We start from the raw sequence: 55,346 nt of genomic DNA on the forward strand, positions 1-55,346 counted from the left end.
CCGGGCAGGAACAGGACCTTCAGGGCACCTTGCGCATCTCGTCCGCCGACTGGTTCGGGGCCTATGTCCTGCCGCCGATCATCGACGATTACGCGAAGGCCTATCCCGGGGTCGACATCGAAATCCTGACCGGCACCCGCCTGTTCAGCCTCGCGCAGCGGGAGGCCGACATCGCCTTCCGTATCGTCCCGTTCGACAGTCCCGACATCGTGCAGCGACGGCTGGTCCGTCTGGCCTACGGGGCCTATGTCGCGGCAGGCTCGCCCGAGCCGGCCTATGGCGACGGAACCGGCTTCCGGCTCATCACCCACGACACGTCGACGGGCCAGTTCCCGGATATCGCCTGGCTCACCGAGAGCTTCCCGAATGCCCGAACGGTCCTGCGGTCGAACAACCGGAATGTGCAGGGACGCATGTGCAGCCAGGGCATCGGCATCGCCGTCCTGCCGCACGTCGTGGGCGATCGGATGGCGGGCCTGCGCCGGCTGGACCTGCCGACGGAGCCGCCTTCACGCGATATCTGGATGGGCTATCACCGCGACATGAGGCGCCTCCAGCGACTGAGGGCCTTCATCGCCACCGTGACACATCATGTCGCCAGCGCGTCGCTCGGGCGGGGAGCGGCACCGCCCGCAGGATCGCTCTAGGTTCCATCGCCAGCGTCGCGGCGCCGTGAAGCCGGACGTCGCAGGGCGGAGCCGGCGAGTGCCGTCGCCGCCCTGCTGACGCGCGCGGGTTCGGACGACCGACCTGCCAGCCCCGGTCAGCCCGGAAGGGGAATATGCTCGTCCCGGTCATCGGCCGGGAGATCGAAGCGCCCCTTGCCCCAGTTCTGGGCCCGCCATTCGGCTTTGGCCGCCTCGATGCGTTCCTGTGACGACGCGACGAAGTTCCACCAGATGTAGCGAGGCCCCGAAAGGGTCGCGCCGCCGAGGATCATCAGGCGCGCGCCTCCGTCGCCGGCCGCGACGGTGATCCTGTCGCCGGGGCGGAAGACCATCATCCGGCCCGCCTCGAAATCCTGGCCGGCGATCGAGATCGAGCCTTCGACGATGTAGATGCCCCGGTCCTCGTGATCGTCGGGCATCGGCAGCCGGCTTCCCGCTTCGAGCGCCACGTCGGCATAGAATGTCTGCGAGTACATCGTCGCGGGGGCCGTCTCGCCATAGGCGTTGCCGAGGATGAGCCGGACCGAGACGCCGCGATCCTCGATGAGCGGCAGCGCCTCCTTGCCATGATGCTCGAAGATCGGCGCCATATCCTCGTCACGCTCGGGCAGCGCCAGCCAGGTCTGAATGCCGAACAGGCTGTTCGGCCCGCGTCGGGCGGCGGCCGAGGTGCGCTCCGAATGGGAGACGCCGCGCCCGGCGACCATCCAGTTCAATTCGCCGGGACGGATGATCTGGTCCGCCCCGGTGCTGTCCCGGTGATGGAAGTCGCCGCGATAGAGATAGGTGACGGTGCCGAGGCCGATATGCGGATGCGGGCGAACGTCGACGCCCTGTCCGGTCAGGAATTCGGCCGGGCCGGCCTGATCGAAGAAGATGAACGGCCCGACCATCTGCCGCTTCGGCGCCGGCAAGGCGCGCCGCACCTCGAAGCCGCCGAGATCGCGAGCGCGTGGAACGATGAGCGTTTCGATCGCGTCGAGGCCGACCTCATCGGGACAGCCCGGTTCGATTGCCGGATTCCAACTCATGCGCCTCATCCTCTCCTGGGGTTCCGGGAGCTTCGCCTTGCCGATGCGAAGGGCCCAAACTGGCGAGACAGCATAGGCCCGGCTAGCCCCGCGATACGTCAAGCTGTGTCGCGCCAAGTGGAACGCGCACGCGATGCCGTCGATCTCGACAGGGCTTCGCGCCGCGCGGCTGTCAACGCTCGTGCCCCCAGACGTCGGGGTTTCCTGCGAAGTACGCGATCAGCATGTCGGTGAGGATCCGAACCTTCCGCGTGGGATGCGGACCCGGCGGACGGACAACATAGACGGCTCCCGGCGGCACCGGATAGCGGGTCATGATCGGCACCAGCGCGCCGGCGGCCACATGTTCATAGGTGATGCAGTCGGGGAGCCAGGCGATGCCGAGACCTGCCGCCGCCGCCGCCGCGAGCGCCGTGGCGCTATCGGCCTTGAACCTGCCCTGCGGCTGGACGGTGACGATCCTGTCGCCATCCATGAACTGCCAGGTCTCCGTTCCCTGCATGAGGGCCTGGTGCGCGACGAGTTCGTCCAGCGTCTCGGGTGAGCCGTGCGCGTCGATATAGCCCGGGCTGGCGACCAGCTTGCCGTGGATCGGCCCGACACGCTTCGCGATGAGGTTGGAGTCCGGGAGGTAGGCGCCCCGGATCGCGCAGTCGAACCCCTCCGCGATGAGATCGACAAAACGATCGCTGTAGGAGGTGTGGATGTGGAGCTGCGGGTGCCGGCGCGCCATTTCCGCCAGCACGGGGGCGAAGTGCGTCGGGCCGAAAGTAAGCGGCATGGCGACCCTCAGGCGGCCGCGCAGTTCCCCGACGGGGAGGATCGCTTCCCGGGCGCTGTCGATCTCGGCGCTGGCCCGGGCCGCATGATCCCTGAACGTGATCCCCGCTTCCGTGAGCGCGGCGCCGCGGGTCGTCCGCGCCAGAAGCTGGACGCCGAGCTCCGCCTCGATCCGCAGGAGCCGCCGACTGACGATCGATTTGGAGACGCCGAGCCGGCGGGCGGCGGCCGAGACGCCGCCGGCATCGGCCACGGCGACGAATGTCTGCAGATCCTCGATGTCCACGTCGGCGTTCCCCGTTTCGCGACACAGCGTGCCCGACTATGGCACTACCTCATCACCCAACGGAACGGCAAATTGCGTCCGGCACGCGTCGCCCGGCGGCGCCTGTCTCCCGCAAACCAGTGCCGCTCAAAGCGGCAGCAAAGGACGCAGTAATGACCTTCCGCAACGGCCTTGCTTCGCTGCTTCGCCCTGAAGATTCGGTCCTCGTTCTGATCGACCACCAGCCCTACCAGCTCGCGAACCTGAACAGCCACGAGCCGCAGATGGTGATCAACAATACGGCGGCCCTTGCGAAGACCGCCAAGGCCTTCGGCGTCCCCACCATCCTGACCTCGGTGATCGCCGAGCGGGGCGGGCTCCTCTTCCCGCAGATCACCGACGTGTTTCCGGGCCAGGAGGTGATCGACCGCACGCTCATCAACACCTGGCAGGACCCGAAGGTGGTGGATGTGGTCAAGGCGACCGGCCGCAAGCAATTGATCATCGCCGGCCTGTGGACCGAGGTGTGCGTCGCGATGCCGGTGATCCAGGCCCTCGGCGAAGGCTGGGACGTGACCGTGGTCACCGATGCCTCCGGCGGCATTTCGGTCGAATCCCATGAGATCGCCATCCAGCGCATGATCGCGGCCGGCGCGAATGTGATGACCTGGATGGCGGTAGCCGGCGAATGGCAGCGCGACTGGGCCCGGCTCGATACGGCCGCCAAGCTGACCGAGGTGCTCGTGCAGCACGGCGGCGGCAGCGGCATCGCCTATCTGTGGGAGCAGCAGCTGCTCCACACGCCGGTGAAGGCCGGCTGATCCGGGCCGGGGTGGCGGGGATGTGTGGCGGGGACGTCGATGCCCGTCGAACGATCCGCATGCGCAGCCTCGCCCCCCTCGCCTTGCGCGTGACGGCGTCGTGAGAGGGCCATGAAAGCCGCCATCTATGATCATCCCGGCCCGCCGCATGTCCTGCGCTACGCGGATGTTGCCGATCCGGTGTGCCCGAGCGACGGCGTGCTGATCCGCGTCGAGGCCGCTGCCATCGAGGGCGGCGACCTGATCAACCGCGCATCCACGCCTGCCCCCCACCCCGCCTTCGTCGTCGGCTATGCCGCCGCCGGCGAGATCGTCGCGGTCGGGGAGAAGGTGCAGGATCGCCGACCGGGCCAGAAGGTGGCGAGCTTCGATCTCGCCGGGTCGCATGCGGAGCTGCGCGCCGTTGCCGCCAGCCGGACCTGGCCCGTGCCGGAAGGGCTCGACATGGCCGCGGCCGCCGCCCTGCCGATCGCCTTCGGGACCGCGCATCACTGCCTCTTCGCGCGGGGCGGTTTGAAGCGTGGCGAGACCGTCCTCATTCAGGCCGGCGCCGGCGGCGTCGGGCTCGCCGCCATCCAGCTCGCGCATCGGGCCGGCGCGAGCGTGCTTGCAACGGTGTCCGGGGCCGAGAGGGCCGAACGCCTTGTCGGGCTCGGCCTCGATCACGCGATCGATCATCGCTCGGCCGACGTCGTCGAGGCGGTCATGCGCCTGACCGAAGGCCGTGGCGCGGATCTCGTCGTGGACCCGGTCGGAACCACCTTGCAAGCTTCCCTGGCGGCGCTTCGTCCCGAGGGGCGCTTGGTCTTCGTCGGCAATGCCGGCGGGTCGCAGCTCGGCATCGACCTGTGGCCGGCGCTGCAGGCGAACCAATCGCTTTTCGGCATCTTCATGGGAACGCAATTGGAAAAGCCGGAGGTCTACCGCACGGTTTCCCGGATGCTGGAACGCGCGGCGACCGGAGCGCTCCGGGTGATCGTGGACAGGACCTTTCCGCTCGCGGCCGCAGCCGAGGCCCACGCTTATGCCGAAGGCCATTCCATCCTCGGGCGCGTCGTCATCATCCCCTGATGTACCGTCCGGGCTGAAACACTGAAGAGAGGGCAGAATGGAAAAGCCGGAATTCTTCGTCACCCCAGGCTATGGGGACCGCCTGCGCGACCTGCTTCACTACTCGCAGGCGGTGCGGATCGGAAATCGCGTGGAGATCTCCGGCCAGGGCGGCTGGGATGACGATCTGCGGATTCCCGACACGCTGGAGGACGAGATCGCCCAGGCGTTCCGCAACGTGGAGCGCACGCTGGCACCGGCCGGCGCGGGCTGGGAACATGTGGTGCACGTCAATTCCTACCATGTCGGCGGCTTTCCCCCGGAGGTCAACGAGACGATGGCGCGTCTCTACCGCCGCTACATGCCGCGCCATGCGCCGATCTGGACGCAGACGGGCGTCGAGGCGCTGGGACTGCCGACCATGCGCATCGAGATCCGCGTGACCGCCATCATCGCCTGAGTCGTGCGGGAGACGCCGACCCGGCCTTGTTCCCCCGCCGCGTCGCCCCCAGACCGGGCATGTCGATGTCGTCGAGGAACCTTTCGGCACGCAGATCGTCGATCCCGGCTGCCAGCGCCGCGGCCCGATGGCGGCCGCAGGCATGCGTGGAAGGAGACAATGATGAAGCTTCGCAAATTCAGCCTCGCCGATGCCTCGCTGGAACGCTCGCCCGGCCAGGAGGCGGATATATTCGTCGGCAATCTGGTCGACGAGCGGCATGGCGGGCCGATCACCATCGGCTATGGACGCTACGCCCCCCATCAGAGCCTCGCCGAGACCATGGCGGTCGACGACGTCATGATCGTTCTGGAGGGCCGGCTTGCGGTCTCCACCGAGGCCGGCACGGTCATCGCCGGCCCCGGCGACATCGTGCATATGCCCAAGGGCGAAGCCGTCACCCTCCGCACCCATGAGGAAGGCGCGCTGACCGCCTATGTCACCTATCCGCATTGGCGGCCCGCGCACGCCTAGCTGGTGCCGCGCGTCATGGTCCGACGATGCGCGTGCCGAAAGACCCCGGCAGCAGGATGCCCTTGAGGATGTCGCAGCGGAAAGCAGGGCGAGCGGGGGCCCCCTCGCCTATTCGCAGCGTGGCGCCTTATATCTGCTTGCTATACTTATTGCACTGCGGACAGGGAAAGCCGACAGCGATATCCGACAGCGTCAGCCCATATTTATTCTTCGTAATATGTCCACATTTTCGACAATGAAATTTTATGGCGATTTTTCTTATATCCGAAGAATCACGAAGGTAATATTTCTTGGGAATTCCATACTGGACATAGTCATTCTTATATTCCTGAACGGACCTCATTATGATTTTACGATTTCCGGTCATTTCGCGACTTGTCGCTTTACACTCTGGAACCTGGAGAAGCCTCTCATTTCAGGTAGGATGATGCTCACATCGGCCTTCCGCAGCCAGGGCTGAGAGGGCCCAAAGGATGTGCTGAAACGGCCCTGTGCCGACCGGGAATTGCAGCCATCACCTTCGCGCGGCAGCGACACGTTCCAGGCGACACCCCGCCCTGTTCGGGCAAGCCGCAGGGGATTGCCGCAGATGCCCGGGCGACGGGAGAGATGGCCTGCCGCCACGGAGCGACTATGATGCGCGCCCCTGCTCACCTGACGAACAGGCCGAGGCGATCGATGGAAACGTATGAACGCTTTGACGTGAGCACGACCCGGCTCAAGGGAAGCGACAAGTTCGATTGCTGGCGGGAGATGGCCCGGCGTTCGATGGTGAGTGTCGAAATCGAGACGCCGTCGCCGGAAGCATTCGACATCGCCGCCAAGGGCGTCATTCAGGGGGAATTCACCTTCGGGCGCATCAAATGCAGGCCGTGCACCATTATGCGCAACCCGGATCGGGCCTTCGATTCCAGCGCCGAGTCCCTTCTTTTGTTCTTCGTGAATTCCGGGACCCTGATGGCCGAACAGTCCGGGCGCTCCTGCCTTCTGGGCGCCGGAGATGGCGTGGCCCTCGCCACCGACCGGCCCTATGCGCTGCGCATAGAGGGGGCGCACGAGGTCGCCGCGATCCGCCTGCCGCGGCATTTGATCGGGCAACCTCCAGGCGAGGTGGAGATTATTACCGCGCGCAATCTATCGGATGTAAAAGTTTACGGGAGCACGTTGTTCAGCTTTGCGAACGACATATGCAATGCGCCCGATGCGCTGGATTCTTTCCTGCTCGGAAGATTGGGCCTCTCTTTTTCCGGTATCTTTGCATCCTCCGTCCCGTTCCTCTCGAATTCTGCCCCCCACCGCTCCGGTGCGCCAAGCAGGCGGGCAACGCTGGACCGGGTCAAATCATTCGTGGATGCGCATATGGCCGACCCAAGGCTCACGCCGGGCTACGTGGCGGAACGAATGCGGTTTTCGTCCCGGTATCTGGCGAAGCTCTTCGAGATCGAGGGCACGTCGCTGGGGCGATACATCTGGGATCAGCGACTGGATCGCGCCGCGTCGGATCTCGTCCGGGGCGACGGCCTCGCCCGGTCGGTCTCGACGGTTGCATTTTCCTACGGCTTCAAGGATCCCAGCCACTTCTCCAGGGCGTTTCGACAACGCTTCCATCAATCGCCGTCGCAATATCGCGACCGGATCCATCGAGATCCGGAACCGGCCTCCAAGGCGAACGAGCCTTAGGCCAGATAGGGTTCCACGCCGGTAGCGGCGGGCGGCATGTCCATGCCGGCCGCCGCTTCGTCCCGGACCGCCCGAGCGTGTCAGGCCAGCTCGAAGCTGATGTCCTGCTGGCCTTCCAGCAGGGTCTTGCGGCCAAGCGTGTACAGGTTCTCCAGCCCTTCGGTGAGGGTCAGGAAATGGTTGCCCGAAAGCGGGCCGGCCTTGGAGGCGAAGGCGACATTGCCATAGGCGATGAGCAGTTCCGTCTCGGACACGCCGCCCGGATAGAGCACGACATGCCCCGGCGAGGGGTAGCAGGTGTTGTTCTCGAAGCTCACGCCGAAATCGAGATCGCCCAGCGGCACCCACACGCCTTCGCCGCTCCAGCGCACATGGATGATCTTGCTGACGAACGGCATGCGGGCACGGAAGGCGGCGACGGTCTTCGGCGCCGCCGTCTCCTCGAAATGACCGAAGAAGGTGTAGGGGCCGGCCGTCACTTTGACGCGGGTCATGGGGCAGTCTCCGATTGCGGGTCAGATGTCGTAATGGTCGATGAAGTCGGCGAGCACGCGCATGGCGGTTTCGATATCCTCGGGCGCGGCATATTCCGCCGGATTGTGGCTGATACCACCGCGGCAGCGCACGAACAGCATGGCGAAGGGGATGTGCCCCGCAAATGCCATGGCATCATGCCCGGCGCCACTCGGCATCCGCCGCTCCGGTAGCCCCAGCCGCGCCATCGCCGCGGCGAGCCGCTGTTGCAGGCCGCCGTCGCAGAGGGCCGCCGGTGCCTCGTAGCCGATATCGAGATGGACCGAAACGCCCCGCGTCGCGGCGATCGCCTCGAGGGCCGCGCGGATGGCCGCCACCGCACGGGCGCGCACGGCGTCGTCCGGCGCCCGGACGTCGAGGGTGAAGGACACCTGGCCCGGCACGGTGTTCGGCGCGGCATGGTCGATCTCCAGCCGGCCGACCGTCGCCACGAGATCGGCTTCCGAGCGCCCCAGCCGCTCGACGGCGAGCATCATCTCCGCGCTCGCCGCCAGCGCATCCCTGCGCAGCGCCATCGGCACGGTGCCCGCATGGCCGCTCTCGCCGGTCACGGTGACGCGCCCGCGATTGGCCCCGTTGATCGCCGTCACCACGGCGACCGCGAGCCCCTCCCTTTCGAGCACGGGCCCCTGCTCGATGTGCAGCTCGACATAGCCCAGCACCTTCGCCGGGTCGCGCGCTTCCGCGGCGATCCGGTCGGGATCGCAGCCGAAGGCCGCCAATGCCGCACGCCGCGAGACGCCCTCCGCGTCGCGCTCCTCCAGCAGCGCGGGATCGAACCGGCCGGCCAGCGCCCGCGAGCCGCCGAGCGCGCTCGCAAAGCGCACGCCTTCCTCGTCGCCGAACGCGACCACCTCGATGGCGAAGGCAAGGCGGCGTTTGGCGGCGTGCAGCCGGCGCACCACCTCGATGGCGGCGACGACGCCGAGATTGCCGTCGAATCGCCCGGCATTGCGCACCGTATCGATATGCGAGCCGAGGATCAGCGTCGGGGCGCCCGCGCTCGAGGCCGCATAGCGTCCCACGACATTGCCGACGGAATCGAGCCGGGCCTCCATTCCCGCCTGCCGCATCCAGGCGGCAACCTGCTCCGTGGCGCGCCGGTGGGCGGGGCCGAGATAAAGCCGGGTCAGCGCGCCGGGCTGGTCGCTGATGGCGGCGAGGGCGACCAGCCGCTCCTCGACCCCCAGCGCCGCGTCGGCCTCGGGAAGAGTGGCGGCGGCGGTCATTTCAGCGACGCCCACTGCACCAGCGCGCGGCGCTCTTCCGGGGTGATTTCCGAAATATTGTTCGGCGGCATGGCATTGGTCTCGCCGGCATAGAGCACGATGCGCGACTTCCACAGCGCGATGTGCTCGGGCGTGTCGAGCCGCACGCCCTTCGGCGCGACCGTGATGCCCGGCCAGGCCGGCGTCTCGGCATGGCACATGGCGCAGCGGCCCTGCACGATGCCGACGATGTCCTCCGGCGCCGGCGCCGCGGCGTCGACGGCCGCGCTCTCCGGCAGGGGATCGAGGCCGAGCTGCTCCCGCGCCGCCGGGGCGGTGAGCGCGGAGATCGCGATGGCGGCGACGAGGCAGGCGGCGGCGACGCCCCAGGTCCACCAGGGATCGCCCCTGCCGGTGTGGCGGACATTGTAGAACACCCGCACCAGCGCGCCCGCGACCAGCACCAGCCCGACGATCACATAGGCATAGGGCGAGGTGTAGACCAGCGCGAAATGGTTCGACAGCATCAGGAACAGGACGGGAAGCGTCAGGTAGTTGTTGTGGGTCGAGCGGGTCTTGGCCTGCTTCCCATAGGCCGGGTTCGGCGTGCGCCCCGCCACGAGATCGGCGATGACCTTGCGCTGGTTCGGCATGATGTTGAGGAAGACGTTGCCCACCATCATCGTGCCCATCAGCGCGCCGGTGTGGATCATCGCGCCGCGGCCGGAAAACACCTGCTGGTAGAACCACGCCATGGCGACGATGAAGGCGAAGCCCACGGCGGCCAGCGCCATTTCCCGCTTGGCGAGCGGCGAGCGCACCAGCCCGTCATAGACCAGCCAGCCGACGATCAGCGAGCCGATGCCGATGCCGGCCGCCTGCAGCGGGGCTAGCGCCTGCACCGCTGGGTCGACCAGATAGAGGTCGGCGCCGAGATAATAGATCCAGCCCAGCAGGAACATCCCGGAAAGCCAGGTGCTGTAGGCCTGCCATTTGTGCCAGATGAGGTGTTCCGGCAGCTTCGCCGGCGCGACGAGATATTTGCGGACCTGATAGAAGCCGCCGCCATGCACCTCCCAGGCCTCGCCGCCCTTGCCGGTGGGGATCTCCGGCAAGCTGCGCAGCGCGGCGTCCAGATGCATGAAATAGAAGGATGAGCCGATCCACGCGATGCCCGCAGTGATGTGCGTCCAGCGCGTGATCAGGGACACCCACTCGATGACGACGCTCTCCATCGCCGAACCTCCCTCGACACTTCACGGCAGGAATAGCGCAAAGCCGGCCATCCGATAGCGCCGGAAAGCGCAGAGCACTTTCAAGCAATTTCAGAAAATCGCCCTCCGGGCCGGCGGAAACCGCTCGTCCCCCGCCACGTCCCGGCAGGCGGGCATGCGTCCGGCGCGAAAGACTTTCCGCCATCGGTTGAAAACGCCGCGCGGCTCAGGCGCTATGCTGACGGTCCAGGACAAAGCGAGGTGGATTGCGCTCCATGGGACGACTGACGACACATGTACTCGACACCACGCGCGGCACGCCCGCCGCCGGGGTAAGGATCGAGCTCCAGCGTGAGGCCGCCGGCGGGTTCACGACCATCGCCGAGGCCAGCACCAATGGCGATGGCCGCTGCGACGCGCCGCTGCTCGGGAGTGACAGGATGCAGGCCGGCACCTATCAGCTCCTGTTCCATGTCGGCGCCTATTTCCGGGCGGCGCTGGGCCGGGAGGCCTCGCCCTTCCTCGACGTCGTGCCGGTGCGCTTCGCGATCACCGACGCGGACGGCCATTACCACGTCCCCCTCGTGGTGACGCCCTGGAGCTATTCGACCTATCGCGGAAGCTGACCCGATGACGATCGACGACAAATCGCCCGACGACAAATTGCCCGGCACCGCCTATCCCCGCGACATGGTGGGCTATGGCCGCACCCCGCCCTTCGCCGATTGGCCCGGCGGCGCCCGCGTCGCGGTGCAGTTCGTGATCAATTACGAGGAGGGCGGGGAGAACAACGTCCTGCATGGGGATGCCGCCTCCGAGGCCTTCCTTTCCGAGATCGTCGGTGCCGCGCCCTGGCCGGGCGAGCGGCACATGAACATGGAGTCGATCTACGAATATGGCTCCCGCGCCGGCTTCTGGCGGCTGCACCGGCTGTTCACCGAGCGCGACATGCCGGTCACCGTCTACGGCGTCGCCACCGCCATGCAGCGCAACGCCGAAGTCGTGGCGGCGATGAACGAGGCTGGGTGGGAGATCGCCACCCACGGGCTGAAATGGATCGACTACCGCTCCATCCCGGCCGAAACCGAGGCCGCCCACATCGCCGAGGCGGTGCGCATCCACACCGCGGTCGCCGGCACCCGCCCGCTGGGCCTCTATCAGGGCCGGTCCTCGGTCAACACCGTCCGGCTCGGCATGGAGGAAGGCGGCTTCCTCTATCTCGCCGATTCCTATGCCGACGATCTGCCCTACTGGCTCGAAGGCCCGCGCGGGCCGCAGCTCGTGGTGCCCTATACGCTCGATGCCAACGACATGCGCTTCGCCACGGCGCAGGGCTTCAATTCGGGCGACCAGTTCTTCGCCTATCTGAAGGACAGCTTCGACACGCTCTATGCCGAAGGCGCGGCCTCCCCGAAGATGCTCTCGGTCGGCCTGCATTGCCGGCTCGTCGGGCGCCCCGGCCGGGCGGCGGCGCTCGCGCGCTTTCTCGACTATGTTCGTTCGCACGACCAGGCCTGGGTGCCGACGCGCCTCGACATCGCCCGGCACTGGATCCGCCGTCATCCGCCGGCCGGAGGCTGGAAGCCGGGCCGGCTGTCGCGGACGCTCTTCGTCGAGCGCTTCGGCGGCGTCTACGAGCATTCGCCCTGGATCGCGGAGGCCGCGTACGAGGCCGGGCTCGGCACGCCGGCCGATACCGCCGAGGGCCTCGCCACCGCCATGGCGGCGGCGGCGGCGCGCGGCACCGCCGAGCAGAAGCGGGCGCTGATCCTCGCCCACCCGGACCTTGCCGGCCGTCTCGCGCTGGCCGGCGAACTCACCGCGGAATCCACCGGCGAGCAGGCCGGCGCCGGCCTCGACCGGCTCACGCCGGACGAACTTTCCCGTTTCACCGCGCTCAACGACGCCTATCGCGGCCGGTTCGGCTTTCCCTTCATCATGGCGGTGAAAGGCAGGACCAAGGCCGACATTCTCGACGCGTTCGAGCGCCGGCTGCAGAACGACGCCGCCACCGAGGAGGAGACGGCGCTCGGCCAGATCGACCGCATCGCCCTGCTGCGCCTGCGCGACATCCTCCCCTGAGAGGGTCGGCATCCCCGACATGAAGACGCCGCCATCCGATGGGATGGCGGCGTCCTTCGTTCGGGACCGGGCCGGCTCAGCCGACCGGGACCGCCGGCTTCATCGGCTGGCCGGCGACATAGGTCTGGGCCACCGCCCGATCGTCGCCGAGGATCTGCAGCAGGAACAGCTCTTCCGACAGCGTCTCGATCCGCTCGGCCCGCAGCGCCATGTCGGGCGTCGCACGGGAATCGAGCACCACGAGGTCCGCCTCCCCGCCCGGCCGGATGGAGCCGATCCGGTCCTCCATCCCCAGCGCCACGGCATTGCCCCGGGTCGCCCAGTGGAAGGCGGCGAGCGGGTGCAGCTTCTGGCTCCGAAGCTGCAGGACCTTGTAGCCCTCGTTCAGGGTCTGGAGCAGCGAGTAGCTGGTGCCGCCGCCGACATCGGTGGCGATCCCCGAGACGATCCCGGCGGCGCGCAGGCCATCCGCGTCGAACAGGCCGGAACCGAGGAACAGGTTCGAGGTCGGGCAGAAGATCGCCCGCGTCCCGGTCTCGGCCATGCGCGCGATCTCGCGCTCGCGCAGATGGATGCAGTGCCCCATGAGCGACTGCCGGCCGAGCAGGCCGTACCGCTCGTAGACATCGAGATAGTCGCGCGCCGCGGGATAGAGCTGGAGCGTGTAGTCGATCTCGGCGAGGTTCTCGCTGAGATGGCTCTGGATGTGCATCGCCGGATATTCGGCGGCCAGGGCGCCGGCGGCTTCCATCTGCTCCGGCGTGGAGGTGATGGCGAAGCGCGGGGTGATGGCGAAGCGCAGCCGGCCATTGCCGTGCCAGCGGGCGATCAGCGCCTTGGAATCGTCATAGCCCGACTGCGCGGTGTCCCGCACGCCCTCGGGCGCGTTGCGGTCCATCATCACCTTGCCCGCGATGAGCGCCATGCCGCGCGCATCCGCCGCCTCGAACAGCGCTTCCGTGCTCCCCCGGTGGACCGAGGAGAACGCGCAGGCCGTCGTCGTGCCATGCGCGACGAGCTGGTCGAGAAAGGCGCCCGCCATGCGGGTCGCGTGGTCCCTGTCGGCGTAGCGCGCTTCCTCGGGGAAAGTGTAGCGGTTCAGCCAGTCGAGCAGCTGCGTTCCCCAGCTCGCGATCACCTGCACCTGCGGGAAATGGATGTGCGGGTCGATGAAGCCCGGCAGGATGAGATGCGGCCGGTGGTCGATCTCGCGCGCGCCGTCAGCGAGACCCTGCCGGCGCAGCTCGTCATGGCTGCCGACCGCCTCGATCACGCCGTCGGCGATCAGGATCGCGCCGTCCTCGATATAGAGATGGTTGTCCTCCGTCTCCGCCGGATCGGCATGGAAGGTGAGGATGCGGCCGCGCAGCAGGGTCTTGGTCATGTGTCGCTCAAGGCTCAATCGGAAAGGCAGATGGTGGCGGGGACCTCGGCCGGCGCGGCAAGGCCCGGGCCGGGGCCCGCTCCGTGCGTCAGCAGGGCCGACAGGATCTCGGCGCAGGCGAAGGCGGCAATCACCTCCGGCCGCTTGTCACGGGGAAACCCGGCGCCCACCGGGCAGACCAGCGGCCGGGTGTCGACGCCCTCCAGCGCGGCATGGCGCTGGAAGGTCGCGCGCTTGGTGCGGCTGCCGATCATGCCGACATAGGCCGCGTCCCGACGCCTCAGCACTTCGACCGCGAGCAGGAAGTCGAGCGCGTGGTCGTGGGTCAGGATGACATAGGCGGCGCCGGGCGGCGCGCTGCGCACCTCGGCTTCCGGCAGGGCTGTCAGGGTGACGGGGATGCCGGGTGCGGCAAGCGCGAGCTCGTCGGCCCTCTGGTCGATGAGGCGCGGGGACAGCGGCAGCGGATGCAGCGCGCCGGCCAGCGCGCGCCCGACATGGCCGGCGCCGAAGATGAGCACGGGCGGCCCGGGTTGGGGCGGGGTGGGCGCCGCCCGGTCGAGGCCCAGCCGGACGCGGCCGCCGCAGCATTGGCCGATGGCGGGACCGAGGGGAACGTCCATCTGCGCGGTCGCCTCGCCGCGCGCCAGCATCTGCCGGGCGCGATCGATCGCCATATATTCGAGATGGCCGCCGCCGATGGTGCCGCTCACCGTGTCGGGGCCGACGAACATCTCGGCGCCTTCCTCGCGCGGGGTCGAGCCGCGCGCCCGCACGACGCGCACCCGGATCATGGCGCCTTCCCCCCCTTCAGCCGCTCGACCGCCATGAGCACCCGCTCGGGGGTCGCCGGCGCATCGAGGCGCGGGGCCTCGCGATAATCCGCCACCGAGGCGACCGCCATGCCGAGCGCCTCGAACACCGAGATGCCGAGCATGAAGGGCGGCTCGCCCACCGCCTTGGAGCGCTTGATGGTGCGCTCGCGGTTCACCGACCATTCGGCGAGCGCGACGTTGAAGATCTTCGGCCGGTCGGAGGCGAGCGGGATCTTGTAGGTGGAGGGCGCGTGCGTGCGCAGCCGGCCCGCCTCGTCCCACCAGAGTTCCTCGCTGGTCAGCCAGCCCGCGCCCTGCACGAAGGCGCCCTCGACCTGCCCCTTGTCGATGGCGGGGTTCAGCGAGCGGCCGACATCGTGCAGCACGTCGACGCGCTCCACCGTGTACTCGCCGGTGAGGGTATCGACCGCCACTTCGGCGCAGGCCGCGCCATAGGCGAAATAATAGAACGGCCGTCCGCGCCCCTCCGCCCGGTTCCAGTGGATCTTCGGCGTGGCATAGAAGCCGGCGGCGGAGAGCTGCACCCGCGCGAAATAGGCCTCGCGCACCACCTGCTCGAAGGCGATGGCCTCGCCGCGCACGAGCACCCGGTTGCGGGCGAAGACGATCTCATCCGCGGTCGCATCGCGGCTCTCGCACAGGAAGCGGACCAGCCGCGCCTTGATCTGCGCGCAGGCATCGAGCGCGGCCATGCCGTTGAGGTCGGTGCCGGAAGAGGCCGCGGTCGCCGAGGTGTTCGGCACCTTCTCGGTGGTGGTCTTGGTGATCTTGATGCGGTCGAGATCGATCTGGAACGCCTCGGCCACGACCTGCGCCACCTTGGTGTGCAGGCCTTGGCCCATCTCGCAGCCGCCATGGTTGAGATGGACCGAGCCGTCCGAATAGACATGCACCAGCGCGCCGGCCTGGTTGTAGTGGGTGGCGGTGAAGCTGATGCCGAACTTCACCGGGGTCAGCGCGATGCCGCGCCGGATGACGCCACCGTTCGCGTTGAGGTCGAGCACGGCCTGCCGGCGGCGGGCATAGTCGGCGCTCGCCTCCAGCTCCTCGAAGAGGCGCGGCAGGATCTGGTCCTCGACCGGCTGGTGATAGGGCGTGAGCTGGCCATTGCAGTAGAGGTTCGCCTTGCGCACCGCCAGCGTGTCCTGCCCGGTCGCGTAGGCGATTTCCTCGATGAGGCGTTCGGCGACGATCACGCCCTGGGGCCCGCCGAAGCCGCGAAAGGCGGTGTTGCTGACCGTATGGGTGCGCCAGGGATGCGAGCGCAGCTCCACATCCGGGTAGAAATAGGCATTGTCGGCGTGGAACAGCGCCCGGTCGGTCACCGGCCCCGAGAGGTCGGCGGAGAAGCCGCAGCGGGCATGCCAGTCGCCGGTCACCGCCCGGATCCGTCCGGCCTCGTCGAAGCCGACCTCGTAATCGACCACGAAGTCGTGCCGCTTGCCGGTGGCGATCATGTCCTCGTCGCGGTCGGGCCGCAGCTTGACAGCGCAGCCGAGCCTGCGGGCCGCGATGGCGGCGATGCAGGCGAAGAGGTTCATCTGGGTTTCCTTGCCGCCGAACCCCCCGCCCATGCGGCGCACATTCACCACCACCGCATGGGCGCGGATGCCGAGCGCATGGGCGACCATGTGCTGGACCTCGCTCGGATGCTGGGTCGAGACGAACAGCGCCATCTCGTCGTCCTCGCCGGGAATGGCGAGGGCGATCTGTCCTTCGAGGTAGAAATGGTCCTGCCCGCCGATCGAGAAGCGGCCGGCGATGCGGCGCGGCGCCGACGCCATCGCGGCTTCGGGCGCGCCGCGGCGCAGCTTCAGGGGCTCGGTCACGTAATCCATGCCGGCGGCACGCGCGGCGAGCGGATCGAGATGGTGCGGCAGCGCCTCGTAGTCGATCTCGGCCAGCGCCGCCGCCTTGCGGGCCTGAAGCCGGGTCCGGGCGATGACGGCGAAGACCGGCTGGCCGTGGAACAGCACCTCGTCTTCGGCGAAGATCGGGTCGTCATGCTTGCCGGTGGGGCTGACATCGTTATGGCCGTGCAGGTCGGTGGCCGTCAGCACCATGACGACGCCGGGCGCCGCCCGTACCTTGTCGAGCTCCATCCTGCGGATGCGGCCATGCGCCACCGTCGACAGGCCGAGCGCCGCATGCAGCGTCCCCGCCGGCTCGGCGATGTCGTCGGTATAATCCGCCCGGCCGCTGACATGCTTGATGGCGGAATCATGGGCCACGCCCTGGTGCGCGCTGCCGAGGGCCGTCTCGCGCTCGATGATGTCGTGCTTCATCCCAGCCTCCTTGCCTCAGGCGCCGAGGGCGCGGTCGATGCGGACCGGCTCGACGGTTTCCGATTGCTCGAGCCAGAACCGGCGGAACAGGTTGCCCGCCACGATGCGGCGGTAGTCGGAACTGCCGCGCCAGTCGGTCAGGGGCGCGAAATCGTCCTGCACGGCGATGGCGGCCTCTTCGAAGCTGTCCCTCGCAAAAGGTCGGCCAATCAGCGCGGCTTCCGCGGCGGCGGCGCGACGCGGGGTTCCCGCCATGCCGCCAAAGGCGATCCGCGCCTCCACGATATGGCCCTCGCTTTCGCGGACCGCAAAGCCGGCCGACACTGCCGAGATGTCGGCATGGGCGCGCTTGGAGACCTTGTAGGCCGCGACCCGCACGCCCCGGTGGTGCGGGATCAGGATGGTCTCGACGAATTCGCCGGGCTGCCGGTCCTGCTTGCCATAGGCGATGAAGAAATCCTCCAGCGGCAGAGTACGCCGCTCCGCCCCCCGGCGCAGCACGATTCGCGCCCCCAGCGCGATCAGCAGGGGCGGCATCTCGCCGATGGGCGAGCCATTGGCGATGTTGCCGCCGATGGTGCCGGCGTTGCGCACCTGCCAGCCGCCGATCCGCAGGAGATAGGCTTCGGCCTCCGGCAGATATTGGCGGACCACCGGCAGGAATTCGGAATAGCTGACGCCGGCCCCCAGGCGGATGCCGTCCGCATCGACGGCGATCTCCTTCATCAGGTGCCCGATGAAGATGGCGGGGCTGATGTCGCGCAGATGCTTGGTGACCCAGAGGCCGACATCGGTGGCGCCCGCGACGATGATCGCCTGCGGATGGGCCACCAGCGTCGCGGCGAGCTCGTCGACATCCCCCGGCACGATGGCGCGCTCCGCGCCGCGGCCGACATCCGCGCCGGTGCCGGCAAGGGCGCCCAGGCGGGCGGTGATCGCGGCGCGCTCGGTAGTCAGCCAATCCTGTGCCTGCCCGCCGGCACGCGCTGCGGCGAGCGCGGCGCGGACGATCGGCTCATAGCCGGTGCAGCGGCACAGATTGCCCTGCAGCGCCGTCTCGATGTCGAGGACGTCCGGCTCGGGATTGCCCATCCACAACCCGTAGAGCGCCATGACGAAGCCCGGCGTGCAGAAGCCGCACTGGCTGCCGTGATGCTCCACCATCGCCTGCTGGACGGGATGGAGCTCGCCATTGCGGCCCGCCAGATGCTCCACCGTGACCACGTGGCAGCCATGACAGGAGGCGATCAGGCGGATGCAGGCATTGATGGGCTCATAGACCAACGCGCCGTCCAGCAGCCGGCCGATGAGGACGGTGCAGGCGCCGCAATCGCCTTCCGCGCACCCTTCCTTCGTGCCGGTGAGGCGGCGCTCGAGGCGCAGGAAATCGAGCAGCGTGTCTCCCGGCCCGGCCGAGGCGAGGCGGACCTCGTCACCGTTGAGCAGGAAGCGGATGTCCCCGGCCATTGCGTGTCTCCCGTTTCTCAGGATTAGAATGCAAAAAAACGGGGCGGTGTAACCCGTCTTCGACCGGGAACAGTTTCAACGGTTTTGCTAAAAATCGAGGCCGCCGTGTCCTATCTCGAGTGCCTGCGAGTGTTCGTGCGTGTCGTGGCGCGCGGTTCGATTTCAGCCGGCGGACGGGATTTGCGCCTCACCCCGGCCGCGGCCTCCAACCGGATCAAGGATCTCGAGGCCCGCTTCGGCGTGCGGCTGCTCAACCGCACCACCCGAAAGCTGGCGCCGACCGAGATCGGCGCGGTGCTCTACGACAATGCCCGCAAGGTGATCGCCGCGCTCGACGAGACCGAGGCGACGGTCGCCTCCTATGCGGGAACACCGCAGGGCGTCCTGCGCGTCGTCGCTCCGCTCGGGGTCGGCCGCCGGTTGATCGCGCCGCTGGTGCTGCGATTCTGCGGCGAGCACCCAGAGATCCAGATCCGGCTGCGCCTCTCCGATCGGGTGGTGAACATCGTGGAAGAGGGCGTGGATGTCGCCTTCTTCCTCGGGCAGCTGGAGGATTCGGCGCTGAGCTGGCGGAAGATCGCCGATTGCGGCCGCGTGCTGGTGGCGTCGCCGGCCTATGTCGCGCGGCACGGAACGCCGTCGTCGCCCGACGACCTCGCCGACCACAACTGCCTGCTGCTGCGCTTCCCGCGCTCGCCGGAATATTTCTGGACGCTGGAGACCCCGGACGGTCCGCGCAAGATGACCGTGTCCGGCCGCTTCGACGTCGACGACGGCGACGTGCTGACGCAATGGGCGCTCGACGGCGCCGGCATCGCCAACCGGCCCCGCTACGAGGTGCGCGCGCATCTGGAAGCGGGGCGGCTCCTCGAGGTGCTGCCGCAGACGCCGCCGCTCGGCGCGCAGTTCGGCTGCCTCACCCCCCACCGCGAATTCCAGGATCCGAAGGTGCGGCTCTTCATCGATTTCGCCGTGCGCTCGCTGAAGGGCGCCTTGTGAGGCCCGTGAACGCAGGCAGGCCCGGCCGCGATGGCCGGGCCGCGTCGCTTTCGGAGACGGCGCGCGTTCAGCCCTCGGGATAGAGCACGAAGCGCAGGATGAAGAGGCCGGCCACCAGCCATGTCGCCACATGGACCTCCCGTGCCCGGCCGGTCAGCAGCTTCAGCACCGCGTAGCTGACGAAGCCGAAGGCGAGGCCGTTGGCGATGGAATAGGTGAACGGCATGGTGATCGCCGTCAGCACCGCCGGCACGGTTTCGGTCGGGTCGTTCCAATGCACCTCGGCCAGCTCGCGCAGCATGAGCGCGGCGACATAGAGCAGCGCCGGCGCGGTGGCCTGCACCGGCACGGAGCCGGCGAGCGGCGCGAGGAAGGTCGCGAACAGGAACAGCACCGCGACGGTCAGCGCGGTGAGGCCGGTACGCCCGCCCGCCTGCACGCCGGAGGCGCTCTCGATATAGGCGGTGGTGGAGGAGGTGCCGAGCACCGATCCGGCGACGATGGCGGTGGAATCGGCCATCAGGGCGCGGCTGAGGCCGGGATTGGTGTGGGTCGCCCCCTGCGTCAGCAGCCCGGCGCGCTTGGCGACCCCGATCAGCGTCCCCGTGGCGTCGAACACCTCGACCAGCACCATCACCAGCACGACATGGAGCAGGCCGCCCTTGAGGGCGCCGAGCACGTCGAGCTGGAAGAAGGTCGGCGCGATGGACGGCGGCGCCGAGGCGATGCCGCCGAACTGGCTGACGCCGGTGAGGATCGCCGCCACCGTGGTGACGAGGATGCCGATGAGGATGGCGCCCGGCACCTTCAGCACGTCGAGCGCGGCGATGACGAAGAAGCCGCCAATGCTGAGCAGCGCCCCCGTCGAGGTGAGGTCGCCCAGGGTGATGAAGGTCGCCGGGCTCGCCACCACGAGGCCGGCGCCCTTCATCGCGATGATGGCGAGGAACAGGCCGATACCGGCCGCGATCGCGCTGCGCATCGAGGCGGGGATGCCGTCGATCAGCCAGCGGCGTATGCCGGTCAGCGAGAGCAGGAGGAAGATGAGGCCGGAGATCAGCACCGCGCCGAGCGCCTGCTGCCAGGTATAGCCGAGCTTGCCGACCACGGTGAAGGCAAAGAAGGCGTTCAGCCCCATGCCGGGGGCCATGGCGATGGGCCAGTTCGCCCACAGGGCCATGGTCGCCGAGCCGATGGCGGCGGCCAGGCAGGTCGCGACGAAGACGGCCTGGGCGTCCATGCCCGTCGTCGACAGGATGTTCGGATTGACGAAGATGATGTAGGCCATCGTCAGGAACGTCGTGCACCCGGCAATGACTTCCGTCCGAACATTCGATTTCAGTTCGCCCAGCCTGAACAGGCGCTCGAGCATCGTTTCCTCCCGTAGATCTTCTTATTGCATCCGGCTTCCGCCCGATATTTGATGATAAACACGAGAGGCACGCTCGCACCTTCGCGTTTCCCTGAGACTGTTTCCCGACTTGGTGAACAATCGAACCGGCGGACAGCCGGCCCTCAGGGCCTCCTGCGCGCCGAGCCGGGCAGCCGTGAAGAGCGCGCCGGAACGAGGCCCCCCCTGCCCCCGCAAAACTGTGGCGGCCCGGCAACAACGTCCCGTCACTTTGGGTAAGGAGCGCAGAAAACGCGCTCGGGCTGTCATTTGGCACCAAATATCAAGCCACTTGCACGAAATTGCGTTTAGTAGCGCCCGCTGTGGGGGCTGCGGGAGTTGCGGGCATGGTCTTTATCCATCTCAGGCGTCTGGTGCTGCCGGTCGCGGCGCTTCTGCTGTGCGCGGCCTGTGCCTCGCGGCCGGAAAACGTCTTCCTCGCCAGCGAGCCGGCCGCCATCTCCACCGCGAAGGTCGACATGCTGGTGGCGACGACGCGGAACGCTTCCGCCGTGCCCGGCGAGATGTTCGGCGGCGATCGCAGCAGTGCCGGCTTCGGCGAAATCGTCATCTCCATTCCGCCCGGTCACAAGCCCGGCGCCGTGGAATGGCCGAAGAAGATTCCGGCCGATCCCGCGACCTCGTTCGCCACTCTCAGTGCGGAGACGATCAGCCGCGACGAGGCCAAGGCGCGTTTCGCCAAGCGGCTCGCCCGCGGCCCCAGCCGCAACGTGCTGGTGTTCGTCCATGGCTACAACAACCGCTTTGACGATGCGGTCTTCCGCTTTGCCCAGATCGTCCATGATTCCGGCACCGATGCCATCCCGGTGCTGTTCACCTGGCCCTCGCGCGGCGAGCTGCTGGCCTATGGCTATGATCGCGACAGCGCCACCTATTCGCGCAGCGCGCTGGAGCACCTTCTGCAATATCTCGTCGACGACAAGTCGGTCGACGAGATCTCGGTGCTGGCCCATTCCATGGGCAACTGGGTCACGCTGGAGACGCTCCGGCAGATCGCCATCCGCGACGACGGGATTCCGCCCAAGATTCGCAACGTCATGCTGGCCGATGCCGATGTCGACATCGACATCTTCCGCACCCAGGTCGCGGAGATGGGCAAGAAGCGGCCGGCCTTCACCGTCTTCGTCTCGAAGGACGACAAGGCCCTGGCGGTCTCCAAGGTGCTGTGGGGCAGCAACGCCCGGCTCGGCGAGATCGATCCCGACGCACCGCAATACAGGGAATTCCTGGCGGAGAACCGCATCGATGTCGTCAACATGACCGACATCAAGACCGACGACAGGATCAATCACGGCAAGTTCGCCGAGAGCCCGGACATCATCCGGCTCATCGGCAAGCAGCTCGCCACCGGCCAGCCGCTGACCGACGCGAACCCGAAGGTCAACCCGATCAGCAGCGTCGGCTTGGCGACGGCGAGCGCGATCACCACCCTAACCGGAAGCGGCCCGGTCGGTCAGTAGCGCCGGCAGGGCCTTCTCAATCCTGGCCGCCGCTTCTCCGGCGGTCGCGATGGCCGCGTCCATGCACGGGAATTCGAGATAGTCCCCCGCCAGATGCAGACGGCCGAGATCGCGGGTCAGTGCGGGCTGCAAGGCGGCGCGGCCCGGGAACGAATAGGGCGCTCCCAGCGGCCAGCGCTGCACGATGATGTCCCGGACGATACCGCGCGCCTGTGGGTAGAGCGTCTCGAGGTCGGCCTGGAAGCGGCTGGCGATCTCCGGGTCGGAGAGCTTCATCAGCTCGGCCGCCCCGCGGGCGCCACGAAACAGCATGAGACTGCCGCCCGGCTTGCGCGCACCGACGCGCAAGGTGCTGGCCTGGTTGAAGAACACGCCGAAGGACAGGCCGGGCGTGGCGATGGCGTAATTGTTGTCCCACGGCATCGGCCCGGTCTCGGCGGTCAGAACCGCGGCGGAGAGGAAAGCGCCGTAGCGGATCTTCCCCAGCGCATCGGCGGTATCGGCCGGCAGGTTTCTGATGATCCTGCCCGAAACCGGCGCGGGCGTCGCGACGATGGCCTGCCGCGCCAGCACGCGCCGCTCCTCGCCGTTCTGCCGATAGACGATCTCGACGTGATCCGCCTTCTGCTCCACCGAGATCGCCTCGGCATTCAGCTGCAACCGGTCTCCGAGCGCGGAAGCGATGGCCTGGGGCAGGCGCGAGGAACCGCCGAACAGATTGCGGCCGAACGAATGCTTCGACCAGACCTGGCCGAAGGACGTCAGTCCGTAGCCGGCAGCCATATAGGTGGGATCGGCCGAGGTGCGCTCGGTGATGGTGCGCAGGATCAGCTCGACGTCCGGCGTCAGCGCTCCCACATAGTCCTCGAGCGTGCGCCCGTTCTCGAAGGAAAGCTGGCGGACGCGGCGGGCGGCGGGCGTCTCGCCGTCGATCTTCTTCTGCACCTCGAGCAGCCGCAGCACGCCGCCGCGCAGCTTGAGGCCCATCCTGACGAAGGACAGCCGGGACCGCAGGTCCAGGGGAAGGCGCAGGGGAAAGGTCTCGGAGCGGCCTCCCGCCACGACCTTTCCCTTGAAGGCGATCCCCATCCGGTCGCCGGGGATCGGCCTTGCCTCGAGGCCGAGTTCGTCCGCGAGCCCGCCGGCCGGAGACGAGGCCTCTCCGAAGAGATGGGCGCCGAAATTCAGCCAGTAATCGCCGCGGGGCTCCGAGCGCAGCCGCCCGCCCGGCCGATCCCCGGCTTCCAGCACGAGGATGTCGCGGTGGCGGAGCCGCCAGGCGCCGCTCAGCCCCCCGATCCCCCCGCCCACGATCACCACGTCGCGCATCATATCGCGCCTCTCGGCTTCAACCCCGCTGGCCCCCATGTCCCGCCTCACTTGTCGCCGCTCAGATCGACGCGAATGCCCCGGGCGCCCTCCCACAGCGCCCTCTTGCCGAGCGCGGGAAGGTACGGCGGAAGGCTCCGAAACAGCTCGCGGGTCCTCGGCGCAGCCTCGGCCTCCAGCTGCGCGTCGGATGCGCAAGGACCGGCGTTGATGCGAATGGCGGTCATCGGGAACACTCGGCTCGGGACGATGAATGTTCAGGCCAGCGCGAGATCGAGCGCCCGGCGGAGCGATTCGATTTCCTGCTGCGTCGTCGGGTTCTGGGGCGGACGCAGCGTATCGTTGTCGAGCTGGCCGAGCAATTTGAGGCAGGTCTTCAGCCGGGCCGTCGCCCGGCCGCCGGGAGCCTCGCGATAGATCGCCACGGCAAGCGGATAGATGCGCTCATGCACCTGCCGCGCGCGGTCCCAGTCCTTCGCCTCGGCCGCCTCCCAGAGATCGACGATCAGCTGGGGAACCGCGGCGGCCAGCGAGACCTGGCTGCCCACCGTTCCGATCATGTAGCAGGCCAGCAGATGCTCGTCGCCGGAGCCGAGCACCGCGAAGCCCGGCCGCTCGGCATGTAGCCGGCGCATATTCTCCTCATAGGCGGCGACTTCCCAGCTTCCCTCCTTGATGGCCACGATGCGCGGCTCCCGGGCGAGCCGCGAGAGCAGCGGCCCGGAATACGACATCCGGCCGGCGGAAACCGGGGCGCCATAGAGCATCAGCGGCAGGCGCGTCGCGTCGCGGATGAAGGCGTGATGCAGCAGGACGCACTCCTCGTCATGCCCCAGCGCCCAGCTGTTCGGCGGAAAGACCAGGAGGCCGTCGGCGCCCGCCGCTTCAAGGGCCGCCGCCTCGCCCGCCGCCTCGAGGCTCGATTCGCTGTTCACCCCGGAGACGATGAGCACATCGGGCGCGACCTCGCGGGCCAGCGCGACGACACGGCATTTCTCGTCGCGGGAGAGGACGAAGTTCTCGCCGGCATGGCCATTCAGCAGCAGCCCCCGCACGCCGCGAACGGCGACCACGGCGCGGATATGCGCCTTCAGTGCCTCCGCATCGATCGAATAATCGTCCCGCATCGGCACGATCGTCGCGGCGTGGATGCCGGCCAGGCGGTCGTTGAATGATCGCAGCATGAATGTCCTGTCCTCTCGGCACCGGCCGTGCCCTGGGCGATCGCGCCGCACCGGCACCCTGCCACCGGCAGGGCCCGAGGCGCGCCGGCGATGGCTTCACGGTGCCGGCGCTGCCGGGCATCCGGGGCGCCGGCGTTCGCTTTTGCACTTTACAGATCGGCAATATGTATACAAATTGTCGACCAAAGCAACAGCTCGCTTGACCGGATCGGAGCGGCCAAGCCAAGCGGCCTTCCATGAGGAGAATGCATCAATGCTGAAGAAAATCGCCCTTTCCGGGCTCATCGCGCTCACGGCCTTCGCGGCGACGCTGGCGCCGGCGGCGGCGCGCACGCTCGACGAAATCATCTCGTCGGGCGTGGTGCGCGTCGGCGTGAACCCGACTCTGCCCCCGCTGGGCAAGTTCAACGAGAAGAACGAGATCGTCGGTTTCGACGTCGATTTCGCCGGCGAGATCGCCAAGATGCTCGGCGTGAAGCTCGAGGTCGTCCAGGTCGGCTCGCCCGACCGCATCCCGTTCGTGGTGTCCGGCAAGATCGATTTCGTGATGGGGGCCATGACCCGCAACCCGGATCGGGCGAAGGTCATCGATTTCACCGTGCCGGCCCATACCGAGGTGCTCGGCATCCTGACCACCGAGGACAAGCCCTACAAGAACTGGAAGGAGATGGACAGCGCGGACGTCACCTTCGTGCAGGTGCGCGGCTCGACCCCGGTGAAGTTCATCCAGGACAAGCTGAAGAACGCCAAGCTGGTCCTGCTCGACAACTATCCCGACGCCGTTCGCGCCCTCGCCCAGGGCCGCGGCACCGCCATGATCGACGTGATGGACTTCATGCGCGAGCACATGGACAAGCACAAGGACATCAAGTGGAAGATCGTCGAGACGCCGATCGACATCTATTACTGCGCGCTCGGCGTCGGCAAGAACTCGACGGGCCTCAAGGACTGGCTCAACGTCGCGATCTTCGAGCTGCACCGTAACGGCACCACCGCCGAACTGTGGAAGAAGTGGTTTGGCGGCGACATGATCGCCCCCGTCCAGGTGACGCCGTACTTCTGAGCGTACAGACAGGTCCGATCCGGCCGGGGCCGCCTTCCCGGCCGGATCATCATCTTGGAAAGCTGAGCGACGCATGGGCTACGTGCTGCAATATGGCCAGATATGGCCTTATTTACCCCGTCTGCTCGAAGGCGCGGTGCTGTCGATCCAGATCGCCCTGCTCGCCTTCTGCGGGGGGCTGCTGATCGGCACCGCCTGCGCGGCGGCGAAGAGCTTCGGCCCGCGCTGGCTGGCATTGATCGTCGGCCTCTATGTGACGTTCCTCACCAATACGCCGCAGCTCGTCCAGATCTACTTCCTCTACTTCGCGCTGCCGGACAGCGGCATCCTCCTGTCCTCCTACAATGCGGTGCTGCTCGGCATGACGCTCAATGCCGGCGCCTATCTCACCGAGATCCAGCGCGCCGGCTTCGAGAGCTCCCGGCGCTCCGAGTTGGAGGCCGCCGAGGTGCTCGGCTTCTCGCGCCTGCAGCAGATCCGCTACGTGATCCTGCCCCATGTCGCGCGGGTGCTGTTCCCGCCATTGTCGAACCACTTCATCATCATGACGCTGGGCACCTCGATGGCCGCCGTGTTCGGCGTCGAAGAGCTCACCGGCGAAGCGCTGAACATCAATTCGCTGACCTTCCGATCCATCGAGGTCTTCACCGTCACCGCCGGCATCTACGTCGTCCTGACGCTGGTCGCCTCGACGCTGCTGGCCCTGTTCGGCCGGTTCGCCTTCCGCGCGCGTGCAAAGGTGATCTGATGTTCTCCCAGATGATCGCCGAATGGCCGGAATTCGCCACCTATTACAACCTGGTCTTCCTCGCGGAGGCTGCCGGGACGACGCTGGCGCTCTCCGCGCTCGGCGTCATCCTGGGAAGCCTGCTCGGCCTTGCGCTCGCGGTGACGCGAACGACGCGCGGCCGGTTGCTGGCCCCCTTGCGGGGGATAGCCTTCGCCTTCACCGAAATCTTCCGGCGCGTGCCGTTTCTCGTCACGCTGATGCTGGCGTTTTTCGTCTTCCAGATGTTCTTCGCGAACACGCCGCTCTTCGTGGTCGCGGCGGTGACGACCACCGTGATCGCCGCCGCCTTCCTCGCGGAGATCATCCGCGGCGGGCTGCTCTCCGTGCACCGGAACCAGTGGGAAGCCGCCGAGACCATGAACTTCTCGCGGCTGCAGGCGATCCGGCTGGTGATCCTGCCGCAGGCGTGGCGGATCATCCTGCCCCCGGCGTTCGGGTTTTTCGTCCTGTTCATCAAGGACACCGCCCTCGCCTCGCAGATCGGCGTGGTGGAGCTGACCTATGCCGGCAAGGTACTCAACAACAAGGGCTTCTCGCCGGGCCTCGCCTTCGGCGCGATCCTCGTCATCTACTTCATGATTTCGTATCCGCTCGCGCGGCTCGGCGCGGCGCTGGAGGCTCGTCTTGCATCATCTCGACATCACCGCCCTTGAAGCCCGTTACGGCACGCATACCGTGCTCTCCGGCATCGATCTCAGTGTCGGCCGCGGCGACGTCATCGGCCTCATCGGCCCGTCCGGCTCGGGCAAGAGCACGATCCTGCGCGTGTTGATGGGCCTGCTCCCGCCCGCATCGGGCAGCGTGAAGCTGGACGGCGAGACGGTCGACTACGCGAATGCCCGCGAGCTCCGTCGCCTGCGCGACCGCATTGCGATCGTGTTCCAGCAGTACAATCTGTTCCAGAACATGACCGTTCTGCAGAACGTCACGATCACGCCGATCAAGATCAAGAAGCGCCCGAAGGCGGAGGTCGAGGAGGAGGCGAAGGCCCTGCTCGCCAAGGTCGGCCTTGGCGACAAGCTCAACGCCTATCCCGATCAGCTCTCCGGCGGCCAGCAGCAGCGCGTGGCGATCGCCCGCGCGCTCGCCTTGCGCCCCGAGATCCTTCTTCTCGACGAAGTGACCGCCGCGCTCGATCCCGAACTGGTCTCGGAGGTGCTGGATTCCGTCCGCCTCCTCGCCCGCGAAGGCATGACGATGATGATCGTCTCCCATGAAATGGGCTTCATCCGCGAGGTCTCTTCCCGCGTCGTGTTCATGGCGAATGGCAGGATCGTCGAGGAGGGGCCCGCCAACGTCATCTTCGACGCGCCGACCCAGACACGCACCCGGGATTTCGTGTCGAAGATCCTGCGCCACTAGATGCGGGCCGGCGCCGCGGAGCAGGCCTCGGCGGGCGAGCCGGCGTCTTCGGGAGAACGCACGCAACGGCCCTGGCTGGCGGTTCTGCTGATGGCCGCGGCGATGCTGTGCTTCACCACGCTCGATACCATCATGCGGGCGCTCTATGCGGAACACCCGCTGCCGATGCTGGTGTTCGTGCGAAACCTGGTGCAGGTCGCCGCGCTTGCCCTGCTGGTGCCGGTCATCGGCCCGGGCTTCACCCGGACGCGCCGGGTCGGGATCCACATCCTGCGCGGCATCTGCCTGGTGCTGACGACGGTGTTCATCACCCTGGCGCTCGGCAACCTGCCGATGGCGCAAACCTACTCGATCACCTTCTCGACGCCGCTCATGGCGACGGTACTTGCCGCCGTCGCCCTGGGGGAACGGCCGTCGACGGCGCAGTGGGTCTGCATCTTCATCGGCCTGGTCGGCGTGGTGATCGTCCTCGATCCGCAGGATTTCGTGTTCGGCCCCGCCCTGCTCTATCCGCTCGCCATGGCCTTCTTCAACGCCGTGCTCTACGTCCTCACCCGCTATGCCGGCCAGCAGGAAGGGCCGTTGACGCTGGTGTTCTGGGCGAGCCTGGCGGCCTTGGCCATCTGCCTGGCCGGCCTGCCGTTCTACGCCGTGCCCATTCCGTTGACGGCCTGTGCGCTGCTCGCGGTCGGCGGCGTCGCCGGGACGGCCGCCCACCTCATGATCACCGGTGCCTGCCGGCTGGCGCCGATGGCCGTCGTCTCGCCCATCCTGTACAGCCAGATCGTCTGGGCCGGTCTGATCGGCTGGTTGGTGTTCGAGGAGGTCCCCGCCGCCCATGTGATGATGGGCAGCGCGCTGATCATCGCCTGCGGGATCGTCACCCTGCGGTCGCGGACGACCTGACGCCGCTAGCGGACCGTGGCGACCGCGAAGTCGCCGATGCTGCGAATGTGAGCCTGCACGGCCTTGCGCGCCGCCTTGGGATCTTCCGCCTCGAGCGCCTCGAGGATCGCGAGATGCTCGACCGAATCCGGCTCGACACGGTCCGCGAGCCGGGCGATCTCGAACAGCCGGGTGGTGACCCGCAGGCCGCGAATGGCCTTCATCAGCACTTCATTGCCGCAATGCCGGGCGAAGAGTTCGTGCAGGTTGTCGTCGGAGCGCCAGTGCGCGTCGGTGTGATAGGCCGTCGCGCCGCGCAGGCTGTTGATCTCGGCGCGAACGATGACCAGTTCCTTCAGGGGAATGTGCCCGGCGGCCATCGCCGCCGCCTCGGGTTCGAGAATCTCGCGGACACGCAGGCTTTGCAGGTATTCGCCAAGGTCGACATGGCGCACCTTGAAGAAGCGCCCGTTGCCCTTGATGATCAGCCCCTCCCCCTCCAGGCGCTGGAGGGCCTCCCGCAGCGGCGTGCGGGAGATGTTCAGCTGGTCCGCCAGGCGTGACTCGACGATCGTCTCCCCGCCTCGAATGCGCCGGTCCCGGATCAGCTCCGTGACCGACTTGTAGGCAAGATTCGACAGGTTTTCGCTGCGTGCCCCGGCTTCAGCATCCATGGCGGCATGTTCCGTCATCAGTCCGATCTCTTGCTTGAGGCGGCGAAGCGCGAACGGTCCCGCGCGAGATAGGTGCCGAAACCCTTTCTACCAACCAGCTTTCCTTCTTCCATCACTTTTTGTCCACGCACGAGGGTCGTGGTCGGCCAGCCCACGATCTCCAGCCCTTCATAGGGCGTGTAGTCCGCGCCGTCCTGCAGCATGTCGTGATGCAGCGTCAGGCGCCGCTCGGGGTCCCAGATGGCGATATCGGCATCCGACCCGACCGCGATGGTGCCCTTGCGCGGGTAGAGGCCGTAGGTCTTCGCCGGGTTGGCCGCGGTGACGGCGACGAATTGCTCGAGGCTCATCCGCCCCTTGGCGACACCTTCGGAGAACAGGATCGGCAGCCGCGCGCCGATGCCGGGAATGCCGTTGGGCACCCAGCGGAAGCTCGACCGCGCCTTCGGGTTCAGCTTTCCCTGCTCGTCCGCGTAGCGATACGGGCAATGGTCCGACGAGAAGACCGAGAACACCCCGGTCCGCAATCCCTCCCAGCAGGCCTCCTGGCTCGCCTTGTCGCGCGGGGGCGGCGAACAGACATATTTCGCCCCCTCCATGCCCAGGCCGTCCAGATCGTCCTCCGTCAGCACGAGATATTGCGTGCAGGTCTCGCCCAGCACGCGCAGGCCGCGCTGCTGCGCCCAGCGGATCTGCTCCATCGCCTCGCGGTTCGAGACGTGGACGATCATGACCGGCACGTCGACGAGCTCCGCAAGCGAGATCGCCCGGTGGGTCGCCTCGCGCTCCACCACCGTCGGCCGCGAGGTCGCGTGGTAGCGCGGCGCCGTGTGGCCGGCCCGCTCGAGCTGCTCGGTCATGTAGCGGATCGCGTCGTAATTCTCGGCGTGGACCATCACCAGGGCGCCGGTCTCGCGCGCCACCGACATCACGTCGAGGATCTGGCGATCGTTCAGCTTGAGATCGTCATAGGTCATGAACACCTTGAAGGAGGTGTATCCGTCCTCGACCAGCGCCGGCAGGTCCTGGCCGAGCAGCTGCTCGGTCGGTTCGTTGATGATCAGGTGGAAGCTGACATCCACATAGCATTCGCCCTCGGCCTTCGCGTGATAGGCGCGAAGGGTCTCCCGCATGGGAACCGAGCGTTCCTGAAGGCAGAAGGGCATGATCGTCGTGGTGCCGCCCAGCGCCGCCGAGCGGGTGCCGGTTTCGAAATCGTCGGCCATGACGATGCCGTCGCCGGACGGCTGGGCGATGTGCACATGCGAATCGATCCCTCCCGGCAAAACCAGCTTGCCGGACGCGTCGAGGATTTCCTTGCCGGAAAGCCCATGCCCCAGCGCGGCGATCCTGCCGCCGAGGATGCCGACGTCGCAGCGGACCTGGTCCCCCGCCGTCACCACCAGTCCGCCTGCAATCACGGTATCGAATTCGACCATCAATCCTACCCCTGTCAATGCCGTCATTGTATACAGGGAGAATGCAATTGGGAAGCAGCGTCTGCCTGTCGCGACGACGGGAAGGCAAGCCGGATGGCGCGCGCAGGCCGGCCCGGCCCTCGGGCGATCAAGGGTTCGGGCGCGGTTTCCCCTCGGCCCGCAGAACGCGGCGATGGCGGCTCATTTCCTGAAGGCGAGGGAGAAGCGGACGGCGGTTCCCTGCTCCACCCCCAGGGCGGAAAGCGTGTCGTCGTACCAGAGCGGCGTCGCGACCATCACCATCGCCGTGAGGTGATCGTTGATGGTCCCCTGCACGCCCAGGCCGACCGAGCCGAGATCGGCGAAATCATAGGGAATCGCCGAACGGTTCCAGACGGCGCCGTAGTCGATCGTTCCGAACAGGCTGAAATCGCTCAGCCAGGAGAGCTTGGCGTCGATGCTCTGCGACAGCTTGAGCCCGACCGAGGCTCCGCTGTTGCCGACGATCGCCGCCGGGTCGTAGGCAGGGCCGAACCCCTCGCCGCCATAGGCCGTCAACAGCGCGTCCGGCAGCGGCGTGAAGCCATATTGCCCGGCGATGTTGAGCTGCGCCGTCAGGGTCTTGGTCGGGCTGTAGGTCGCGACCCCGGTCAGCGTCGCCGCCGAAAAATCGGTGTCCTCCAGGTTCGATTCGAGCCCGGCGATCCCGAGCAGCAGTTGCGGCTTGAGGATGAAGGTCACGCCGGAGACGGTGTCGTCATATTGCGCGGCCAGGGACACCCACCGCGCCCGCGTGTCGCTCACCGGTTCGCCGCGCAGATTGACGTCGGTATTGTTCACGTTGACGGCGGCGGAGAGGATGACGTTCCTCTCCATCGCCCGGAGCAGCGCATAGGTGACACCGGCGCTGGCGGTGAAGATATCGGAATGTATGCCGTCGAGACCCGGCGACCCGCCGGGATTGGCCCAGGAGTTGCCGACGGAATAGGTGAGGCCGAAGCCCGACGGCCCGAGCGGAAAGCTCTGCGACAGGCTGCCGAGAACGACGTCGTTCGGATCCACCGGATTGGTCACCGCGAGCAGATCGGTCTTCTCGAACAGGCCGAACGCGTCGTTCAGCTGGCCGCCCATGGCGCCCTGCAGGCGCCCCGTGCTCGGGCTGCCATAATTGTTGAGCGCCGCATTGACCGAACCGCGGCTGGTGGTGATGTCGAGCTGCAGCCTCGCCGCGCCGGGATCGTCCTCGATGCGGTCGAAAATGGCATAGATCGAGATGCCGGCGAGGTCCTCGGCGAGCAGCAATTGCCGGTAGACCTGGGAGATCCGCAGCGGCCGCATGGCGGTGATCCGCTCGAGATAGGGATCGAGACGCTGGCGCAGATGCTCCGATGCGCCGTTGACGACCAGCTCGCGAATGTAAAGCTCGTAGACGATGATGCGGAGATGGCCGCTGGCGAAGTCCTGGCGCGGGGCGATGACCACGACGCCGTAATCGTCCTTGCGATAGGCCTTCTCGATGTCTTCGAGGATGATCTTCACCTGCTCCAGCGAGATGTCGCGGCCGAGGAAACGCTGCCACGTCGCGGCGATATTGGAAGGACGCAGGGCCTCGACGCCTTCCAGCGTGACCGAAGCGAGGCGGAAGCGGGTCTTCGCCAGTTGATCGGTCGGCAGCCCGGCGACGGGAGCGCTGATGCGCCCGCCCAGCGAAGGCGGCCGCGTCAGCGGCGGCTCGAACTGCCGCATGATCGCCGATTGGTCCGTGGTGATGCGGGCCACCGCCGGCGACGAGCTTTGCGCGCGCGCCGGGGCCGCGAGGGCGAACAGGACCAGTGCGAGCCCCACCATGGCGAGCAGGGCCGCGGCGAACCTGCGCGGCACGCCCGCGCGCCGGGCGAAGGCGCGCAGCACGCTGTCGGACGGGAAAGGCTTGTCCAGCATGGAACGTCCACGGAGACTTGGCGGAAGCGACGCTGCCACGGAAGCCCGAAGGCGGAACAGGCGGCAGCGAAGACGGCAGATGACGATGAGAGTGCGGTGAGGCGCGCTTAAAGTTCCATCATCATCAAAATTCCATGCCGGCGACATTGAGGAAACTTTATACAATAATCCTTCAAATAGCTGCGCTTCGTCAATGAGGCACGATGCGCGCGATCCGTGGAAATCGTGGGAAATACTCGCGAATGGCAGAAGAACCGACCATCGCGCCACGGATGCATCTTCATTGCCAAGCCTGCCGAATGTCGAGGACCCCTTCGGATCCGCGCCGGGCCGGGGCGTTGCGCGCCGCACCGCGTCATGACCGGCGCGCGGCCAAGACTTGATATGAAGATCCTTCATGATCAAATTTTCACAGAAGCAATGGACGCGATATCCGGTGCCTCTCTACTTCGACATGCCGCTTTCATGCCCGCTGGACATGAGGGATGCTGACCGTCTCCCGCCCCCGCCGCCCGCCGCCCTGCACCTCCGGCCCAGTTCATCCTCAGGCCACCTCATGCCCCGTCCCTGGAATCCGCTTGCATCGGCTCGGCGATGGCTGCTGATCGCCGGCATCGTATCCGCCGCCGCCTGTCCGGCGCAGGCCGCAAGCTTCGAGGAGGGCGCCTGCCCGCGCACCAGCGTGCCGGTTCCCGCCTTGCAGGAGGCACGCTGCGGCTATCTCACCGTGCCGGAAACGCGCGCCCGGCCCGGCAGCCGCATGATCCGCCTGCCCGTCGCCCTCCTTCCGGCCCGGGACAAGAAGGCGGACGATCCGATCGTCTATCTGGAAGGCGGCCCCGGCGGCCCGGTGATGCCGTCGGCCACGGTCATGGTGGAGGCGGGGTTCAACCGGTTCCGCGATGTGATCCTCATGGGGCAGCGGGGGTCGCTCTACGCGCAGCCCTCTCTCATCTGTCCCGAGGTCGACGCGACGGGCGGCCCGCTCGTGGGCATGCGGCGCAATGGCGAGCAGGCCCGGGAGCTGTATGTGGGCGCCAACCGCGCCTGCCGGGAGCGGCTGGCACGCGAGGGGGTCGATCTTTCCGCCTACAACTCCACCGAGAGCGCCGCCGACCTCGCCGATCTGCGCAAGGCGCTGCACATTCCCCTCTGGAACGTGCTCGGCGTTTCCTACGGCACCGACCTCGCCCTGACCTATATGCGGCAGCACCCCGAGGGTATCCGAAGCGTCATCCTCGATTCCGTGCTGCCCCCTGCGCTGGCGAGCGTCGCCCTCAACTGGACGTCGCAACGCCAGGGCCTCGACGCGATCTTCGCCGCCTGCGCCGCCGATGCGGCCTGCCGGCAGCGCTACCCGGATCCGCTCGGTACCCTCGAAGCCCTCGTGCGCGCCTATGAGGCGAAACCGCTGAAGACGCGGCTCGTGCCGGCGCTGTATCCCCTCGCGCCGCCGGAGCCGGACGCACCCGCCGTCGACGTGGTGATCGACGGCGCCTCGATCGCCTATTGGGCGGGAGCGGCGAGCGAGCTTTACGGCAACCGCCTCCCGGAACTGCTGTACGAGATGGCGGCGGGCCGCATGGAAGGTGTCGCGTCCATCATTGCCGCCATCGGCTTCGCCCATTCGGCCGAGCCCTTGAGCTATGGATTGCAGAACGGCGTGATGTGCAGCGAATGGATCGCCTACGAAGCCGCGGACAGCGTCCTGCAGGCCGGGCTCCGGGCTTTCCCCGCCTATCCGGCCTCCGTCCGGTCGCAGGCGCCGCAATTCCCGTTCGCGGCCGAGGTCTGCAAGGTCTGGAACGTCGCCCGGGCGCCGGAGGCGCAGCGCGACCCGACGGCCAGCGCCATTCCCACCCTGGTCATCGCCGGCAGCTATGATGCCATGACCTCCGCGCAGAACGCGCGGTTCGTCGCGCGGTCGCTCCCCCGTGCGACGCTGATCGTGCTTCCCGGCATCGGCCATTACGTGCTGCCGAAATCGGACTGCGCGAGGTCGGTGATGTACTCACTGCTCACCGCACCGGACAGCAGGCCCGACGTCTCCTGCGTCGACGCCCTGAACGTTCCGCCCTTCGTGATCGCACCGGAATAGCGCGCTCCCCTGCGCGCGCAGGCAGCCCGCGCCGGCCTCAGCGCGAAGGATCCGCCGGCCTGCCGGCCATGGAGGCGATCAGCCGCGCCCCATCCATGGCGCGGGCGAGACGATCGAGCGTCCGCCACTCCAGCGCGCCGCTTTCCTCCCCCAGATAGACTGACCAGGCGTGGGCCGGCGCCGGCTCGCCGCTCATATCCGCTTCGATGCGCCGGGCGAGCCGCGCCAGCTCCTCCGGCGCGATGGCAAGGTCACGGGAGGGCTCGTCGAGGCAGTCGCTGCACATGACGCCTCACCCTTCGAAAGCGAGGAGGTCGAGCCCCCGGTCGCGATCGAGCAGGGCGACGACGCCACGCGGGTCGACATCGACGTCGTTGCTCTGCGGCGCCGCATGGCCCGGCGCGGGGGATGGAATGAAGTGCGCGATCTCCCGCGGCGTCCCGGGATCGGCAAGGTCGATCACCCTGAGCCCGCCGGCGAACCAGCTGGCGAAGACCAGGCTGCCGACCTGCCGCTCCTGGAACTGGTGCGCGCCGAAGCGCCCGCCAGCCTGCGCATAGGGCGAGGCGTTCTCCGCGATGTGGAAGGTGGAGATCGGCTTCAGCGCCGCCGGATCGGCCGCGTCCATCACCCACAGGAAGGCGTGCGGCTGGCCGGGCGTGTGCTCGTGTTCCTCATCGACGACCAACGCGATGTCGCGGCCGGCGATCGGCTCGGCGAGACGGAACAGCGTGTGCGTCGGCTCGGGGAAGGGCGGATGGTAGTTGTAGCTACCGAGCGTGCGCGGGTTCGAGATGTCGGAGATGTCGATCGTGTAGGCGCCGGCATACCAGCAGGAAGCCCAGAGAATGTCGCCCACTCGCAGCGCATGATGCAGCCGGTGCCGCTGGCCGGGCCAGGACGGCACCTCGCCCGCCGCGACATGCTGGCCGGGCAGGTGCCAGCGGGAGACCTCGCGCGGGCGGGTGGGGTCGGCAAGATCGTAGATGACGAGGATATTGCCGACATAGCCCTCCATCTCGGTGGAGATGTAGGCGTAGCGCTCGTCCATGTCGAAGCGGTGCACGCCGATGCCGCCGGTCTTCACATAGGCGAGCGCGCGGGGATGGGCGGGATCGGCGATATCCCACACCCGGAAGCCGCCGGCGTCATAGCCGCGCGCGAGGCCGGCGCGCAGATCGGCGAGATCGCCGCTCGCCACCCCGAGCGCCGCGGCAACCTCGGCATCGGAAGGCGGGCGGCCGAGGCGCGCCACGAGTTCGGCGGTGGCGGCGTCGAGCCGTTCGCCCTTGCGATAGAAATGCCGGCGATGACGCTCGACATTGGTGATCATCAGGTCGCCGGCCACCTTCACCTTGTGGGTGTGCGAGAAAGGATCCGGCGGGGCGAGGCGCGCCACGACCCGCGGCCGGGCGGGGTCGGCGATGTCGAGGATGGTAGTGCCGTCGGGCGGCGACATGTGGCCTATGAAGGCGAAGCCGTCCTTGATCGTCACCTCGCCGCCGCCCGGCAAGTCGAGCCGGGCGAGCGGACGGAGATTGGCGCTGGCGGAGGCGGCCGGCCTCGTATGGACGGTCATTCTCGAAGCCTCACGCGGCGGCGGTGCGGGCGGCGGCCCGGTTGCGCCGCCACTGCACGATGGAGGGAATGGCGAGCGAGAACGCCAGCAGCGCCCACAATATGTTGCCGACCGGCGAGGAGAAGAACACCCACGGGTCGTTGCCGCTGATGCGCAGCGCCCGCATCACGTTCGCCTCCAGCATCGGCCCGAGGATCACGCCGATCAGCAGCGCCACCACGTTGAAGCCGGTCTTGCGGCAGACATAGCCGATGGCGCCGAACAGCAGCGTCAGCCACAGGTCGAACATGTAGGCGCGCGGCGCGAAGGCCCCGACCAGCGTGAAGGCGATGATGATCGGCGCCAGCACCGGGGTGGGGATCATCACCAGCTTCGACACCCAGCGGGTGAGCGGCAGGGTGGTGAACAGCATCACCGCATAGGCGACCAGCATCGTGATGAACACGCCATAGCCGAGGCCGGGATTCTGGATGAACAGCCGCGGACCGAGTTGCACGCCGTGATAGGTCATCACGATCAGCATCACCGCCGCCGTGGTGCCGCCGGGCACGCCGATGACCAGGAGCGGGATGAGGTCGCCGGAGGCGCAGCCGTTATTGGCCGATTCCGGTGCGATCACGCCCTCGGGCACCCCGGTGCCGTATTTTTCCGGCGTCTTGGAATAGAGCCGCGACTGCTGGTAGGCGACGAACGCCGCGATGGAGGCGCCGGCGCCCGGCACGATGCCGATGATCAGCCCGATGATGCCGGTCCAGATCATGTGCCAGGTGCGCTGGAACGACATGACCACGCCGTCCCAGGTCTCCTTCCAGCCCGACTGCTTCATCATCTGCATGCCGGTCTCGCTGAGCACGGAGCTCTGCTCCATCATGATCAGCGCCTCGGAGATAGCGAAGACGCCGATCAGCACCGCGATCAGCGGCACGCCGTCATAGAGCTCGATGAAGCCGAAGGTGCCGCGCGGCGTCGAATAGATGTGGTCGGCACCGATGGCGCCGATCAGCAGGCCGAGAAAGCCGGCGATCAGCCCCTTCAGCATGTTGTCAGAGGCGACCGAGGCGATCAGCGTGATGCCGAACAAAAGGATCACCACCATCTCGACGCTGTGCATGTAGAAGGCGAGGCGGGCAATATAGGGCAGCAGGAAGATCGACATCAGCGCGGTGACCATGCCGCCCACCGTCGAGGCGACGAAGGACAGCACCAGCGCCTGCTGGCCGAGCCCCTTCTTCGCCATCGGATAGCCGTCGAGGCAGGTCGCCGCCGAGCCGCCATTGCCGGGAATGTTGAGCAGGATCGAGGTGATGCCGCCGCCCATATGCGAGGCGACGAACAGCGACACCATGAAGATCATCGCCACGTCGACATCCACCGCCAGCGTGAAGGGCAGCAGCATGATGATGGTGTTGGCCGAGCCGAAGCCCGGCATGGCGCCGATGATGATGCCGATGGTTGTGGCGATGACGATCAGCCACAAATAGCTGAAATTCAGCAGGAACTGGTCGGAGAGCAGGCTCAGGCTGAGATTCATGACGGGCCCCCGTGGCGGCTCACAGGCCGGTCAGCGCCGAGACGAGGCGCTCGAAGGGCCCGGTCGGGAAGGCGGTGCGCAGGATGAGGATGAACAGGACATAGCCGCCGAGCGCCAGCGCGCCGGCGGTGATCGCCGCATGCTTCACGCTCATGCGCTGCAGCCACAGGAAGGCGAAGAACAGGAACAGGAAGGTGGAGAGGGTGAAGCCCGCCCAGGGGATGACCGCCACCGAGGCCACGGTGAGGCCGAACAGCGCCCCGCGTATGATGGCGAGCTGTCGGGTCTCCCACAGGCTGCGCCACTCCACGTAATGGGTGCCGCGCAGCAGCCCGACGGCGGTGCGCAGGGCGAAGATGCCGATCAGGAGGAACAGCACCACGGCGCAGAACACGCCGGACACCTTGGCCTCCCAGTCGAGATCCTTGATGGAGTAGAGGTAGTAGGTGGCGAAGGCGGCGCCGAGAGCCGGGATGATCCAGTCGGCACCGGTCGCGACCTTGCCGTTACGCTCGTCGTTCATGGCAATGTCCTGCGCAGGAGGCGGATGACACACATGCCGCCCGGACCCGCCGGGCAGGATGCGGCCCTCGCACGCGGCCGCAGGCGCCGCCTCGCGGCACCGGGGAATGCCGTACCGGCTCAGCCCTTGGAGGCGGTCAGCAGCGAGCGGAAGCGCTCGGCGAGTTCGACGAACTCCTTCGCCGATTCCTGGCAGGCAGCGGCGTCGCCATACTGGATGAACTCCCAGGGCGTGCCGGCCTTTTCGGCCACCGTCTTGTAGTCGGGATCGGCGAAGACCTGCTTGAAGGTATCAGAGAGCTTCTTCACCCGGTCGGGATAGGCTTCCACGGCCTTGGCGTGGATGGCGATGGCGCGCTGGCCGGACATTTGCGGGATCTTGGTCCCCAGCGCCTGGTTGATCGGCGGCGCATTATTGGTCAGTTCCGGCGCGCGATTGGTCTCGTTGAACACGGCAAGGAAGCGCGCCTGGTCGCCGAGGCCGAGCGACGACGACAGGAAGGTGGCGCAGCCATCCACCTCGCCGGTGATCGCCGCCGAGCGGGCCGGGCCGCCGCCGCCATAGGGGATCATCCGCACCTTCATGCCGGTCGCCTCGGCAAGCGCCAGCGCGCCGATGGTGGACGGATGCGGCAGGCGGCTGGTGGAAAGGGTGATCTCGCGCTTCTTGCCCTCCTCGACCATGTCGCCGATGGTCTTGAAGGGGCTGTTGCCCGGCACCCAGATGACACTGTCGTCGACATCCATGCTGCCGATATAGACGAAATCTTCCGGGTATTTGTATTTGACCTTCTGGGTCGCATACATGATCATTTCCGGCCCGATATTGCCGAAAAGAAGATTATAGGCGTCCGGCTCGCGTTTCGCGACGAACACCTCGTAGCCGACCTGCCCGGACGCGCCGGGGAAGTAGGAATACTCGAAATTGGCGCCGAGATATTTCGACCAGATGCGATTGAAGGCGCGCGCCGCCTGATCGACGCCTCCCCCCTCGCCGGTCGGGATCAGCACCTGCATGGTCTTGCTGGGGAATTCGCCGGCGGCCTGCGCCTTCGGCGCGAGCAGCGACGGCACGGCGGCGCCGAGCATACCGGCTCCCGCGAGCAGGACGTGGCGGCGATCGAGCATGATGGACATTGGCTTCCTCCCGAGAGGCGTTGGCGCGCCATGAAGTGCCGGGCCGATTTGCAGCCCGTCGGCCGGACGAATCCACACCGATTTTTATTTGGTTATAAATTGGTTTAAAGCTGAGTCAAGATTATTTGCCTCAAAATGCGCCGCCAGCGATCAAATCCCGTTAGGATCAATCACTTTTGCGAAAGGCGCATTTTGCCCGGAAGCGAAATGCCTCGGCTGTAATCCTGGATCGCAGGAAACCAAATCGCGATTGGTTCAACAACCTACCGCCGAAGATCCGCAGGATCGGCAGGCTGAGCCGACGTCTCCGCCGCCGCAGCCGACCGACGCTCACCTATTGGGCGACGCCTGCCTGAAAATTGGAAGGTGCCCGTCCAACAATCGGTGCGTCCAGAGACAAGTCTGCCGAACCCCGCCTGCGTAAGACTTTCCTCCTCGGTCCCCGTCACCGTGCCCACCGGCACGCGGCAGCAGAGGAGAAGGCACAGTGGCACTCAAACTCGACACGTATTCCGGCGGGCGCCGCTCGTCCGCCGCCGCGCATATTCGATCCGCGCTGCTCGGCGCCCTCGGCCTCGCCGTCGCCGCCGGAGGCATGACGGCCGGCCTGCCGCAGAAGGCCGAGGCCGCCGCGCCGGAAGCCTGCGCCGCGTTGCAGGCGAAATATCCCGCGCTCAAGGGCAAGACGCTCGTCAACGCCATCAACCCGCATACCCCGGGCTACGAGACCATCGATCCGAAGGACCCGACCAATTACATCGGCTTCGACATCGACCTCGGCGAGGCCATCGGCGAGTGTCTCGGCTTCAAGCTGACCTACAAGCCCGTCACCTTCGCCTCGCTGCTGACGACGCTCCAGGCCGGCCAGGCCGACATCGTCATCTCCGACATCTACGCCACCAAGGACCGTGCCAAGGCAGCCGATTTCATCACCTATCTCAAGGTGTTCGACGGCGTGCTGGTCGCGAAGGGCAATCCGAAGGGCATCAGCGGCATCAATTCCTCGCTCTGCGGGACGGTGGCCGCCGAGAATACCGGCTATGTCGAGGTGCCGCTGATCCAGGCGCTTGAGGCCGAGTGCAAGGCGGCCGGCAAGCCGGCGCCGGAAATCCAGCTCTACGACAACAATGCGAACTGCATCCAGGCGATCCTCGCCGGCCGCGCCGACACCTACATCAACGACGTCAACACCGTCGACGGCGCGGTGAAGGCCTACCCGGACAAGCTGGAAAAGGCGACGGCAGTCACCCTGCCCTATTCGGTCGGCATCGCCGTGCCGCGCAACAATCTCGCATTCCGCGACGCGGTGATGGCGGCGCTGGTCGAGATTCAGAAGAGCGGCCTGCAGGCCGAGCTGATGAAGAAATGGAACCTGCCGGCCGAGCAGCTCGAGACGCCCAAGCTCGTGCTGGCCGACTGACGACCGGCGGCGACAGCGGCGGCCGCGACGGGTTCGCGACCGCCCTCCCCGACCCAGCGCGAAAAGGCTAATGGATCTCTTTCTCCACTATCTCAGCATGCCCTACCTCCTCGACGGGGTCGGCTACACGCTGCTGATCACGGTGCTCGGCCTTGCGGGCGGGCTGGTCATGGGCGTCGTGCTCGCCGCCATGCAGCTCAGCCGCTTCCGAGCGCTGTCGGTGGTCGCGCGCGGCTATTCGATCATCTTCCGCGGCACGCCGCTGATCCTGCAGATGGTGTTTTGCTACAATGCCCTGCCGTTGATCGGCATCAAGCTTTCCGCCATCGCCGCCGCCGGCCTGGCGCTGGCGCTCAACGAAGCTCCCTTCATCGCCGAGATCCTCCGCTCCAACGTGCTCGGCGTCGAGCGCGGCCAGGTCAGCGCCGGCCAGGCGCTGGGCATGACGCCGGCCGCCATCATGCGCCGGGTGATCGCGCCGCAGGCGATCCGTTCCATGGTGCCGGCGCTCGGCAACGAGGCGGTGAGCGCGCTGAAGAACTCCTCGCTCGCCTCGGTCGTCGCGGTGCAGGAGCTGACGCTGCGCTCGACGCAGCTCGCCTCGGCGACCTTCGACTTCTTTTCCGTCTTCTTCGCTTCCGGCCTCATCTATCTGGTGCTCACCGGCGCCATCGCGGTCATCCAGATCGTCGTCGAAACGCTGCTCGACCTCGACCGGCCGCCGCCGCGGGAGCAGTTCCGGCGCGCCTTGCGGGTGCTGCGGCCCGGTCGTCCCGCGTCGGCGCCGGATGCGGCAGACAAGACCGCCGACGGGCCCCTCGAAGAGATCTCCGCCGATCCGCTGCCGCCGGCCTCCCCGAAATCCGCCCTTGCACGACCGGACCGGGACGCCCGCGCCCGCCGCCTCGCCGGCAACAATGTCGCCGTCGAGGTGAAGGAGCTGCGCAAGAGCTATGGCCGCCAGACCGTGCTGGACGGCATCGAGCTGGACGTCCGCGCCGGCGAGGTCGTGGCGCTCCTCGGGCCCAGCGGGTCCGGCAAGAGCACGCTGCTGCGCTGTATCAACCGGCTGGAAGGCTGGGAGGACGGCACGATCCGCGTCGGCGGCCGCTTCCTCGGCAATGACGAGGGCGGCCGTGCGCTCTCGCCGCGCGCCACGGCGCAGATGCGCGCCAGCGTCGGCGTCGGCATGGTGTTCCAGCAATTCAACCTCTTCGGACACCTGACCGCCAGGGAGAACATCGCCGGCCCGCTGCGCTGGGTGCAGGGGCTGTCGCGCCTCGACGCCGACCGCCGCGCGCAGGAATTGCTGGAGCGCGTCGGCCTCGCCCATCGCGCCGATGCACTGCCGCGCCATCTCTCCGGCGGCCAGCAGCAGCGCGTCGCCATCGCCCGCGCGGTGGCGCCGGGACCGAGCGTGCTGCTGCTCGACGAGCCGACCTCGGCGCTCGATCCCGAGCTCGTGGGCGAGGTGCTGGAGGTCATCCGCCGCCTCGCGATCGAGGACGGCCTCGCCATGGTCATCTCCACCCACCAGCTCCGCTTCGCCGGCGAGGTCGCCGACCGCATCGTCTTCCTCGCCGGCGGATCGATCGTCGAGGAAGGCCCGGCCGAACGGATGCTCACCCAGCCGCGACATCCGCTCACCGCCCGCTTCCTCAGCACGATGACCGCCGAATAGGCCCCGGCGTGCCGCCGCGCCGCCCTTTCCTCCAAGAGGCTCGACATGACCAAGCATCGCCTGCCCGCCACGCCCGACACCGTCCATTGGGGCTATTTCAGCAAGACCCTCGCGCCGGTGCTGACGCTCCGGTCGGGGGAGCGGGCCGTCATCGAGACCATCACCCACCATGCCAATGACGATTACGAACGCATGATCGCCGGCGACCGGGCGGCGGAGGACATCTTCCACTGGACGGCGCAAGGCAAGACCCTGCGCCGGCGGGGGGCCGGCGCCACCAATGGCCCGCTCACCTATGGTTCCGGCGAGGGCCTCGGCGTGCATCTGCTCACCGGCCCCATCGCCATAGAGGGGGCGGAACCAGGCGACATCATCGAGGTGCGCATCATCGATGCCTGGCCGCGCCCGAGCGCGAACCCGGCCTATCAGGGCCGCTTCTTCGGCTCCAATCCTTCCGCCAATTGGGGCTTCCAGTACGGGGACCTGATCGAGGAGCCGAAGCCACGCGAGGTCGTCACCATCTACGAACTCGACATGGGAGAGGCTTCGGTCAGCGCCCTCTATTCCTATCTCTGGACGCCGCAGACCGACCCGGACGGCATCGTGCACCCGACGATCGACTATCCCGGCGTGCGGGTCGACCACGGCACCATCGTGAAGAAGGAAGGCATCCTGTCCGGCATCAAGGTGCCGGCGCGCCTGCATTTCGGCACGATGGGCCTCGCGCCCGCGGAGGCCGATTTCGTCTCCACCATCCCGCCCAACTACACGGGCGGCAACATGGACGACTGGCGCATCGCCAAGGGCGCGCGCATGTATTACCCCGTCGCCGTGCCCGGCGGCCTGTTTTCCTGCGGCGACGCGCATGCCTCGCAGGGCGACAGCGAGCTTTCCGGCACCGCGATCGAGATCTCGCTCACCGGCGAGTTCGAGTTCATCCTGCACAAGAAGGCGGATCTCGAGGGCACCCTTCTCGAGGGGCTGGACCATCCTCTGCTTGAAAACGACGACGTCTGGTCGGTCTACGGTTTCAGCGTGACCAATTATCTCGCCGAGCTCGGCCCCGACCACCAGCACGAGATCCTCAAGCGATCCAGCCTCGACAAGGCGATGCGCGACGCCTTCCGCAAGCTGCGCCGCTTCCTCATGACGGTGCACAAGCTTTCCGAGGACGAAGCCATCTCGCTGATGTCGGTCGCCGCCGATTTCGCCGTCACGCAGGTGGTGGACGCCAATTGGGGAGTCACCGGCTCGATCCGCAAGAGCATCTTCGCCGGGCGGTGACGCGCAGCGGGCGATCTCGGCCGCATTCGGGGGCATGATACTTGCTTGAACGGGCCTTCATGCCGAGGTCCGAAACATGACTGCCCAGCCGTTCACCAGCGAATCCTATGCCGGGGATGCGCGCGAGCGTGCCTGGCAGGACCTGCTCGCCGGCTTCGGGCTGCAATCGCTCGCCGCCCGTACCGGCTCGCCCGCCCATGCGACGGCATTGTCGCGCCTGTCCTCGCTCGGGGTTCGGCTCGGCACGCTCTCGGCGGATGCCCAGATCCTGCGACCGCTGCCGTCGCGGAGCGGCCTGCCGCTCCTGCTGCTGCCGGTGGAGAACAGCGCCGTTCTCTCGACTGGCGGCGAAACGCAGATCGTCGCGGCCGGTCAACTCATCCTCGCCCCGCGCGGGGCGGACTGGCAGGTGCAGTTCCAGCGCGGCTTGCGCGCCGTGCTGCTCTCGGTACCGTCGGATGCGTTCCGCGGACGCAAGGCGGCACCGCCCGCCGGCTCCCAGCCGCGCGTCTTCGCCGCCGACGGACTGCCGGACATTCTCGCCCGTACCATCCAGGCCGCCGCCACGACGCTCGGCCGGCTCGCCGAACCCGAATGGGAAGCGGTGGCGCAGAGTGCCGCCGAGCTGCTTCTCGTCCTGTCGGCGGAGCTGGCGGCGACGAGGGTCGATCCGTCGTCGAGCCGCGCGGCCCTGCTCCAGCGCATCTACGCGACCATCGAGCGGAGCATCGGCCGCGAGGACGTCTCGATCGCCGAGGTCGCGCAGACCGAGGGCATATCCGAGCGCTATCTCCAGAAGCTGTTCGAAGGCACGGGGGAAAGCTTCAGCCACTATGTGCGCGAGCGGCGCCTGCAGCGCGCCTGGCACGATCTCGCCAATCCCGCCGAAGCGGCGGTGCCGATCTCCGAGATCGCCTATCGCTACGGCTTCGCGGATTCCGCCCATTTCAGCCGCCTGTTCCGCGAGCGCTTCGGTCTGCCTCCGCGCGAGCTACGCCGCCGCGAGGCCGATCGGCAGGATCAGGGCGTGCTCGCGAGCGGCCAGCGCGGCTGGCCGCAGGAGGCGCTGGGACAATTGCGCGCGCGCCAGACGAAATCCGAGCCCGACACGCGCCGGGGCGTCGTGCTCGACAGCGGCGAGCCCGCCGGCACGCCGGACACACCGGCACGGCATTATCTGCCGGTACATGCCCAGCATGTGCACTGGGGTTATTTCAGCCGTTCGCTCAAGCCGCTGATCGAGATCGGCTCCGGCGACATCGTCACCGTCGAGACGCTGACACAGCATGCCTCCGACGACCCCGAGCGCATGATCGCGGGAGATCCGGGAGCGGAGAGCGTGTTCCACTGGACGCGCACCGCCAAGGCCGTGGACCGGCGGGGCGCCGGGCCGCTCGACGCCTCGGTCTTCGGGCGCGGGGCCGGAGAAGGCTTCGGCGTGCACATCTGCACCGGCCCCATCGCCGTGCGCGGCGCCCAGCCCGGCGACGTGCTGGAAGTGCATATCCTCGACATCGAGCCGCGCCCCTCACGCCACCCGGATCATGCCGGGCGCGTCTTCGGCAGCAGCGTCGCGGCCTGGTGGGGCTTCCACTATTCGGAATTCCTCAGCGAGCCGCATCCGCGCGAGACGGTGACGATCTACGAGATCGTCACCGATACCGACGAACCTCATGCGCGGGCCGTGCATGCCTATCGGTGGGAACCGCAACTAGATCCCTTCGGGGTCCGGCATGCGCTCTACGATTACCCCGGCGTGCCGGTCCGCCCGGAGACGTTGACGCTGCAAACGCGCGTGCTCGACGGGATACGCATCCCGCTGCGGCCGCATTTCGGCGTCATCGCCGTGGCTCCGCGCGAGGCCGATCTCGTCGATTCCGTGCCCCCGGCCTATTTCGGCGGCAATCTCGACAATTGGCGGCTCGGCAAGGGCGCGACGGTCTATCTGCCGGTATCCGTTCCCGGCGCGCTGCTGTCGGTCGGCGACCCGCATGCGGCGCAGGGCGATGGCGAATTGTCGGGCACCGCCATCGAATGCTCGATGACGGGCACCTTCCGCGTGGTGCTGCACAAGAAGGCCGAGGTCGCCGGCACGCTGCTCGCCGACCTGACCTATCCGCTGATCGAGACGCCGGACGACTGGGTGCTGACCGGCTTCAGCCACCCCAACTACCTCGCCGAATTCGGTGCCGATGGCCAGAGCGAGGTCTATGCCAAGTCCTCGCTCGACCTTGCCATGCGCGACGCCTTCCGCAAGGTGCGGCGCTTCCTGATGACCACGAAGGGATTGAGCGAGGACGAAGCGATCGCCCTGATGTCGGCCGCCGTCGATTTCGGCATCACCCAGGTGGTGGACGGCAATTGGGGCGTCCATGCCATCCTGAGCAAGCGGTTGTTCCCGGACGGGAAATGAGCTGCCGGCAGCGGCATCTCGGAGCCGGCGACAAGGCCCTTGTCTATCGCCGCGTCGCGCCGATTGCGGTGGATCTCCGCATGGACGACACTCGTCCATGCGCCCGCGAGGCTCCGCATCGGAGACGGCACGATGAAGGTTCTGATTGGGGATTCGCATTGCTACCCGGGATGCCCGGTAACGATGCGCGACGAGGGCAAAGGAACGCTTCTCGAGTTCAACGATGGCACGGTTGCCCTGGGCGACTTCCACGCGGACGGCGAGGAGGGCGTATTGGCGGTGCCCGCCTACGAGACCGCCCGCGGCCGGAAGATCGATGCCAAGACATGGCGGCTGGGTCGCGTAGGCGACGACGGATCCTGGCGGATCAAGGCGCGGATTTTCCCCGGGTGACGGCCTCGCTCGCGGCGCGGGGCAGCGGGCGCCCGGCAGGTGCGCCCCCGCGTCCCGATGCCTGCGACCAGATGCCGGCAACGACGATCAGCAGCACGCCGAACAGGGTCGAGGCCCCCGGCCGCTCGCCCAGCACGAACTCGCCAAGTCCCAGGGTCCAGACGAGATAGGTGTATGAAAGCGGCGCCAGCCTCGCCACGGCGACGGCTTCGCCCTGATAGGCGCAGGCCACGAGCGCATGCGCGCCGGCCCAGCACAGGCCGAGCCCCGCCAGCCAGAGCAGTTCGCCCGCCGTCGGCGTTGCGAACACCGGCACCACGCCGGCGCTCGAGACGACAAGCCCCAGCCCCGCCGACCATGCGAGCGTCGTCAGCACGGTATCGCGCCGCAGCGCCGGCCGGGAACTGACGATGGCGGCCGCCCAACAGAGCGCCGAGCCCAAGGGCAGCAGTGCGAAGAGCGAGAGCCCTTCGTCGCCCGGCTTCACCACGACGAGGACGCCGGCCAGGCCGAGCAGCACGGCGCACCACTGCGCGGGGCGGACGGCTTCGCGCAGCACAAGGGCGGCCAGCAGCGTCACCAGGAGCGGCGAGACGAAATACAGCGCCGTCGCATCCGCCAGCGGCAGGCGGTGCAGCGCCGCGATCTGGAACAGCGTGGCCCCTGCCATTCCCAGCCCGCGCAGAAGCTGGGACCGGCGGGCCTGCGCTTTCCCTGGTCGCAGGCCGAACAGGACGCAAATGGAGGCCAGGATCACGGAGGCCACCGCGTATCGCGCCCACGCGATCTGGATGGCGGGGATCCTGCCGCCGAGTTGCTTGGCGGCGACGTCCGACAGGGCGAAGAGAAGCATCGCGACAAGCAGCAGCGCCGTGCGACCCTCCGCACCGGCAAATCGGCCGGACAGGCGGGGCATGGGTCAGGCCGTCCGAATCTCGAGGACGGTTCCCGCCTCGCTCCGCGTGTCGAAGTAGCAGAAGCCGCCGCCGTCCACCCGCTTGCCGCGCGCGATGATGCCGAGACCGACGGCCCGCCCGGCCGCCACGCCGGCATCGATGTCCGGCACTTCGAAGCCGAGATGGTAGACGCCCTCGCCCTGTTCATCGAGAAAGCGCCGCTGCGGGCTGTCCAGCTCTCCGGGCGCGCAGAGCTGGAGCTGCATGTTGTCGAGATCGGCGCAGCGATACCTCATCGCGGCCGAGGCGGCCGGGTTCGGCACGTCGAGCTCCGCATAGGCGCCCTTCTTCGGGTAATCGTAGAACGGGCCGAAGCCGAGGCTCGCATAATAGGCTTCGGCGCGCTCGAGGTCGTGCACCACGATGCAGATGTGGTGGATCTTGCGGAAGAGGGCGGACATGGCGACCTGCAGTCTTGGAAAGGATGGACGCGACGCTCAGAGGTGGAGCGCCGGCTCGACGATGGCGCGTGTCATCTCGACATGCTGCCGCGCAACCCGCTCCGCGGTGTCCTCGTCGCCGGCCGCGAGCGCGGCGAGAATGGCACCATGCTGCTCGTTCGACTGGCGGATCTCCTGTTCGGCGAACAGCACCGGCACGCGCAGCATCCAGTACTGGAACTGCGTCCGCTCGTGGAACTGGGCCAGCAGGGGATTGGCCGCGGCATCGACGATGCCCTGATGGAACAGGCCGTTCAGGCGATTGAGCTCGTGGCGCGTCAGGCGCTCGGCGGGCTGCATCTGCTCGATCAGCGCGGAAAGGCCGGCAAGCTCGGCTGGCGTGATGCGCCGTGCCGCCAGCCGCGCCGTCGCCCCTTCCACCGCGGCGCGGCTCTCGAAGATGGCGCCGACCTGCGAGCGCACGACCTGCTTGACGACCCAGCCCCGCTCCCGCGAGAGATAGCCCTCTCCCTGCATCAGCAGCAGCGCCTCGCGCACCGGCGTGCGCCCCGCCCCCAGCCGCTCGCAGAGTTCATCCTCCACGATCCGCTGTCCCGGCAGCAGCTCGCCCCCGAGGATCATGCTGCGGAGCCGGCTGCGCACGTCGGTCGACATGGCGTTCTCGGCCGGCTTCATCGGCGGGCATCCTCTGATACGGGCGTTGGCTCGCGGCCGCCATGCGCTTCGCTGAGAAGCCGGGCGAGAAACTGGCGGGCGCGGTCGCTGCGCGGGTTGGAGAAGAAGGCGCGCGGGGGCGCGTCCTCGACGATCGCGCCGTTCTCCATGAAGACCACCCGATCGGCGACATCCCGGGCGATCGCCATGTCGTGGGTCGCGATCATCATCGTCTGTCCTTCCTCGGCAAGCGCCCTGATCGTCGCGACGACCTCCTGGACGAGCTCGGGATCCAGCGCGGAGGTCGGCTCGTCGAGCAGGAGCACGCGCGGTTCCATCGCCAGCGCGCGGGCGATGGCGACACGCTGCTGCTGCCCACCGGACAGTTCCGCCGGATAGGCATCCTTGCGCGGCGTGAGGCCGACCTTGGCCAGCAGCGCCTCGGCCCGGCTCCGGGCTTGCGCCCTGGGCAGGCCGAGCACGATCCGCGGTCCGCTCATCACGTTCTCCAGCGCCGTCATGTGGCGAAACAGGTTGAAGTGCTGGAACACCATGCCGATCTGCCGGCGCTGGAGAGCGACCTGCGCGTCCGTCAGCTCGATCAGGGCGTCCGCCGTCTCGCGATAGCCGATCAGCTCGCCATAGGCATAGATCCGGCCGGCGGAGATGGTCTCCAGGCAGTTGACGCAGCGCAGCAGGGTCGATTTGCCGGCTCCCGACTGCCCCAGCAAGGCGACGACCTGTCCGCGGGGCACGTCGAGCGAAACGTTCTGGAACGCCGCGACGGCGCCCCAGTGCTTGCTGATACCGACCAGCGAGACGGCGGGAAGATCCTCGGTCATCGCGGCGGAAACCTTTTCTCGAGCCCGGTCTGGACCGCCGTCGCCAGCGCCGTCAGCGCCAGATACCAGATGGCCGCCACCGCGAGCAGCTCCACCACGAGGAAATTGGAGGAGTAGATATCCGTCACCACCCGCAGCATCTCCGGGTAGCCGATGGTGGAGGCCAGCGAGGTGGATTTCAGCAGCATGATGTACTGGTTGCCGCAGGCCGGCACGATGATCCGCCCCGCCTGCGGCGCGACGATGTGCGAGAAGACCTGCCGGTGCGTCATGCCGAGCGCGGTCGCCGCGGCCCTCTGCCCCTTGTCGATCGCCATGATGCCCGACCGCATGATCTCGCTCATATAGGCCCCTCGGCCAGCGAGAGGCCGGCGAGCGCCGCCAGGAAGGGCGTCACCACCACGGTGGTCGGCGTCTCGAAGAGCGGTCCCGGCAGGAAGGGCAGCGAGAGCGTGATGGTCGGGAACATGGTAGGCACGGCGTTGAACCAGAAGACCAGCTGGATCAGCATCGGGGTGCCGCGGAACAGGTACACATAGGTCGCCGAGAGGGCGACCAGGATCGGATTGCCGGAAAGCCGCATCAGGGCGGAGAAGAGCCCGATGACGCTGGAGATGGCCAGCGCCAGCGTGCCCAGCACGAGCGCATTGACGGCCCCCGCGACGATGGCCGGATGGAAGAGATAGATGCCGATGATCTCGAGATCGAGGATCCGGGAACGGATGCCGCCCCAGATCACCGTCGCGACGAAGGCCACCGCGAGCCCGCCGAGGATCCAGCTGCCCCATTGGCGCCGCCGTATGATGGGCAGGGTGGTTGCGGCGCCGAGGTCTCGGCTTGCCGGCACGACAGTGGCCATGGGCGCTCCGCTATCACTTGCTCGCCGGAAGATTGATGGTGATCTTGTCGAGCAGACCGCCCTCCAGGCCCCATTTCGTCATTATCGCCTTGTAGGTGCCGTCGGTCACCATCTGCTCGAGGGTGGCCCTCACCGCGTCCCTCAGCTCGGCGTTCTTCTTGCTGAAGCCCCAGGAGGTGATGTAGGGCGTCAGAATGTAGTTGCCGCCGACGATGCCGTAGCGGCCGGGGAACTGGCTGCCGAGATAGGCCAGCGCCGGCAGGTCCCCGAGATAGGCGTCCACCCGCCGCAGGTCGAGCTGCATGCGTGCGTCCGGCGCGGAGGGTAGCTGCTCGGCCCGGATCGGCGGCTTGCCGGCGGCGACGCAGGCCGAGGACGCCGCCTCGACCTTCTCCATGATCACCCGCGAGCCGAGCAGCGTCGCGACCGACTTGCCGCAGAAATCGGCGATCGTTCGGTACTGCGTGGCCGTCGCCGCGAGGGCGAGCATGGCGCCGCCGGAGCGCATGTAATTGACGAAATCGAGCGTCTTCTCCCGCTCCTCGGTGTCGGAGATGCCGCCGGACGCGATGTCGAAGCGCCCGGCCTCGATGCCCGGAATGAGGGCCGCATATTCCGACTGGACATATTCGAGCCGGAGCTCCAGCCGCTTGGCGATCTCGCGCAGGAGATCGGCCGACGCTCCCGTCACCGCCTGCGAGCCGGATTCCCGGAACTCGACCGGAGGGAAGGTCTGCTGGGACCCCACCGTCAGGACGCCCTTTGCCTTGATGCCGGCCGGGACCGGCGTCTCCGCGGCCTTCGCCCCGACACCCAGGGCGAAGACCACGGAGAGAACACATGCCGAGATGCCTGCAACCGCCTTCATTATTCCCTCCGTCCTGATTGATCAGGCGTGCCGTGTCAGCGCGATTCCGCACCCTTGCCGGGAATCGCGGAAGGATTGGGCCGATCGGCCCGCGGACAGGGCGCGGCCGCGTCGAACGTTGCGAGGACCTTGTCGATGTAGTCCTGCGGGAAATCGAACTGCTTCAGCCCGGCCGGGATATGCTCCCAGTAGAAGTTCGGCGGCCGCATGGCGATGCCGGGCCGGGTCAGGCGGTAGGTCCAGCAATCGTACATTTTGCCGTCCTCACCATATACGGTAACACAGCACCGCTCAAAATCGTCATAATCCTCCTGGAACCGCGTCGGATCCAGCTCGAAGACCACGCCGTAGCATTTGCTGCCTGCGGCTTCGGCGGTACCGAGGAAATGGCACCAGCCGCGATCCGCCCGGTCGGCGGCGGCGTGGAAGCGCAGCGCATGATTGGCGGCGTATCCCTTGGCGATCGCCTTGGCCTCGGGCGCATAGCGGTTCATTTCCGCATCGTGCAGCCAGGTGCAGTAGGCAAAATAATGCATTGAACGGGCTCCATCCCTGGCAAGGCGCTGGATCGCGGCAGCTCGCCTTTTGTCATATATCTTTTCGTATATTTTATCATGTACGGAGTCAAGACGACTATATCGCGGCGATAAATCCGGGTCCGGGTCAGGACTTATGGGGAAGGACGACAACCTCCTGCCCAGCGGGAGGCCCGGCCCGTGCTCGCCCGCAGGCAAGCAGCCCCCGCTCCCTTGCGAGCTGAGGGGCTGTGCTTTGCGCCGGAACGTCCGACGCCCTTCAGGGCCGGAAACTAGCGGTGGTTGAGGAGCCCGCGGATGGCCGTCTCCGCCTCCCGAGGCGCGATCCCCTCGGATGGCCGGTAGAGGATCTCGTCGAGACGAGCGGTTTCCCGTCCGGTCACCGCAAGGCCGAGCTCGCGACGACGGCGCAGATAGCGATCCGCCGCGCGGCGGATCGCGGGAAGATCGCCGGTCCGAGCCAGACGCTTCAGTCTCCGCCGCGCCGGATCGAACGGCGACAGCCGCCGCAGGGTCCGAAGCACCCCGGCCCGCCGTCGCGAGGCCCCTGCCAGGACAGCGACGAGACCGGCACCGATGCCGGCCGCGAAAACCAGCAGTCCGGCGGCAAGATCAGCGACCGGCAGGCGGTCGACGCCGCTGCGATTGTCGCCAAAGCTCGCATAGCCGAAGGGGATGGCGGCGATCTCGGCGGTCCGCATCTGCCGGGTGACGGTGTCGAACCACGGTATGGAGACCGCCGGCAACACGCCCGGCTCGCCGGTCTTGGGGCGCAGATGCCATTCCCAGGTGACGGTGGAAACGGGTCCCTCGGGCGTGAGCCGCGTCTCGCGCCGTTCCGGTGCGACAAAGCTGATCAGCCAGGGCTCGCGCAGGATCGGTCGCGGCGGCAACAGATGCGGCAGCGTTCCCGCCGCCTTGAGAACGACGCGCCGCACCAGGCTTTCACCGTCGCGCAGCGCGCCCGGCGCGGCGGATAGCGTGTCCTCGATCGTCAGGCTGCGCGCGGAAAGGGGTCGGCCCTCGGCCGGAAAGGGCGCCACCGGCAGCGTGACCGCCGGCGCCGTCACGTCGAAGGGCTCGCGGAGATTGTCGACGCCGACCAAGGTGAGATGGTGCACCACCGGCCCGATGGTCAGCACGCCCGCACGCCGTGGAAACACCGCGAGGCGACGCTCGAACACCCGGACCGTACGCCCGCCGATCTGCTCGTCCCGCCACTGGTCCCGCGCGAGCTGCATCCAGTCATAGTCGTCCGAATTCGGGAAAGTCAGCGTCTCCAGCGCGATCAGGCGGGTATATTCGCCCCTCAGCGTCACCGGGATCATCTCGCCGACGACCGGTTTCGCCTCGGGCACGACGAGACGCAGGCTGTCCGCGTGGGCGCCCCCGGCGCACAGGAGAAACACCAGCAGAAGGATCCGCCTCACCATCTGCTTCCCTCCTCCGGCCGGATGATCCCCAGGCCGGCCCGGCGTTCATATTCCTTCTGCAGCCGCAGGCGGAGGAACTCGCCGGGATCGTCGGCAAGCGTGGCGAGCCAGCTATCCGAGGCGACCAGGCCGCCGGCCTCGATCGGCTTCTTCCAGGCGGGATCCGGCGTGCTGGCCGGCATCCGGCCGCTCACCTCCTCCGTGGTGCCGAGGCCCCCGCCACCCGGCAGCCGTCCCGGCACGAGACTTTCGCCCGTGGTCTTGGTGGCCATGGCATCGACGAGGTCGCGCAGCCGGCGCGCCTCGGCATCCGCCGGATTGGCAAACAGCACCGCGTCGAAATAGGCGACCGACAGGTTATGCCGCCCGGTGGCGGCGAGCGTCAGGCCGCGATTGAAAGTCTGGCTGCGCCCGGCTTCGGCGAAGGCGGCATCGGCGGCCGCATAGGCGCCGGCACGATACAAAGCGAGCCCGCGCGCAGCGGGATCGTCGAGCAAGCCTGCGGCTCCGGGCAGGTCGGACCAGAGCGCGAGGCGTCCCCAGGCCGCCGGGCCGGCAAGGGCGATGCAGGCGAGGCCGGCGACCGCGAGCAGCGCCGCGCGTTTCATGCCCGCCTCCGAAACAGCCCGAGCAGGGGAATGGCGGCCAAGCCGGCGACGAGGGGCCCGATGTCGTGGAAGCCGAGCGCGACCAGCGCCGGGTCCCGTTCCAGCGCGCCCCGCTGCGCGAGCCGCCGCAGCACCGGTTCGGGCGAACGGGCCGGCGCGAGCGTGCCCCCGAGCGTCTCCAGCGCCCCCGCCTCCGCTTGCCCGCCGGCAACGCCCGTCAGGGCGAGGATGGACAGGCGGATATCCGCGCCGGCGAGCCGTTCGGCTTCCGCGCGGGTGGCGTCGTCTATGCCTCCCCCATCCGAGATCAGCACCAGATCGGCGCTGCGGCCCGTCTCGAGCATCTGCCGCGCCAGCGCCAGGCCGGCGGCGGGGCGGCTGCCGCCGCCGGGCATGGTCTTGGGGCCGAGCACCGCGATCTGGCTCTCCAGCGTCGCCGGATCCGCCGTGGGAGCGGCGATCTCGTAAGCCTCCCCCGAATAGAGGAGAAGCCCCACCGGCCGCCCATTCGCCGCCGCGAGCACGGCGGCGGCGGCCGCCTGCGCATCCGCGAGGGCTGCGCCCTCCGCGACCGATGGCGACATGTCGATGGCGATCAGGATCGCGCCGGTCCCCGCGAGCAGCGGCGCATCGGAGCGGGGAACCGCCGGGCCGCAGAGACCGAGGCTGATCAGTGCCGCCGCGACCAGCGGGGCGGAGCCCAGGCGGCCGGAGGCGCCGCGCAGATGGCCGAGCGCCCGCATCGCCGCCAGCATGGCCGGCGGCATCGTCCGTTCCCAGCCGCCGGCGGCCGGGCCGCGCCACCAGCGCCACAGGGCGATCGCACCGAGGAGCGGCAGGGCCGCCAGCCACCAGGGCCGCAACAGGACGAGATCGATCATCCCCGCCTCCGCAGGCCCAGCACGGCGACCAGCGCCAGGGCCGTCGCCCCCGGCCAGACCCATAACGGGCGCCAATATTGCAGCGGCGGACGCTTCATCGGGTTGGGCTCGAGCGCGTCGAGGCCGGCGGCCATCGCCTCCAGATCCTCCATATTGCGGACCCGGAAGCTGGTACCGCCGCCGGCTGCGGCCATGTCGCGCAGGGTGGCGGCGTCCACCGCGTCGCGCGCCTCCGGCTGGCTTTCCAGATCATCCGGGCCCAGCGCGATGGTGTGCACCCGGATGCCATGGCTGGCGGCAAGCCGCGCGGCGTCGCTCGCCTGCACCTTTCCCGTCGTGTCGACCCCGTCCGAGAGAAGCACGATGACCTTGCCGGTCGCGTCGCTCTGCAGGAGCCGCCGCGTGGCGAGGCCCAGCCCTTCGGAGATCGCGGTGGAACGGCCGGAAATCCCGATC

Annotated in this window: 54 protein-coding genes (1 of these 54 running past the window's edge); 21 read left to right on the forward strand and 33 right to left on the reverse strand. The window is 67.9% G+C overall.

Features of this window, described 5'->3' with window-relative positions:
- On the forward strand, positions 1 to 647 hold a 647-nt coding region (locus tag KHC19_RS13275), incomplete at its 5' end, for a LysR family transcriptional regulator (protein ID WP_213352851.1).
- A 116-nt stretch (positions 648 to 763) separates the two neighbouring features.
- Here KHC19_RS13275 and KHC19_RS13280 read toward each other — a convergent pair.
- Positions 764 to 1,699 (reverse strand): pirin family protein, encoded by a 936-nt coding sequence (locus tag KHC19_RS13280; protein ID WP_213352852.1) that lies wholly within the window; start codon positions 1,697 to 1,699, stop codon positions 764 to 766.
- A 172-nt stretch (positions 1,700 to 1,871) separates the two neighbouring features.
- Positions 1,872 to 2,765, reverse strand: a complete 894-nt coding sequence (locus KHC19_RS13285) for a LysR family transcriptional regulator (protein ID WP_213352853.1) — start codon at positions 2,763 to 2,765, stop codon at positions 1,872 to 1,874.
- A gap of 152 nt (positions 2,766 to 2,917) precedes the next feature.
- Here KHC19_RS13285 and KHC19_RS13290 point away from each other — a divergent pair, with 152 nt between their 5' ends.
- From KHC19_RS13290 to KHC19_RS13310, 5 genes are all read left to right on the forward strand, one after another.
- Positions 2,918 to 3,565, forward strand: coding sequence for a hydrolase (locus KHC19_RS13290; protein WP_213352854.1), 648 nt, complete (start codon positions 2,918 to 2,920; stop codon positions 3,563 to 3,565).
- Positions 3,566 to 3,676: 111 nt separating this feature from the next.
- Positions 3,677 to 4,636, forward strand: a complete 960-nt coding sequence (locus tag KHC19_RS13295) for a quinone oxidoreductase family protein (protein ID WP_213352855.1) — start codon at positions 3,677 to 3,679, stop codon at positions 4,634 to 4,636.
- Between the two features lie 37 nt (positions 4,637 to 4,673).
- Positions 4,674 to 5,075, forward strand: coding sequence for a RidA family protein (locus tag KHC19_RS13300; protein WP_213352856.1), 402 nt, complete (start codon positions 4,674 to 4,676; stop codon positions 5,073 to 5,075).
- A gap of 162 nt (positions 5,076 to 5,237) precedes the next feature.
- Positions 5,238 to 5,588, forward strand: coding sequence for an ethanolamine utilization protein (locus tag KHC19_RS13305; protein WP_213352857.1), 351 nt, complete (start codon positions 5,238 to 5,240; stop codon positions 5,586 to 5,588).
- Positions 5,589 to 6,266: 678 nt separating this feature from the next.
- Positions 6,267 to 7,268, forward strand: coding sequence for a helix-turn-helix domain-containing protein (locus tag KHC19_RS13310; RefSeq protein WP_213352858.1), 1,002 nt, complete (start codon positions 6,267 to 6,269; stop codon positions 7,266 to 7,268).
- 80 nt (positions 7,269 to 7,348) lie between these two features.
- On the opposite strand, the gene KHC19_RS13315 is transcribed toward KHC19_RS13310, so the two are convergent.
- From KHC19_RS13315 to KHC19_RS13325, 3 genes are read right to left on the reverse strand one after another with little or no spacing between them, the layout of a single operon-like run.
- Positions 7,349 to 7,762: a DUF3830 family protein gene (locus tag KHC19_RS13315; protein ID WP_213352859.1), complete on the reverse strand. Its 414-nt coding sequence runs from the start codon at positions 7,760 to 7,762 to the stop codon at positions 7,349 to 7,351.
- 21 nt (positions 7,763 to 7,783) lie between these two features.
- Complete coding sequence (locus KHC19_RS13320; RefSeq protein ID WP_213352860.1) at positions 7,784 to 9,031, reverse strand: allantoate amidohydrolase; 1,248 nt, start codon at positions 9,029 to 9,031, stop codon at positions 7,784 to 7,786.
- Complete coding sequence (locus KHC19_RS13325; protein WP_213352861.1) at positions 9,028 to 10,245, reverse strand: urate hydroxylase PuuD; 1,218 nt, start codon at positions 10,243 to 10,245, stop codon at positions 9,028 to 9,030. Before KHC19_RS13325 ends, KHC19_RS13320 begins: the two co-directional genes overlap by 4 nt.
- A 254-nt stretch (positions 10,246 to 10,499) precedes the next feature.
- Here KHC19_RS13325 and uraH point away from each other — a divergent pair, with 254 nt between their 5' ends.
- Both uraH and puuE read left to right on the forward strand, forming a co-directional pair.
- The gene (uraH, locus tag KHC19_RS13330) at positions 10,500 to 10,850 is read left to right on the forward strand and encodes a hydroxyisourate hydrolase (RefSeq protein ID WP_213352862.1); all 351 of its coding nucleotides are present in this window, start codon (positions 10,500 to 10,502) and stop codon (positions 10,848 to 10,850) included.
- A 4-nt stretch (positions 10,851 to 10,854) separates the two neighbouring features.
- Entirely contained in the window at positions 10,855 to 12,306 is a 1,452-nt protein-coding gene (puuE, locus tag KHC19_RS13335; protein ID WP_213352863.1) for an allantoinase PuuE, read from the forward strand.
- 76 nt (positions 12,307 to 12,382) lie between these two features.
- Here puuE and guaD read toward each other — a convergent pair whose 3' ends face one another.
- Genes guaD through xdhA form a run of 4 tightly spaced genes read right to left on the reverse strand, consistent with a single transcriptional unit; the run spans position 12,383 to position 18,278 of the window.
- Positions 12,383 to 13,690, reverse strand: coding sequence for a guanine deaminase (guaD, locus tag KHC19_RS13340; RefSeq protein WP_213352864.1), 1,308 nt, complete (start codon positions 13,688 to 13,690; stop codon positions 12,383 to 12,385).
- 14 nt (positions 13,691 to 13,704) lie between these two features.
- On the reverse strand, positions 13,705 to 14,484 hold the full coding sequence (gene xdhC, locus KHC19_RS13345; RefSeq protein ID WP_213352865.1) for a xanthine dehydrogenase accessory protein XdhC: 780 nt from the start codon (positions 14,482 to 14,484) through the stop codon (positions 13,705 to 13,707).
- Positions 14,481 to 16,811, reverse strand: coding sequence for a xanthine dehydrogenase molybdopterin binding subunit (xdhB, locus tag KHC19_RS13350; RefSeq protein ID WP_213352866.1), 2,331 nt, complete (start codon positions 16,809 to 16,811; stop codon positions 14,481 to 14,483). The genes xdhC and xdhB overlap by 4 nt, the downstream gene beginning before the upstream one ends.
- Before the next feature lie 15 nt (positions 16,812 to 16,826).
- Positions 16,827 to 18,278, reverse strand: a complete 1,452-nt coding sequence (gene xdhA / locus KHC19_RS13355) for a xanthine dehydrogenase small subunit (protein WP_213352867.1) — start codon at positions 18,276 to 18,278, stop codon at positions 16,827 to 16,829.
- Between the two features lie 105 nt (positions 18,279 to 18,383).
- On the opposite strand from xdhA, the gene KHC19_RS13360 reads away from it, so the two are divergent.
- The gene (locus KHC19_RS13360; protein WP_213352868.1) at positions 18,384 to 19,277 is read left to right on the forward strand and encodes a LysR family transcriptional regulator; all 894 of its coding nucleotides are present in this window, start codon (positions 18,384 to 18,386) and stop codon (positions 19,275 to 19,277) included.
- A 67-nt stretch (positions 19,278 to 19,344) separates the two neighbouring features.
- Here KHC19_RS13360 and KHC19_RS13365 read toward each other — a convergent pair whose 3' ends face one another.
- A complete protein-coding gene (locus KHC19_RS13365; protein ID WP_213352869.1) occupies positions 19,345 to 20,649 on the reverse strand; it encodes an NCS2 family permease in 1,305 nt (434 codons plus the stop codon).
- 365 nt (positions 20,650 to 21,014) lie between these two features.
- Here KHC19_RS13365 and KHC19_RS13370 point away from each other — a divergent pair, with 365 nt between their 5' ends.
- Entirely contained in the window at positions 21,015 to 22,148 is a 1,134-nt protein-coding gene (locus tag KHC19_RS13370; protein ID WP_213352870.1) for an alpha/beta hydrolase, read from the forward strand.
- Here the strand turns inward: KHC19_RS13370 and KHC19_RS13375 are convergent.
- The 3 genes from KHC19_RS13375 to KHC19_RS13385 are packed head-to-tail and all read right to left on the reverse strand — an operon-like array spanning position 22,119 to position 24,661.
- Entirely contained in the window at positions 22,119 to 23,480 is a 1,362-nt protein-coding gene (locus KHC19_RS13375; protein ID WP_246548853.1) for an NAD(P)/FAD-dependent oxidoreductase, read from the reverse strand. The two genes, KHC19_RS13370 and KHC19_RS13375, sit on opposite strands and share 30 nt — an antisense overlap.
- A 44-nt stretch (positions 23,481 to 23,524) precedes the next feature.
- A complete protein-coding gene (locus KHC19_RS13380; RefSeq protein ID WP_213352872.1) occupies positions 23,525 to 23,704 on the reverse strand; it encodes a hypothetical protein in 180 nt (59 codons plus the stop codon).
- Between the two features lie 30 nt (positions 23,705 to 23,734).
- The gene (locus KHC19_RS13385) at positions 23,735 to 24,661 is read right to left on the reverse strand and encodes a dihydrodipicolinate synthase family protein (RefSeq protein ID WP_213352873.1); all 927 of its coding nucleotides are present in this window, start codon (positions 24,659 to 24,661) and stop codon (positions 23,735 to 23,737) included.
- Between the two features lie 253 nt (positions 24,662 to 24,914).
- Here KHC19_RS13385 and KHC19_RS13390 point away from each other — a divergent pair, with 253 nt between their 5' ends.
- The 5 genes from KHC19_RS13390 (at position 24,915) to KHC19_RS13410 (ending at position 28,782) form a co-directional block, all read left to right on the forward strand.
- A complete protein-coding gene (locus KHC19_RS13390) occupies positions 24,915 to 25,724 on the forward strand; it encodes a transporter substrate-binding domain-containing protein (protein ID WP_213352874.1) in 810 nt (269 codons plus the stop codon).
- Between the two features lie 73 nt (positions 25,725 to 25,797).
- Positions 25,798 to 26,472: an amino acid ABC transporter permease gene (locus KHC19_RS13395; RefSeq protein WP_213352875.1), complete on the forward strand. Its 675-nt coding sequence runs from the start codon at positions 25,798 to 25,800 to the stop codon at positions 26,470 to 26,472.
- The gene (locus KHC19_RS13400; RefSeq protein WP_213352876.1) at positions 26,472 to 27,167 is read left to right on the forward strand and encodes an amino acid ABC transporter permease; all 696 of its coding nucleotides are present in this window, start codon (positions 26,472 to 26,474) and stop codon (positions 27,165 to 27,167) included. Before KHC19_RS13395 ends, KHC19_RS13400 begins: the two co-directional genes overlap by 1 nt.
- Positions 27,139 to 27,876, forward strand: a complete 738-nt coding sequence (locus KHC19_RS13405; RefSeq protein WP_213352877.1) for an amino acid ABC transporter ATP-binding protein — start codon at positions 27,139 to 27,141, stop codon at positions 27,874 to 27,876. The genes KHC19_RS13400 and KHC19_RS13405 overlap by 29 nt, the downstream gene beginning before the upstream one ends.
- Positions 27,877 to 28,782 carry a DMT family transporter gene (locus KHC19_RS13410; RefSeq protein WP_281418569.1) on the forward strand — a complete coding sequence of 302 codons (906 nt, stop codon included), beginning with the start codon at positions 27,877 to 27,879 and terminating at the stop codon, positions 28,780 to 28,782.
- A gap of 5 nt (positions 28,783 to 28,787) precedes the next feature.
- Here KHC19_RS13410 and KHC19_RS13415 read toward each other — a convergent pair whose 3' ends face one another.
- The 3 genes from KHC19_RS13415 to KHC19_RS13425 all read right to left on the reverse strand — a co-directional run bounded on the left by KHC19_RS13415 (position 28,788) and on the right by KHC19_RS13425 (position 32,794).
- Positions 28,788 to 29,453, reverse strand: a complete 666-nt coding sequence (locus tag KHC19_RS13415) for a GntR family transcriptional regulator (protein WP_213352879.1) — start codon at positions 29,451 to 29,453, stop codon at positions 28,788 to 28,790.
- Complete coding sequence (gene hydA / locus KHC19_RS13420; RefSeq protein ID WP_213352880.1) at positions 29,453 to 30,874, reverse strand: dihydropyrimidinase; 1,422 nt, start codon at positions 30,872 to 30,874, stop codon at positions 29,453 to 29,455. The genes KHC19_RS13415 and hydA overlap by 1 nt, the downstream gene beginning before the upstream one ends.
- 180 nt (positions 30,875 to 31,054) lie before the next feature.
- On the reverse strand, positions 31,055 to 32,794 hold the full coding sequence (locus KHC19_RS13425; RefSeq protein WP_213352881.1) for a ShlB/FhaC/HecB family hemolysin secretion/activation protein: 1,740 nt from the start codon (positions 32,792 to 32,794) through the stop codon (positions 31,055 to 31,057).
- Between the two features lie 556 nt (positions 32,795 to 33,350).
- Here KHC19_RS13425 and KHC19_RS13430 point away from each other — a divergent pair.
- On the forward strand, positions 33,351 to 34,892 hold the full coding sequence (locus KHC19_RS13430; RefSeq protein ID WP_213352882.1) for an alpha/beta fold hydrolase: 1,542 nt from the start codon (positions 33,351 to 33,353) through the stop codon (positions 34,890 to 34,892).
- A 37-nt stretch (positions 34,893 to 34,929) separates the two neighbouring features.
- On the opposite strand, the gene KHC19_RS13435 is transcribed toward KHC19_RS13430, so the two are convergent.
- The 5 genes from KHC19_RS13435 to KHC19_RS13455 all read right to left on the reverse strand — a co-directional run bounded on the left by KHC19_RS13435 (position 34,930) and on the right by KHC19_RS13455 (position 39,661).
- On the reverse strand, positions 34,930 to 35,178 hold the full coding sequence (locus tag KHC19_RS13435; RefSeq protein ID WP_213352883.1) for a hypothetical protein: 249 nt from the start codon (positions 35,176 to 35,178) through the stop codon (positions 34,930 to 34,932).
- 6 nt (positions 35,179 to 35,184) lie between these two features.
- Positions 35,185 to 36,471, reverse strand: coding sequence for an RNA polymerase subunit sigma-70 (locus KHC19_RS13440; RefSeq protein WP_213352884.1), 1,287 nt, complete (start codon positions 36,469 to 36,471; stop codon positions 35,185 to 35,187).
- Positions 36,472 to 36,481: 10 nt separating this feature from the next.
- Positions 36,482 to 38,002, reverse strand: a complete 1,521-nt coding sequence (locus KHC19_RS13445; protein ID WP_213352885.1) for a tripartite tricarboxylate transporter permease — start codon at positions 38,000 to 38,002, stop codon at positions 36,482 to 36,484.
- A gap of 19 nt (positions 38,003 to 38,021) precedes the next feature.
- Positions 38,022 to 38,525 (reverse strand): hypothetical protein, encoded by a 504-nt coding sequence (locus KHC19_RS13450; protein WP_213352886.1) that lies wholly within the window; start codon positions 38,523 to 38,525, stop codon positions 38,022 to 38,024.
- Between the two features lie 119 nt (positions 38,526 to 38,644).
- On the reverse strand, positions 38,645 to 39,661 hold the full coding sequence (locus KHC19_RS13455; protein ID WP_213352887.1) for a Bug family tripartite tricarboxylate transporter substrate binding protein: 1,017 nt from the start codon (positions 39,659 to 39,661) through the stop codon (positions 38,645 to 38,647).
- Positions 39,662 to 40,148: 487 nt separating this feature from the next.
- Between KHC19_RS13455 and KHC19_RS13460 the strand changes: the two genes are divergently transcribed.
- The 5 genes from KHC19_RS13460 to KHC19_RS13480 all read left to right on the forward strand — a co-directional run bounded on the left by KHC19_RS13460 (position 40,149) and on the right by KHC19_RS13480 (position 46,852).
- Positions 40,149 to 41,081, forward strand: a complete 933-nt coding sequence (locus KHC19_RS13460) for an ABC transporter substrate-binding protein (RefSeq protein ID WP_378296045.1) — start codon at positions 40,149 to 40,151, stop codon at positions 41,079 to 41,081.
- A 70-nt stretch (positions 41,082 to 41,151) separates the two neighbouring features.
- Positions 41,152 to 42,762 (forward strand): amino acid ABC transporter permease/ATP-binding protein, encoded by a 1,611-nt coding sequence (locus tag KHC19_RS13465; RefSeq protein WP_213352888.1) that lies wholly within the window; start codon positions 41,152 to 41,154, stop codon positions 42,760 to 42,762.
- A gap of 45 nt (positions 42,763 to 42,807) precedes the next feature.
- The gene (locus KHC19_RS13470) at positions 42,808 to 44,046 is read left to right on the forward strand and encodes an acetamidase/formamidase family protein (protein ID WP_213352889.1); all 1,239 of its coding nucleotides are present in this window, start codon (positions 42,808 to 42,810) and stop codon (positions 44,044 to 44,046) included.
- A 76-nt stretch (positions 44,047 to 44,122) separates the two neighbouring features.
- Positions 44,123 to 46,459 (forward strand): acetamidase/formamidase family protein, encoded by a 2,337-nt coding sequence (locus KHC19_RS13475; RefSeq protein WP_213352890.1) that lies wholly within the window; start codon positions 44,123 to 44,125, stop codon positions 46,457 to 46,459.
- Between the two features lie 132 nt (positions 46,460 to 46,591).
- A complete protein-coding gene (locus KHC19_RS13480) occupies positions 46,592 to 46,852 on the forward strand; it encodes a hypothetical protein (protein ID WP_213352891.1) in 261 nt (86 codons plus the stop codon).
- Here the strand turns inward: KHC19_RS13480 and KHC19_RS13485 are convergent.
- The 12 genes from KHC19_RS13485 to KHC19_RS13540 form a co-directional block, all read right to left on the reverse strand.
- Positions 46,827 to 47,768, reverse strand: coding sequence for a DMT family transporter (locus KHC19_RS13485; RefSeq protein ID WP_213352892.1), 942 nt, complete (start codon positions 47,766 to 47,768; stop codon positions 46,827 to 46,829). The genes KHC19_RS13480 and KHC19_RS13485 overlap by 26 nt on opposite strands.
- Positions 47,769 to 47,771: 3 nt before the next feature.
- Entirely contained in the window at positions 47,772 to 48,209 is a 438-nt protein-coding gene (locus KHC19_RS13490) for a VOC family protein (RefSeq protein WP_213352893.1), read from the reverse strand.
- A gap of 36 nt (positions 48,210 to 48,245) precedes the next feature.
- Positions 48,246 to 48,884: a GntR family transcriptional regulator gene (locus tag KHC19_RS13495; protein WP_213352894.1), complete on the reverse strand. Its 639-nt coding sequence runs from the start codon at positions 48,882 to 48,884 to the stop codon at positions 48,246 to 48,248.
- Positions 48,881 to 49,705: an amino acid ABC transporter ATP-binding protein gene (locus KHC19_RS13500; protein ID WP_213352895.1), complete on the reverse strand. Its 825-nt coding sequence runs from the start codon at positions 49,703 to 49,705 to the stop codon at positions 48,881 to 48,883. Before KHC19_RS13500 ends, KHC19_RS13495 begins: the two co-directional genes overlap by 4 nt.
- A complete protein-coding gene (locus KHC19_RS13505; protein ID WP_213352896.1) occupies positions 49,702 to 50,049 on the reverse strand; it encodes an ABC transporter permease subunit in 348 nt (115 codons plus the stop codon). Before KHC19_RS13505 ends, KHC19_RS13500 begins: the two co-directional genes overlap by 4 nt.
- Positions 50,046 to 50,564: an ABC transporter permease subunit gene (locus KHC19_RS13510; RefSeq protein WP_213352897.1), complete on the reverse strand. Its 519-nt coding sequence runs from the start codon at positions 50,562 to 50,564 to the stop codon at positions 50,046 to 50,048. Before KHC19_RS13510 ends, KHC19_RS13505 begins: the two co-directional genes overlap by 4 nt.
- 13 nt (positions 50,565 to 50,577) lie before the next feature.
- Positions 50,578 to 51,432, reverse strand: a complete 855-nt coding sequence (locus KHC19_RS13515) for an ABC transporter substrate-binding protein (RefSeq protein ID WP_213352898.1) — start codon at positions 51,430 to 51,432, stop codon at positions 50,578 to 50,580.
- Positions 51,433 to 51,467: 35 nt separating this feature from the next.
- Entirely contained in the window at positions 51,468 to 51,926 is a 459-nt protein-coding gene (locus KHC19_RS13520; protein WP_246548855.1) for a gamma-glutamylcyclotransferase family protein, read from the reverse strand.
- 314 nt (positions 51,927 to 52,240) lie between these two features.
- Entirely contained in the window at positions 52,241 to 53,401 is a 1,161-nt protein-coding gene (locus tag KHC19_RS13525) for a BatD family protein (protein WP_213352899.1), read from the reverse strand.
- A complete protein-coding gene (locus tag KHC19_RS13530) occupies positions 53,395 to 54,009 on the reverse strand; it encodes a hypothetical protein (RefSeq protein ID WP_213352900.1) in 615 nt (204 codons plus the stop codon). Before KHC19_RS13530 ends, KHC19_RS13525 begins: the two co-directional genes overlap by 7 nt.
- Positions 54,006 to 54,890 carry a VWA domain-containing protein gene (locus KHC19_RS13535; RefSeq protein ID WP_213352901.1) on the reverse strand — a complete coding sequence of 295 codons (885 nt, stop codon included), beginning with the start codon at positions 54,888 to 54,890 and terminating at the stop codon, positions 54,006 to 54,008. The genes KHC19_RS13530 and KHC19_RS13535 overlap by 4 nt, the downstream gene beginning before the upstream one ends.
- Positions 54,887 to 55,346 carry the 3' end of a VWA domain-containing protein gene (locus KHC19_RS13540; protein WP_213352902.1) on the reverse strand. Its footprint extends 482 nt past the window's final position, so 460 of the gene's 942 nt are visible here — the last part of the coding sequence; its start codon lies off the right edge, out of view; the stop codon is at positions 54,887 to 54,889. Before KHC19_RS13540 ends, KHC19_RS13535 begins: the two co-directional genes overlap by 4 nt.

The sequence above is a fragment of the Ancylobacter oerskovii genome (assembly GCF_018390555.1).
GTDB classification, from domain to species: Bacteria; Pseudomonadota; Alphaproteobacteria; order Rhizobiales; family Xanthobacteraceae; genus Ancylobacter; species Ancylobacter oerskovii.

What these genes read in the sequence shown, in the direction of transcription:
- KHC19_RS13435 (WP_213352883.1), bottom strand. Translation starts at nt 35,178, where the DNA reads ATGTGCAGCGACTGCCTCGACGAGCCCTCCCGTGACCTTGCCATCGCG.
- KHC19_RS13490 (WP_213352893.1), bottom strand. Translation starts at nt 48,209, where the DNA reads ATGTCCGCCCTCTTCCGCAAGATCCACCACATCTGCATCGTGGTGCAC.
- KHC19_RS13425 (WP_213352881.1), bottom strand. Translation starts at nt 32,794, where the DNA reads ATGCTGGACAAGCCTTTCCCGTCCGACAGCGTGCTGCGCGCCTTCGCC.
- KHC19_RS13310 (WP_213352858.1), top strand. Translation starts at nt 6,267, where the DNA reads ATGGAAACGTATGAACGCTTTGACGTGAGCACGACCCGGCTCAAGGGA.
- KHC19_RS13415 (WP_213352879.1), bottom strand. Translation starts at nt 29,453, where the DNA reads ATGACGGAACATGCCGCCATGGATGCTGAAGCCGGGGCACGCAGCGAA.
- KHC19_RS13315 (WP_213352859.1), bottom strand. Translation starts at nt 7,762, where the DNA reads ATGACCCGCGTCAAAGTGACGGCCGGCCCCTACACCTTCTTCGGTCAT.
- KHC19_RS13510 (WP_213352897.1), bottom strand. Translation starts at nt 50,564, where the DNA reads ATGGCCACTGTCGTGCCGGCAAGCCGAGACCTCGGCGCCGCAACCACC.
- KHC19_RS13525 (WP_213352899.1), bottom strand. Translation starts at nt 53,401, where the DNA reads ATGGTGAGGCGGATCCTTCTGCTGGTGTTTCTCCTGTGCGCCGGGGGC.
- KHC19_RS13325 (WP_213352861.1), bottom strand. Translation starts at nt 10,245, where the DNA reads ATGGAGAGCGTCGTCATCGAGTGGGTGTCCCTGATCACGCGCTGGACG.
- KHC19_RS13300 (WP_213352856.1), top strand. Translation starts at nt 4,674, where the DNA reads ATGGAAAAGCCGGAATTCTTCGTCACCCCAGGCTATGGGGACCGCCTG.
- KHC19_RS13365 (WP_213352869.1), bottom strand. Translation starts at nt 20,649, where the DNA reads ATGCTCGAGCGCCTGTTCAGGCTGGGCGAACTGAAATCGAATGTTCGG.
- xdhB (WP_213352866.1), bottom strand. Translation starts at nt 16,811, where the DNA reads ATGAAGCACGACATCATCGAGCGCGAGACGGCCCTCGGCAGCGCGCAC.
- KHC19_RS13305 (WP_213352857.1), top strand. Translation starts at nt 5,238, where the DNA reads ATGAAGCTTCGCAAATTCAGCCTCGCCGATGCCTCGCTGGAACGCTCG.
- KHC19_RS13400 (WP_213352876.1), top strand. Translation starts at nt 26,472, where the DNA reads ATGTTCTCCCAGATGATCGCCGAATGGCCGGAATTCGCCACCTATTAC.
- KHC19_RS13280 (WP_213352852.1), bottom strand. Translation starts at nt 1,699, where the DNA reads ATGAGTTGGAATCCGGCAATCGAACCGGGCTGTCCCGATGAGGTCGGC.
- KHC19_RS13450 (WP_213352886.1), bottom strand. Translation starts at nt 38,525, where the DNA reads ATGAACGACGAGCGTAACGGCAAGGTCGCGACCGGTGCCGACTGGATC.
- KHC19_RS13410 (WP_281418569.1), top strand. Translation starts at nt 27,877, where the DNA reads ATGCGGGCCGGCGCCGCGGAGCAGGCCTCGGCGGGCGAGCCGGCGTCT.
- KHC19_RS13520 (WP_246548855.1), bottom strand. Translation starts at nt 51,926, where the DNA reads ATGAACCGCTATGCGCCCGAGGCCAAGGCGATCGCCAAGGGATACGCC.
- xdhA (WP_213352867.1), bottom strand. Translation starts at nt 18,278, where the DNA reads ATGGCCGGGGACATCCGCTTCCTGCTCAACGGTGACGAGGTCCGCCTC.
- KHC19_RS13500 (WP_213352895.1), bottom strand. Translation starts at nt 49,705, where the DNA reads ATGACCGAGGATCTTCCCGCCGTCTCGCTGGTCGGTATCAGCAAGCAC.
- KHC19_RS13380 (WP_213352872.1), bottom strand. Translation starts at nt 23,704, where the DNA reads ATGACCGCCATTCGCATCAACGCCGGTCCTTGCGCATCCGACGCGCAG.
- KHC19_RS13475 (WP_213352890.1), top strand. Translation starts at nt 44,123, where the DNA reads ATGACTGCCCAGCCGTTCACCAGCGAATCCTATGCCGGGGATGCGCGC.
- uraH (WP_213352862.1), top strand. Translation starts at nt 10,500, where the DNA reads ATGGGACGACTGACGACACATGTACTCGACACCACGCGCGGCACGCCC.
- puuE (WP_213352863.1), top strand. Translation starts at nt 10,855, where the DNA reads ATGACGATCGACGACAAATCGCCCGACGACAAATTGCCCGGCACCGCC.
- KHC19_RS13535 (WP_213352901.1), bottom strand. Translation starts at nt 54,890, where the DNA reads ATGATCGATCTCGTCCTGTTGCGGCCCTGGTGGCTGGCGGCCCTGCCG.
- KHC19_RS13290 (WP_213352854.1), top strand. Translation starts at nt 2,918, where the DNA reads ATGACCTTCCGCAACGGCCTTGCTTCGCTGCTTCGCCCTGAAGATTCG.
- KHC19_RS13530 (WP_213352900.1), bottom strand. Translation starts at nt 54,009, where the DNA reads ATGAAACGCGCGGCGCTGCTCGCGGTCGCCGGCCTCGCCTGCATCGCC.
- KHC19_RS13445 (WP_213352885.1), bottom strand. Translation starts at nt 38,002, where the DNA reads ATGAATCTCAGCCTGAGCCTGCTCTCCGACCAGTTCCTGCTGAATTTC.
- KHC19_RS13440 (WP_213352884.1), bottom strand. Translation starts at nt 36,471, where the DNA reads ATGACCGTCCATACGAGGCCGGCCGCCTCCGCCAGCGCCAATCTCCGT.
- KHC19_RS13390 (WP_213352874.1), top strand. Translation starts at nt 24,915, where the DNA reads ATGCTGAAGAAAATCGCCCTTTCCGGGCTCATCGCGCTCACGGCCTTC.
- KHC19_RS13295 (WP_213352855.1), top strand. Translation starts at nt 3,677, where the DNA reads ATGAAAGCCGCCATCTATGATCATCCCGGCCCGCCGCATGTCCTGCGC.
- KHC19_RS13455 (WP_213352887.1), bottom strand. Translation starts at nt 39,661, where the DNA reads ATGTCCATCATGCTCGATCGCCGCCACGTCCTGCTCGCGGGAGCCGGT.
- KHC19_RS13495 (WP_213352894.1), bottom strand. Translation starts at nt 48,884, where the DNA reads ATGAAGCCGGCCGAGAACGCCATGTCGACCGACGTGCGCAGCCGGCTC.
- KHC19_RS13470 (WP_213352889.1), top strand. Translation starts at nt 42,808, where the DNA reads ATGACCAAGCATCGCCTGCCCGCCACGCCCGACACCGTCCATTGGGGC.
- KHC19_RS13385 (WP_213352873.1), bottom strand. Translation starts at nt 24,661, where the DNA reads ATGCTGCGATCATTCAACGACCGCCTGGCCGGCATCCACGCCGCGACG.
- KHC19_RS13515 (WP_213352898.1), bottom strand. Translation starts at nt 51,432, where the DNA reads ATGAAGGCGGTTGCAGGCATCTCGGCATGTGTTCTCTCCGTGGTCTTC.
- KHC19_RS13430 (WP_213352882.1), top strand. Translation starts at nt 33,351, where the DNA reads ATGCCCCGTCCCTGGAATCCGCTTGCATCGGCTCGGCGATGGCTGCTG.
- xdhC (WP_213352865.1), bottom strand. Translation starts at nt 14,484, where the DNA reads ATGATCCGGGTGCGCGTCGTGCGGGCGCGCGGCTCGACCCCGCGCGAG.
- KHC19_RS13485 (WP_213352892.1), bottom strand. Translation starts at nt 47,768, where the DNA reads ATGCCCCGCCTGTCCGGCCGATTTGCCGGTGCGGAGGGTCGCACGGCG.
- KHC19_RS13320 (WP_213352860.1), bottom strand. Translation starts at nt 9,031, where the DNA reads ATGACCGCCGCCGCCACTCTTCCCGAGGCCGACGCGGCGCTGGGGGTC.
- KHC19_RS13375 (WP_246548853.1), bottom strand. Translation starts at nt 23,480, where the DNA reads ATGATGCGCGACGTGGTGATCGTGGGCGGGGGGATCGGGGGGCTGAGC.
- hydA (WP_213352880.1), bottom strand. Translation starts at nt 30,874, where the DNA reads ATGGTCGAATTCGATACCGTGATTGCAGGCGGACTGGTGGTGACGGCG.
- KHC19_RS13370 (WP_213352870.1), top strand. Translation starts at nt 21,015, where the DNA reads ATGGTCTTTATCCATCTCAGGCGTCTGGTGCTGCCGGTCGCGGCGCTT.
- KHC19_RS13505 (WP_213352896.1), bottom strand. Translation starts at nt 50,049, where the DNA reads ATGAGCGAGATCATGCGGTCGGGCATCATGGCGATCGACAAGGGGCAG.
- KHC19_RS13465 (WP_213352888.1), top strand. Translation starts at nt 41,152, where the DNA reads ATGGATCTCTTTCTCCACTATCTCAGCATGCCCTACCTCCTCGACGGG.
- KHC19_RS13395 (WP_213352875.1), top strand. Translation starts at nt 25,798, where the DNA reads ATGGGCTACGTGCTGCAATATGGCCAGATATGGCCTTATTTACCCCGT.
- guaD (WP_213352864.1), bottom strand. Translation starts at nt 13,690, where the DNA reads ATGACCAAGACCCTGCTGCGCGGCCGCATCCTCACCTTCCATGCCGAT.
- KHC19_RS13480 (WP_213352891.1), top strand. Translation starts at nt 46,592, where the DNA reads ATGAAGGTTCTGATTGGGGATTCGCATTGCTACCCGGGATGCCCGGTA.